General features: G+C 73.4%; 50 protein-coding genes and 1 tRNA gene (1 of these 51 only partly in view). 33 read left to right on the top strand and 18 right to left on the bottom strand.

The window, feature by feature from the left end:
* A protein-coding gene (locus tag ACPZVR_RS23235) for a penicillin acylase family protein (RefSeq protein ID WP_436702060.1) crosses the window boundary here: on the top strand, nt 1–1,091 show its 3' portion. It extends 898 nt beyond the left edge of the window; only the last 1,091 of its 1,989 coding nucleotides appear in the window; the start codon falls outside the window, past its left edge; the stop codon is at nt 1,089–1,091.
* Complete coding sequence (locus tag ACPZVR_RS23230) at nt 1,088–1,639, top strand: GNAT family N-acetyltransferase (RefSeq protein WP_436702059.1); 552 nt, start codon at nt 1,088–1,090, stop codon at nt 1,637–1,639. Before ACPZVR_RS23235 ends, ACPZVR_RS23230 begins: the two co-directional genes overlap by 4 nt.
* Here the strand turns inward: ACPZVR_RS23230 and ACPZVR_RS23225 are convergent.
* Nucleotides 1,628–2,176: a Uma2 family endonuclease gene (locus ACPZVR_RS23225; protein WP_436702058.1), complete on the bottom strand. Its 549-nt coding sequence runs from the start codon at nt 2,174–2,176 to the stop codon at nt 1,628–1,630. The two genes, ACPZVR_RS23230 and ACPZVR_RS23225, sit on opposite strands and share 12 nt — an antisense overlap.
* 241 nt (nt 2,177–2,417) lie before the next feature.
* Here ACPZVR_RS23225 and ACPZVR_RS23220 point away from each other — a divergent pair, with 241 nt between their 5' ends.
* The gene (locus ACPZVR_RS23220) at nt 2,418–3,926 is read left to right on the top strand and encodes an MFS transporter (protein ID WP_436702057.1); all 1,509 of its coding nucleotides are present in this window, start codon (nt 2,418–2,420) and stop codon (nt 3,924–3,926) included.
* Nucleotides 3,927–4,008: 82 nt separating this feature from the next.
* On the opposite strand, the gene gdhA is transcribed toward ACPZVR_RS23220, so the two are convergent.
* Entirely contained in the window at nt 4,009–5,364 is a 1,356-nt protein-coding gene (gene gdhA, locus ACPZVR_RS23215; protein WP_436702092.1) for an NADP-specific glutamate dehydrogenase, read from the bottom strand.
* A 200-nt stretch (nt 5,365–5,564) separates the two neighbouring features.
* Between gdhA and ACPZVR_RS23210 the strand changes: the two genes are divergently transcribed.
* Complete coding sequence (locus ACPZVR_RS23210; RefSeq protein ID WP_436702056.1) at nt 5,565–7,679, top strand: molybdopterin oxidoreductase family protein; 2,115 nt, start codon at nt 5,565–5,567, stop codon at nt 7,677–7,679.
* A gap of 4 nt (nt 7,680–7,683) precedes the next feature.
* Here the strand turns inward: ACPZVR_RS23210 and ACPZVR_RS23205 are convergent, their stop codons facing one another.
* Nucleotides 7,684–9,039, bottom strand: coding sequence for an MFS transporter (locus ACPZVR_RS23205; RefSeq protein WP_436702055.1), 1,356 nt, complete (start codon nt 9,037–9,039; stop codon nt 7,684–7,686).
* 189 nt (nt 9,040–9,228) lie between these two features.
* Complete coding sequence (locus ACPZVR_RS23200; protein ID WP_436702054.1) at nt 9,229–10,722, bottom strand: hypothetical protein; 1,494 nt, start codon at nt 10,720–10,722, stop codon at nt 9,229–9,231.
* 304 nt (nt 10,723–11,026) lie between these two features.
* Here ACPZVR_RS23200 and ACPZVR_RS23195 point away from each other — a divergent pair, with 304 nt between their 5' ends.
* From ACPZVR_RS23195 to ACPZVR_RS23180, 4 genes are all read left to right on the top strand, one after another.
* Complete coding sequence (locus ACPZVR_RS23195) at nt 11,027–12,505, top strand: FAD-dependent oxidoreductase (RefSeq protein WP_436702053.1); 1,479 nt, start codon at nt 11,027–11,029, stop codon at nt 12,503–12,505.
* Between the two features lie 2 nt (nt 12,506–12,507).
* Entirely contained in the window at nt 12,508–15,354 is a 2,847-nt protein-coding gene (gene nirB, locus ACPZVR_RS23190) for a nitrite reductase large subunit NirB (protein ID WP_436702052.1), read from the top strand.
* A gap of 163 nt (nt 15,355–15,517) precedes the next feature.
* Entirely contained in the window at nt 15,518–16,642 is a 1,125-nt protein-coding gene (locus tag ACPZVR_RS23185) for a uroporphyrinogen-III synthase (RefSeq protein WP_436702051.1), read from the top strand.
* A gap of 59 nt (nt 16,643–16,701) precedes the next feature.
* Nucleotides 16,702–17,391, top strand: a complete 690-nt coding sequence (locus tag ACPZVR_RS23180; RefSeq protein WP_436702050.1) for a sirohydrochlorin chelatase — start codon at nt 16,702–16,704, stop codon at nt 17,389–17,391.
* A gap of 48 nt (nt 17,392–17,439) precedes the next feature.
* Here ACPZVR_RS23180 and ACPZVR_RS23175 read toward each other — a convergent pair whose 3' ends face one another.
* Nucleotides 17,440–19,302: a hypothetical protein gene (locus ACPZVR_RS23175; RefSeq protein ID WP_436702049.1), complete on the bottom strand. Its 1,863-nt coding sequence runs from the start codon at nt 19,300–19,302 to the stop codon at nt 17,440–17,442.
* Between the two features lie 137 nt (nt 19,303–19,439).
* Between ACPZVR_RS23175 and ACPZVR_RS23170 the strand changes: the two genes are divergently transcribed.
* A complete protein-coding gene (locus ACPZVR_RS23170) occupies nt 19,440–20,900 on the top strand; it encodes a calcium-binding protein (RefSeq protein ID WP_436702048.1) in 1,461 nt (486 codons plus the stop codon).
* A gap of 81 nt (nt 20,901–20,981) precedes the next feature.
* Here ACPZVR_RS23170 and ACPZVR_RS23165 read toward each other — a convergent pair whose 3' ends face one another.
* On the bottom strand, nt 20,982–21,440 hold the full coding sequence (locus ACPZVR_RS23165) for a MarR family winged helix-turn-helix transcriptional regulator (protein WP_436702047.1): 459 nt from the start codon (nt 21,438–21,440) through the stop codon (nt 20,982–20,984).
* Between the two features lie 141 nt (nt 21,441–21,581).
* On the opposite strand from ACPZVR_RS23165, the gene ACPZVR_RS23160 reads away from it, so the two are divergent.
* On the top strand, nt 21,582–22,781 hold the full coding sequence (locus tag ACPZVR_RS23160) for an MFS transporter (protein WP_436702046.1): 1,200 nt from the start codon (nt 21,582–21,584) through the stop codon (nt 22,779–22,781).
* A 14-nt stretch (nt 22,782–22,795) separates the two neighbouring features.
* Here ACPZVR_RS23160 and ACPZVR_RS23155 read toward each other — a convergent pair whose 3' ends face one another.
* The 7 genes from ACPZVR_RS23155 to ACPZVR_RS23125 form a co-directional block, all read right to left on the bottom strand.
* Nucleotides 22,796–24,298, bottom strand: a complete 1,503-nt coding sequence (locus ACPZVR_RS23155; RefSeq protein ID WP_436702045.1) for a sodium/solute symporter — start codon at nt 24,296–24,298, stop codon at nt 22,796–22,798.
* Nucleotides 24,295–24,711, bottom strand: a complete 417-nt coding sequence (locus ACPZVR_RS23150; RefSeq protein WP_436702044.1) for a hypothetical protein — start codon at nt 24,709–24,711, stop codon at nt 24,295–24,297. Before ACPZVR_RS23150 ends, ACPZVR_RS23155 begins: the two co-directional genes overlap by 4 nt.
* Entirely contained in the window at nt 24,708–25,460 is a 753-nt protein-coding gene (locus tag ACPZVR_RS23145; protein ID WP_436702043.1) for a LytR/AlgR family response regulator transcription factor, read from the bottom strand. Before ACPZVR_RS23145 ends, ACPZVR_RS23150 begins: the two co-directional genes overlap by 4 nt.
* A complete protein-coding gene (locus ACPZVR_RS23140) occupies nt 25,457–26,578 on the bottom strand; it encodes a sensor histidine kinase (protein WP_436702042.1) in 1,122 nt (373 codons plus the stop codon). Before ACPZVR_RS23140 ends, ACPZVR_RS23145 begins: the two co-directional genes overlap by 4 nt.
* A 119-nt stretch (nt 26,579–26,697) precedes the next feature.
* Nucleotides 26,698–27,633 carry a class I SAM-dependent methyltransferase gene (locus ACPZVR_RS23135; protein WP_436702041.1) on the bottom strand — a complete coding sequence of 312 codons (936 nt, stop codon included), beginning with the start codon at nt 27,631–27,633 and terminating at the stop codon, nt 26,698–26,700.
* Nucleotides 27,634–27,694: 61 nt separating this feature from the next.
* The gene (locus ACPZVR_RS23130) at nt 27,695–28,063 is read right to left on the bottom strand and encodes a type II toxin-antitoxin system VapC family toxin (protein WP_436702040.1); all 369 of its coding nucleotides are present in this window, start codon (nt 28,061–28,063) and stop codon (nt 27,695–27,697) included.
* 17 nt (nt 28,064–28,080) lie between these two features.
* Nucleotides 28,081–28,356, bottom strand: coding sequence for a type II toxin-antitoxin system VapB family antitoxin (locus ACPZVR_RS23125; protein ID WP_436702039.1), 276 nt, complete (start codon nt 28,354–28,356; stop codon nt 28,081–28,083).
* A gap of 74 nt (nt 28,357–28,430) precedes the next feature.
* Here ACPZVR_RS23125 and ACPZVR_RS23120 point away from each other — a divergent pair, with 74 nt between their 5' ends.
* A complete protein-coding gene (locus ACPZVR_RS23120) occupies nt 28,431–29,159 on the top strand; it encodes a Fic family protein (protein ID WP_436702038.1) in 729 nt (242 codons plus the stop codon).
* A 325-nt stretch (nt 29,160–29,484) separates the two neighbouring features.
* On the opposite strand, the gene ACPZVR_RS23115 is transcribed toward ACPZVR_RS23120, so the two are convergent.
* Nucleotides 29,485–30,294: an HAD family hydrolase gene (locus ACPZVR_RS23115; protein ID WP_436702037.1), complete on the bottom strand. Its 810-nt coding sequence runs from the start codon at nt 30,292–30,294 to the stop codon at nt 29,485–29,487.
* A gap of 101 nt (nt 30,295–30,395) precedes the next feature.
* On the opposite strand from ACPZVR_RS23115, the gene ssd reads away from it, so the two are divergent.
* The 7 genes from ssd (at nt 30,396) to ACPZVR_RS23080 (ending at nt 35,457) form a co-directional block, all read left to right on the top strand.
* Nucleotides 30,396–31,520: a septum site-determining protein Ssd gene (gene ssd, locus ACPZVR_RS23110; protein ID WP_436702036.1), complete on the top strand. Its 1,125-nt coding sequence runs from the start codon at nt 30,396–30,398 to the stop codon at nt 31,518–31,520.
* A complete protein-coding gene (locus tag ACPZVR_RS23105) occupies nt 31,517–32,704 on the top strand; it encodes a TadA family conjugal transfer-associated ATPase (protein ID WP_436702035.1) in 1,188 nt (395 codons plus the stop codon). Before ssd ends, ACPZVR_RS23105 begins: the two co-directional genes overlap by 4 nt.
* Before the next feature lie 2 nt (nt 32,705–32,706).
* Nucleotides 32,707–33,543 carry a type II secretion system F family protein gene (locus ACPZVR_RS23100; RefSeq protein ID WP_436702034.1) on the top strand — a complete coding sequence of 279 codons (837 nt, stop codon included), beginning with the start codon at nt 32,707–32,709 and terminating at the stop codon, nt 33,541–33,543.
* Nucleotides 33,536–34,297 carry a type II secretion system F family protein gene (locus ACPZVR_RS23095; RefSeq protein ID WP_436702033.1) on the top strand — a complete coding sequence of 254 codons (762 nt, stop codon included), beginning with the start codon at nt 33,536–33,538 and terminating at the stop codon, nt 34,295–34,297. The genes ACPZVR_RS23100 and ACPZVR_RS23095 overlap by 8 nt, the downstream gene beginning before the upstream one ends.
* 209 nt (nt 34,298–34,506) lie before the next feature.
* Nucleotides 34,507–34,710 carry a DUF4244 domain-containing protein gene (locus ACPZVR_RS23090; RefSeq protein WP_436702032.1) on the top strand — a complete coding sequence of 68 codons (204 nt, stop codon included), beginning with the start codon at nt 34,507–34,509 and terminating at the stop codon, nt 34,708–34,710.
* A gap of 34 nt (nt 34,711–34,744) precedes the next feature.
* On the top strand, nt 34,745–35,086 hold the full coding sequence (locus ACPZVR_RS23085) for a TadE family type IV pilus minor pilin (protein WP_436702031.1): 342 nt from the start codon (nt 34,745–34,747) through the stop codon (nt 35,084–35,086).
* The gene (locus ACPZVR_RS23080) at nt 35,083–35,457 is read left to right on the top strand and encodes an Rv3654c family TadE-like protein (RefSeq protein WP_436702030.1); all 375 of its coding nucleotides are present in this window, start codon (nt 35,083–35,085) and stop codon (nt 35,455–35,457) included. The genes ACPZVR_RS23085 and ACPZVR_RS23080 overlap by 4 nt, the downstream gene beginning before the upstream one ends.
* Nucleotides 35,458–35,514: 57 nt before the next feature.
* On the opposite strand, the gene ACPZVR_RS23075 is transcribed toward ACPZVR_RS23080, so the two are convergent.
* Together ACPZVR_RS23075 and ACPZVR_RS23070 are read right to left on the bottom strand one after the other, a co-directional pair.
* Entirely contained in the window at nt 35,515–35,823 is a 309-nt protein-coding gene (locus ACPZVR_RS23075) for a hypothetical protein (protein WP_436702029.1), read from the bottom strand.
* A gap of 9 nt (nt 35,824–35,832) precedes the next feature.
* Nucleotides 35,833–38,211, bottom strand: coding sequence for a DEAD/DEAH box helicase (locus tag ACPZVR_RS23070; protein WP_436702028.1), 2,379 nt, complete (start codon nt 38,209–38,211; stop codon nt 35,833–35,835).
* Nucleotides 38,212–38,345: 134 nt separating this feature from the next.
* Here ACPZVR_RS23070 and ACPZVR_RS23065 point away from each other — a divergent pair, with 134 nt between their 5' ends.
* From ACPZVR_RS23065 to ACPZVR_RS23040, 6 genes are all read left to right on the top strand, one after another.
* Entirely contained in the window at nt 38,346–38,678 is a 333-nt protein-coding gene (locus tag ACPZVR_RS23065; protein WP_436702027.1) for an STAS domain-containing protein, read from the top strand.
* A 219-nt stretch (nt 38,679–38,897) separates the two neighbouring features.
* Nucleotides 38,898–41,198 carry a sodium-translocating pyrophosphatase gene (locus ACPZVR_RS23060; RefSeq protein WP_436702026.1) on the top strand — a complete coding sequence of 767 codons (2,301 nt, stop codon included), beginning with the start codon at nt 38,898–38,900 and terminating at the stop codon, nt 41,196–41,198.
* Between the two features lie 2 nt (nt 41,199–41,200).
* On the top strand, nt 41,201–41,506 hold the full coding sequence (locus tag ACPZVR_RS23055) for a hypothetical protein (protein WP_436702025.1): 306 nt from the start codon (nt 41,201–41,203) through the stop codon (nt 41,504–41,506).
* Nucleotides 41,491–41,964, top strand: a complete 474-nt coding sequence (locus ACPZVR_RS23050) for a M14 family zinc carboxypeptidase (protein ID WP_436702024.1) — start codon at nt 41,491–41,493, stop codon at nt 41,962–41,964. Before ACPZVR_RS23055 ends, ACPZVR_RS23050 begins: the two co-directional genes overlap by 16 nt.
* Before the next feature lie 136 nt (nt 41,965–42,100).
* Nucleotides 42,101–43,564 (top strand): Vgb family protein, encoded by a 1,464-nt coding sequence (locus tag ACPZVR_RS23045; RefSeq protein WP_436702023.1) that lies wholly within the window; start codon nt 42,101–42,103, stop codon nt 43,562–43,564.
* Nucleotides 43,565–43,639: 75 nt separating this feature from the next.
* Entirely contained in the window at nt 43,640–45,013 is a 1,374-nt protein-coding gene (locus ACPZVR_RS23040; protein WP_436702022.1) for an Ig-like domain-containing protein, read from the top strand.
* Nucleotides 45,014–45,035: 22 nt separating this feature from the next.
* Here ACPZVR_RS23040 and ACPZVR_RS23035 read toward each other — a convergent pair whose 3' ends face one another.
* Nucleotides 45,036–45,401 (bottom strand): YciI family protein, encoded by a 366-nt coding sequence (locus ACPZVR_RS23035; protein ID WP_436702021.1) that lies wholly within the window; start codon nt 45,399–45,401, stop codon nt 45,036–45,038.
* 192 nt (nt 45,402–45,593) lie between these two features.
* Between ACPZVR_RS23035 and ACPZVR_RS23030 the strand changes: the two genes are divergently transcribed.
* From ACPZVR_RS23030 to ACPZVR_RS23000, 7 genes are all read left to right on the top strand, one after another.
* A complete protein-coding gene (locus tag ACPZVR_RS23030) occupies nt 45,594–46,850 on the top strand; it encodes an NHL repeat-containing protein (protein ID WP_436702020.1) in 1,257 nt (418 codons plus the stop codon).
* Between the two features lie 34 nt (nt 46,851–46,884).
* Nucleotides 46,885–48,378 (top strand): DUF7059 domain-containing protein, encoded by a 1,494-nt coding sequence (locus ACPZVR_RS23025; RefSeq protein ID WP_436702019.1) that lies wholly within the window; start codon nt 46,885–46,887, stop codon nt 48,376–48,378.
* Between the two features lie 32 nt (nt 48,379–48,410).
* A complete protein-coding gene (locus ACPZVR_RS23020; protein WP_436702018.1) occupies nt 48,411–49,574 on the top strand; it encodes a DUF2510 domain-containing protein in 1,164 nt (387 codons plus the stop codon).
* Between the two features lie 110 nt (nt 49,575–49,684).
* Complete coding sequence (topA, locus tag ACPZVR_RS23015; RefSeq protein ID WP_436702017.1) at nt 49,685–52,378, top strand: type I DNA topoisomerase; 2,694 nt, start codon at nt 49,685–49,687, stop codon at nt 52,376–52,378.
* 201 nt (nt 52,379–52,579) lie between these two features.
* The gene (gene tmk / locus ACPZVR_RS23010; protein WP_436702016.1) at nt 52,580–53,254 is read left to right on the top strand and encodes a dTMP kinase; all 675 of its coding nucleotides are present in this window, start codon (nt 52,580–52,582) and stop codon (nt 53,252–53,254) included.
* Entirely contained in the window at nt 53,251–54,402 is a 1,152-nt protein-coding gene (locus tag ACPZVR_RS23005; RefSeq protein ID WP_436702015.1) for a DNA polymerase III subunit delta', read from the top strand. Before tmk ends, ACPZVR_RS23005 begins: the two co-directional genes overlap by 4 nt.
* 25 nt (nt 54,403–54,427) lie before the next feature.
* Nucleotides 54,428–55,969 (top strand): alpha/beta hydrolase, encoded by a 1,542-nt coding sequence (locus tag ACPZVR_RS23000; protein WP_436702014.1) that lies wholly within the window; start codon nt 54,428–54,430, stop codon nt 55,967–55,969.
* A gap of 30 nt (nt 55,970–55,999) precedes the next feature.
* On the opposite strand, the gene ACPZVR_RS22995 is transcribed toward ACPZVR_RS23000, so the two are convergent.
* Complete coding sequence (locus ACPZVR_RS22995) at nt 56,000–56,917, bottom strand: LysR family transcriptional regulator (protein WP_436702013.1); 918 nt, start codon at nt 56,915–56,917, stop codon at nt 56,000–56,002.
* 138 nt (nt 56,918–57,055) lie between these two features.
* Between ACPZVR_RS22995 and ACPZVR_RS22990 the strand changes: the two genes are divergently transcribed.
* Both ACPZVR_RS22990 and ACPZVR_RS22985 read left to right on the top strand, forming a co-directional pair.
* Nucleotides 57,056–57,217, top strand: a complete 162-nt coding sequence (locus ACPZVR_RS22990; RefSeq protein WP_436702012.1) for a hypothetical protein — start codon at nt 57,056–57,058, stop codon at nt 57,215–57,217.
* 95 nt (nt 57,218–57,312) lie between these two features.
* Nucleotides 57,313–57,385, top strand: a tRNA-Thr gene (locus ACPZVR_RS22985).
* Nucleotides 57,386–57,465 lie beyond the last annotated feature (80 nt).

Genomic DNA, 57,465 nt, shown 5'->3' with positions numbered 1-57,465 from the left:
CGCCCGCCTACGTCCTGGGCGACCTCGGGCTCGACGCCGTCCTCCCGCTGCTGCGGGCCCGGCGCACCCAGGACGTGACCGCTGCCTTCGACAGCTGGGTCGGGCCGGTCGACAACCTCGTGGTCGGCGACCGTGACGGCCGCACCGAGCACCGGGTCGTCGGCCGGATCCCCGAGCGCGACGCGGAGCGCCGGTGGACGGGCGCGTGGGTCGCGGACCTGCCGCGCCGGACCGGCCCGGTCCTGGTCACCGCCAACGACCGCGCCACCGACGCCTTCGCCCGGGTCGGCACCGACTTCGCGCCGCCGTACCGCGCGCGCCGGATCCGGGAGCTCCTCGACGAGCGCGCCGCGGTCGCGCCGCTGACGCCCGAGGACGTCGCGGCCGTGCTCGCCGACGACCGGCAGAGCGCCGGAGCCGCGCTCCTCGACACGATCGCGGCCCTGGTCGACGTGACCGGCCCCGCCGTCGCGCTGCGCGACCGGCTCCTCGCCTGGGACCGCCGGATGAGTGCCGACAGTGTCGCGGCCAGGCTCTTCGCGCAGGTCCGGGCCGCCGTCGTCGAGGGGCTGGTCGCCGCCCCGGCCCTGGCGGGCGTGACGGGCTCGCCCCACGGCGAGCTGTTCGGACCGTGGTTCGACCTGCGGGGTCGGGTCCGGCTCTGCCTGCCCGCGATCCTCGCCGCCGACAAGCCGTTCGGGGTGGACGTGCTCCAGGTGGTCGCCTCCGCCCTGGACGAGGTCGCCGCCCGACCGGAGCCCGCGCCGTGGGGGAGCGGTCACGTGGTCGCGCCCCTCACGCCGCACCAGCAGTTCGGCCTCCCCGCGCCGCCCGGGACGGCGCCGCCGTACGTCCCCGTCGCGGGGGACGACGACTGCGTCCTCGCGGCCCGCGCGCTCGGCGGCACCGGCGCGTGCGTGCACGGGCCGGTCGCCCGCTGGGTGTGGGACCTGGCCGGCGACAGCCGCTGGGTGGTGCCGTTGGGCGCGGCCGGGGACGCCGCCTCGCCGCACCACCACGACCAGCAGGCCGTCTGGGCGGCCGGCGGCACGATCCCGATCACCCGACCCGCCCCCGAGGAGACCCCTTGACCGTCGCGATCCGCCCCGTCGTCCCTGAGCGCGATGCCGCCCTCCTGCACTCCTGGGTCACCGCGCCGCGCGCGGCGTTCTGGGGGATGACCGACCACTCGGTGGCCGACGTCGAGCTGGTGTACGCCTATATCGCCGAGCAGGCCCACCTCGCGGCGTACCTCCTCGACGTGGACGACCAGCCGCTCGGGCTGCTGCAGACCTACGACCCGGAGGTCGACGAGATCGGCCGGTGGTACGACCGCCGTCCGGGCGATGTCGGCATCCACCTCCTCCTCGCCGACGACCACCGGCGTGCCGGACGCACGCCGGAGGTGATCGCCGCCGGCCTCGACTTCGTGGCGCATCTGCCCGGCTGCCGCCGCCTCGTCTTCGAGCCCGACGCCCGCAACACCGCCTCCGTGGCGATGATGGAGCGGCTCGGCTGCGAGCGGGGGCCGCTCGTGGACCTGCGCACGAGCATCGCGGAGAAGCCGGCGCAGTTCTTCTTCCTCGAGCGGGAGCGAGCCCTCCAGGTGGCGAGAGGCATCGTGCCGTCAGGCCAGTAGCGCGCTCAGGTCGAGATCGACCGAGCCGAGGTCCGCGACCTCCACCGAGCCGGTCGGGCGCTCGTCGGTGAGGCTGAGGCCGATGTCCCAGTGCTCGCCCGCGTTGACCAGCACCGTGAGGGTCCGCGCGGCGCGGTCGACGATCCAGTACTGCTGGATGCCTGATCCGCGGTAGTCGTCGGGCTTGTGGAAGAGGTCCTCGTCGCGGGTCGAGGGCGAGAGAATCTCCACCACGAGCACGGGGACCTCGGGCGACCAGAGCTCGTCGTCGCGCTGTCGCTGGACGGCGAGATCGGGGACGCGGAGCGTTCCGGTCGGCAGGCTGAGGCCACGGTCGTAGCGAACCACCATCGTGGGGAATGCCGCCCGCAAGAGCACGTAGAGCTCGCCGCCGACCCCGTTGTGGTCACCGCTGGACGGTGGACTCACGAGCGCGACCCCGGCGACGTACTCCGCCCGGACGCCGTCGGGCAGCCGGTCGAAGTCGGCCCGCGACATCGGTCGGCGCTCGAGCCGCTCGGCGAGCAAGGGGTCCATCGCTGGTTCCTGACGAGTCGACACATCCGGTCCCTCCAGTCTGCCTGCAACTCCCGAGATAAAGAAGCGGGGCCGAGCCTGGTCGAGGGGTCCGACACCCCGCGGAGCGATCTCCACAGGTGATCGCGTGAGCCCGTGAGCAGGAGTTGACCTGAGGGGTCCTCGCGACGCGGCGAGCGGAAACGACGGCCGCCCAGGCTGAGGGGCGACCCATCCGAGCCGAGCCCGCCAGGAGCACCCGATGACCCTGACCAGCCCGAGCGGCGCGCCGCCGCTGGCCCCCGCACCGGACCGGAGACGCCGCGGCCGGTGGATCGAGGACTGGCGCCCCGAGGATCCGGACTTCTGGGAGGCCACCGGCGCGCCGATCGCCCGCCGCAACCTCGTCTGGTCGATCTTCGCCGAGCACCTCGGTTTCTCCGTCTGGCTGATCTGGAGCGTCAGCTCGGCGTTCCTGGTCGCGCAGGGCTTCGCGTTCTCGCCCCAGCAGCTCTTCCTCCTCGTCGCGATCCCCAACCTGGTCGGCGCGCTGATCCGCGTCCCCTACACGCTGGCCGTCGGGCGCTTCGGCGGCCGGAACTGGACCATGGTCAGCGCGGGGCTGCTGCTCGTGCCCACGCTCGGCTTCGCGTACGCCGTCACGCGGCCGGACACGCCGTACTGGCTGTTCTGCGTCATCGCGGCGACCGCCGGGTTCGGCGGCGGCAACTTCGCCAGCTCGATGGCGAACATCAACTTCTTCTACCCCGCCCGGCTCAAGGGCGCCGCGCTCGGACTCAACGCCGCCGGCGGCAACCTCGGGGTCGCGCTCATCCAGCTCTGCCTGCCGGTGCTGGTCGGCGGCGCCGGCCTGTTCGGGCTGGTGCGGGCGAGCGAGGGCGGCATCCACCTGGAGCGCGCGGCCTGGGTGTACGCCGGCCTGGCGGTGGTGGCCGTCCTCGCCGCCCTGCTCCGGATGGACAACCTGGCCAACGCCCGTACGGACACCCGTCAGCAGCTGGGCGTGCTGCGGCACCGCCACACCTGGGTGCTGGCGCTCCTCTACATCGGGACGTTCGGCTCGTTCATCGGCTACTCCGCGGCGCTGCCGCTGCTGATCAAGCTCAACTTCTGGCACCAGGCCGGCCCCGGTCTCCCGGGGAGCGGCATCGAGTTCGCCTACTACGCCTTCCTCGGGGCGCTGGTCGGATCCGTCACCCGTCCCCTCGGCGGTCACCTCGCCGATCGGTACGGCGGCGCCCGGGTCACGCTGGTGGCCTTCGTCGGACTGGTGCTCGGCACGCTCGGGATCCTCGGCACGCTCTCGCTGCTGACGCCGATCCCCGCCACCGGCGCCGCCGCGCAGGCCGCCGCCGTCGAGGACAACACCGCGGTCTTCTGGCTGTTCCTCGGCGTCTTCCTGCTGGTGTTCGCCTGCACGGGCATCGGCAACGGGTCGACGTACAAGATGATCCCGGCCCTGCACCGCGCCGACGCCGTCCTCGCCACGGCCGACGGGACCCCCGAGCGCGAGCTCGCCCTGCTCGACGGCACCAAGCGGTCGTCGGCGGCGGTCGGCATCATCGGCGCGGTCGGCGCGATCGGCGGGTTCCTCATCCCGATCACGTTCAACAGCCCGTGGGTCAGCGAGCCGCTGGCGGCCACCCGCGGCGCGTTCGCGGTCTTCACCGCGTTCTACCTCGTCTGCCTCGCCGTCACCTGGGCGGTCTACTGCCGCCGCGGACAGCGGTACGCCGAGGCCGGGATCTGACGCGGGGATGTGCTGTCCGACGACCGAGTTGGTCGCCGGAACGCCGCCAGCACGACAGATTCGGTCGTCGAACCGTCCGGCCTCAGATCACGCCGAGCGCCAGCATCGCGTCCGCGACCTGGGTGAAGCCCGCGATGTTGGCGCCGGCCACGTAGTTGCCCGGCACGCCGTAGGTCTCGGCCGTCTCCAGGCAGCGGGCGTGGATGCCGACCATGATCTGCTCGAGGCGCTCCTCGGTGTGGGCGAAGCTCCACGAGTCGCGCGACGCGTTCTGCTGCATCTCCAGCGCGCTGGTCGCCACGCCGCCGGCGTTCGCCGCCTTGCCGGGGGCGAAGGCGACACCCGCCTCGGTGAGGACCTTCACGGCCGCGGGGGTGCAGGGCATGTTGGCGCCCTCGGCGACGACGGAGCAGCCGTTGCGGACCAGCGTGAGCGCGTGCTCACCGTCCAGCTCGTTCTGGGTGGCGCAGGGCAGCGCGATGTCGCAGGGCACGTCCCACACCGAGGTCCCGGGGTGGTCGGGGCCACCCGCGACGAAGCGGGCCGACTCGCGGGCCTCGGCGTACGCCGACAGCCGCTCGCGGCGCACCTCCTTGACCTCCTTCAGCAGGGCGAGGTCGAGGCCCTTCTCGTCGACGACGTAGCCGCTGGAGTCGGAGCAGGCGACCACGATCGCGCCGAGCTCGGCCGCCTTCTCGGCGGCGTAGATCGCGACATTGCCGGAGCCCGACACGACGACCGTCTTGCCCTCGAAGGAGCTCTTGCGGGCCTTGAGGATCTCGTTGGCGAAGAACACCGTGCCGTAGCCGGTGGCCTCGGTGCGGACCAGGGAGCCGCCCCAGCCGATGCCCTTGCCGGTGAGGACGCCGGACTCGTAGCGGTTGGTGATCCGCTTGTACTGACCGAACAGGTAGCCGATCTCGCGACCGCCGACGCCGATGTCACCGGCGGGGACGTCGGTGTACTCGCCGATGTGGCGGTAGAGCTCGGTCATGAACGACTGGCAGAAGCGCATCACCTCGGCGTCGCTGCGACCCTTCGGGTCGAAGTCGGAGCCGCCCTTGCCGCCGCCGATGGGCATGCCGGTGAGTGCGTTCTTGAAGATCTGCTCGAAGCCGAGGAACTTCACGATGCCGAGGTAGACCGACGGGTGGAAGCGCAGGCCGCCCTTGTAGGGGCCGAGCGCGGAGTTGAACTCCACCCGGAAGCCGCGGTTGAGCTGGACCTGGCCGGCGTCGTCGACCCACGGGACCCGGAAGATGATCTGGCGCTCGGGCTCGCACACGCGTCGGATGATCGCGGCGTCGGCGTACTCCGGGTGACGGGCAACGACCGGACCCAGGCTGTCCAGCAGCTCGCGCGTCGCCTGGTGGAACTCCGATTCGCCGGGGTTCCGGGCCAGGATCTCGTCGAAGATCGGCTGCAGGGTCGGGTTCAGATCGTTCACGATGCTCCTTCAGACGCACGAGGACGACGCCGCCCACAACGCTGTGGTGATGTCTCTCGGAAGTTCCTAGCGTCTCATCTCCGTGACCATCCTGTGGACGGCGGGTCCTCCGGTGAGACTGTGCGGACTCGTTGACACGGGGTGTCGCCAGCGCTCCCCGGCGTGAAATGCGGGTGACGTGGAATCGGATCGTGACCGCCCCCGCGACCCCCACCCACTGCCCCTACTGCAGCCTGCAGTGCGGCATGACGCTCGCCCGTGCGGGTCGGGTCGGCGTCGAGATCGGCGCCCGGGAGGACTTCCCCGTCAACGAGGGCGCGCTGTGCCGCAAGGGGTGGACGGCCGGTGGACTGCGCGGCAGCAGGGAGCGGCTCACGACCCCGCTGCTGCGCGACCGGACGACCGGCGAGCTGCGCTCGGCCGGCTGGGACGAGGCGCTCGACCTGGTCGCCGACCGGCTCCGCGCGCTCCAGGAGGCGCACGGGAAGGACGCCGTCGCCGTCTTCGGCGGCGGGGGCCTGACCAACGAGAAGGCCTACCTGCTCGGCAAGTTCGCCCGGGTCGCCCTCGGCACGAGTCAGATCGACTACAACGGCCGCTGGTGCATGAGCTCGGCCGCCAGCGCCGCCAACCGGGCCTTCGGCATCGACCGCGGCCTGCCCTTCCCGTTGGCCGACATCGAGCACACCGACGTCCTCGTCCTCGTCGGCTCCAACCTGGCCGAGACCATGCCGCCCGCGGCACGCCACCTCGACCGGCTCCGCGCGCGGGGCGGTCGCGTCGTGGTCGTCGACCCGCGGCGCACCCCGACCGCCGAGCGCGCCGACCTCTTCCTCCAACCCGTCCCGGGCACCGACCTGGCCCTCGCGCTGGGCGTGCTGCACCTGCTCGACGCGTGGGGCGCGATGGACGAGGCGTACGTCGCGACCCGGACCACCGGCGTCGACGACCTACGCCGGGCCGCGGCCGGGTGGTGGCCGGAGCGGGTCGAGCGGACCACCGGCGTCGCCACCGCCGAGCTCCACGCCCTCGTCGACCTGCTCATCGGCACCGCGGCGCCCGCCGACGGGGAGCGGGGCGACCGACGCCCGCGGGTGATGGTGCTGACCGCCCGCGGCGCCGAGCAGCACGCGCAGGGCACCGCGACGGTGCTGGCCTGGATCGACGTCGCGCTGGCCCTGGGCATGCCGGGGCGGCCGTACGCCGGCTACGGCTGCCTCACCGGTCAGGGCAACGGCCAGGGCGGGCGTGAGCACGGCCAGAAGGCCGACCAGCTGCCCGGCTACCGGATGATCGACGACCCCGCCGCGCGCGCCCACGTCGCCGAGGTGTGGGGCGTCGCCGCCGACACGCTGCCGGGACCCGGGCGCTCGGCGTACGAGCTGCTGGAGGCGCTCGGCCACGACGGTGGGCCCCGGGCGCTGCTGGTCCACGGCTCGAACATCGCCGTCAGCGCGCCCAACGCGACCCGGATCACGCAGCGCCTGGAGTCGCTGGACCTGCTCGTCGTGTGCGACCTCGTCCTGTCCGAGACCGCGGCGCTCGCCGACGTCGTCCTCCCCGTCACCCAGTGGGCCGAGGAGACCGGCACCATGACCAACCTCGAGGGCCGGGTGATCCTGCGGCGGCAGGCGCTCGCGCCGCCCGCGGGGGTGCGCAGCGACCTCGACGTGATCGCCGGCCTCGCGTCGCGGCTGGGGTCCACGGCCGCCTTCCCCACCGACCCGGAGGAGGCCTTCGCCGAGCTGGGCCGCGCCTCCGCGGGCGGCCGGGCCGACTATGCGGGCATCAGCTATGCCCGGATCGCCGAGGAGCACGGCGTGTTCTGGCCCTGCCCCTCGCCCGACCATCCCGGCACGCCGCGGCTGTTCGCGGACTCCTTCGCCACCCCCGACGGCCGCGCGCGCTTCGTCGTGCCGGAGTACGCCGGGCCGGCGGAGGAGCCCGACCCGGCGTACCCGGTGCACCTGACGACCGGCCGGGTGCTGGCGCAGTACCAGTCCGGTGCCCAGACCCGGCGGATCCGTGAGCTCGCCGACGACGGTGCCTTCGTCGAGCTGCACCCGATGCTCGCCGACCGGATCGGCGCGGCCGACGGTCGACCGGTGGTGGTCCGGACCCGGCGGGGCGAGCTGCGGGCGCCCGCGCGGGTGGTCGACACGATCCGCCCGGACACGATCTTCGTGCCCTTCCACTGGGTCGGCGCCAACCGGCTCACCAACGACGCCCTCGACCCGGTCAGCCGGATGCCGGAGTTCAAGGTGTGCGCGGCCCGGGTGCTGGTGCCGGCGGACGGGACCCGGTGAGGGCTCACACCGTGCGGACGCAGGTGCACTGAGCGGCGGCGAGGGTGCCCTGGGCCGCCTCGGCCTCCACCACGCGCGCCCGGCCGGCGCCGGCCAGGGCCGGCTCCCGCGGGACGCGCCCGCCGGGCGTCGCCTCGGCGGGCACCCCGTCGGGTACGACGACCGGGCGGGCCCGCGGCGCCCACAGGAGCCGCGCGGCGACGGCGCCGCTGGCGGCCAGCACGAGCAGGATCGACCAGGCCGCGGCGAGACCGACGCCGGTGCCGATCCAGCCGGCCACGGGGTAGGTGACCAGCCACGCCAGGTGGGACAGCGAGAACTGCGCCGCGAAGAGCGTGGGCAGCGCGTCGGGCGTCGCCGAGCGCCGCAGCACCCGGCCGGTCGGGGTGACGATCAGGGCCATGCCGCCGCCGACCGCGATCCAGATGGCGCCCGTGATCCACCACGTGGTGGCGTCGGTCGCCGCCATGGCCAGCGCCGCCGTGACGGCCGCGGCCAGGACGGTCGATCCGGTCATCATCACGGTGCGGTCGGCGATCCGGTCGAGGACCCGGGGCAGGGCGACGGCGACGACGAGGGTGCCGCCGCCGGAGGCGGCCAGCATCCAGGCCACGTCGGCCTGGCTGCCCTCCAGCACGTCGCGCACGTAGTTGACCGTGTTGACGACGACGATCGCGCCGGCGGAGGCGACGACCAGGTTGAGCGCCATGATCCCGCGCAGCTGGGGGGCGCGGGCGAAGGCCTGGATCCCGGAGGAGATCCGCTCCCAGGCGTTCGCGGTCGCCGTCGGCCGGGCGTCGGGGATCGCCGTGCCCAGCACGAGGACGGCCGAGACGGCGAAGCCCGCCGAGGTGCCGACGAACAGCCAGTCGAAGGTCATGAAGGTCAGTGCCACCGCGGCGAGCACCGGACTGAGCAGGCTCTCCATCGTGTAGGCCACCTGGGAGGCGGACAGGGCCCGCGTGTACTGCGCCTCCTCGGTGACGATGTCGGGGATCACGGCCTGGAAGGTCGGGGTGAACGCCGCGGACGCGGACTGGAGCAGGGCGATGAGGACGTAGATGTGCCAGACCTCGCTGACGAACGGCAGCGCCAGTACCACGCCGGCGCGCACGACGTCGAGCAGCGCCAGGAAGAGCCTGCGGGGGAGGCGGTCGACGAACGCCGCCGCCAGGGGCGCGATGACGACGTAGAGCACCATCTTGATGGTGAGCGCCGTGCCGAGGACCGCACCGGCGTCGGGGCCGGCGAGGTCGTAGGCGAGGAGGCCGAGGGCGACGGTCGCCAGCCCGGTGCCGAAGAGCGCGATGATCTGTGCGGCGAAGAGGCGGCGGAAGTCGCGGATCGCGAAGAGGCTCACCACGGCCTCCTTTCAGGCGGGATGAATGTCGGAGTATACCCCCAAGGGGTATATGCGCGCCCAACGGCGAGCCCGCGCCCAGGTATTCCGGGACGCGCCGGATGTGACGGAGGCGACGCGTCCGACTCGGTCAGATGGCGTCACGCGGGGGTTGCCCGCGGGGGATCCGGCCAGCCGGATCCCGAGGCCTCACCGCCGACGCCAGATGTGGAAGTCGTCGTACGCCGCCTGCTCGCGGTAGTGCCGGACGAAGTAGTCCTGGACCCCGCTCGCGTCGATGCCCCAGGTGGCGAGGCTCGCCCCGGACACCACGACCCAGCGCGGTGCGTGCGGGCCGGTCAGAACGGACCGGAGCTCGGTCAGATCCGGGTCCAGGACGCGCACGGGCAGGCTCCACAGGTGCGGGTACGGGCTGGACAGCCCGCTGCCGACCACGATGTCCGGGCGGCCGAACGCGACCACGACGCCGTCGTCGGGCTCGGCGTGGTCGCGCAGGTAGTGCGCGATCTTGGCGTCGGTCGCGATCGCGGGGTTCGCCGGGTTGACCAGCTGCTCGGTCCACGCGGCGCCGGTCGCGACCAGGGTCAGGCCGAGGCAGGCGACCAGCGCCTGGCGCACCGGCGCGGTGGGGCGGACCAGGCAGGCCAGCACCACGAGGCCCGGGACCAGCCCGGTCAGGTAGTGCAGCCAGTAGCTGCCGCCCGCGACCACGCCGACCAGCTCCCACCCGGCGAGGCCGAGCCCCGCCACCGTGAGCGGTGCGCCGCGGGGCCCGTCCCGCAGCGTGTCGCGGACCGCGATGACCACCGTCGTGCCGAGGAGTGTCGCCGCGCCGCTGGCGACGAACGCGAGCCCGAGCAGGAGCATCCGGTCCGACGTGGCGGCGCTCGCCGACGTGTCGATCACCTCCGCGGCCCGGAGCCGGAAGACGACGACGGCGTCCCAGAGGTCGGCGGGGGAGGTGCCGCGCTCGGCCGCGGAGGCGACGGCGGCGGCGAGGACCGTGACCGAGCCGGCGGCGAAGCAGCCGGCGAGCCGCAGGAGTCCGGCCACGCGACCGTGGCACAGCACCATCAGCACCAGCGCGAACACGAAGCCGTCGACGACATTCTGCTTGACGAGGGCCGCGGCCATCGCCGCCGCACCGGCGCCCGCCGCGAGCAGGAGGGGACGCCGGCCGGCCGGCGTCGACAGGGCCGCCACCAGCCCCACCACGCTCAGCAGCACGAACGGCGCCGCCAGCAGCTCGCCGTTGGTCTCCGGCATGCCGAGCAGCGGGCTCGACAGCAGGGCCGCGGCGAGGATGGGGACGGCCCGGGTCGTCCAGTGCGCTCCCGGCGCGGCCAGCCGCGCGGCGAGGAGTCCCGCCAGCAGGACCACCGCCGCGCTCGCGACCGCACCCAGCACCATGACCGCGGGCGCCGTCACGCCGTCATCCCCGAGCCCGATCGGACCGAGCCACGCGGTCACGCGGAAGATCCAGATGAGCAGCGGCGGCCGGTCGACCCAGTGGTCGCCGTACAGCGAGCTCCCGTCGTGCCATTGCTGCCCGACGGCGAGGAAGCCCGCCGCGTCCGAGGCGAGGGGGGTGCGGAGGAAGGGCAGCCACGCCCCGAAGGCCACCGCCGCGGCGACGTACGTCGCCCGCGACACGCGCACGTCGCGGGGGGCGGGCCTCAGCATGGCCCCGACGTTAGATGATTGACGCGCGGGTCTCGCACGCTCCGCGACGCTCGGCATCCGTGCTCGCTGCGTTGCCGACGCTCGACGTGCGCCCAGCATGCCTTCGCGCCGGCGCCTTGCGAGCGCGGCGCCGAGCGCCGCTCGCAGCACGTTCCCGCGCATCAATCATCTCGCCGGACGCCCTGACGGCCCCGCAGGGAACTCCGGGAACACGAGAGCGCGGCGTGAGGCCGTGAGGACTCGTTGACATCGCAGTGCGGCCCGCGCGCCCCGGCGCGAAACCTCGGTGACCTTCGATGGCTCCATGACCAGCCGACCCTCCGCCGGACCACCGCGCCCGCGGCTGGTGGTCGTCGGGTCCGGGATGGCCGCGACCCGACTGGTCGAGGAACTGGTGGCCCGGGGCGCGCCGGCGCGGATGGAGATCACCGTCCTCGGCGACGAGGAGGCCGCGCCGTACAACCGGATCCTGCTCTCCGCCGTCCTCGAGGGCACGCACCGGCCGGAGGCGCTGACCCTGCGTGTGCCGGCGTGGTACGCCGCGCAGGGCGTCGATCTGCGGCTCGGGGCGCGGGTGCTCGGCGTCGACCGGGAGCGCAGGGACGTCATGCTCGTCGACGGCACCCTCGTGGAGTACGACGCCCTCGTGCTCGCGACGGGCAGCATCCCGTCGCTGCCGCCGATCCGTGGCCTGGTCCGGATCGACGGCTCCCTGCACGACGCGGTCCACTCCTTCCGCTCCCTCGCCGACTGCGAGCGCCTGCTGTCCGTGCTCCCCACCTGCCGGCGTGCTGTCGTCGTCGGCGGTGGCCTGCTCGGCCTCCAGGTGGCCCGTGCCCTCGGCGTGCGCGGCATCGGCACCGAGGTCGTGGAGGGCGCCGATCACCTGCTCCACCAGCAGATCAGCGCTCCCGCCGGGCGGGTCCTCGCCCGGGACCTCCACCGCCTCGGCGTCGCCGTCTACACCGGCGCCCGCGCCGTCCGGCTCGTCGAGGGCCCCCACGGCCCCGCACTGCGGCTCGACAACGGCGCCACGCTGGACACCGACCTCGTCGTCCTCACCGCCGGCGGCCGCCCCTCGACCGCCCTGGCGCGCGGCGCGGGCCTCGCCGTGCGTCGCGGTGTCGTCGTCGACGACCGCCTCGCGAGCGTGACCGACCCGACGGTGCACGCGCTCGGCGACTGTGCCGAGCATGCCGGCCGCACGACCGGCTTCGTGCCACCCGCGTGGGAGCAGGCCGGCGTCCTCGCCGACATCCTCTGCGGCGCGCCCACGAGTTACGACGGCAGCCGGGTCGTGGCCCGGCTGCGCGCCACCGACCTCGACGTGGCCGTCCTCGGGGACGCCGCGGCCGAGGTCGCCGCCGGGGGCGAGGTGGTCGAGGTCGCGAACCCGATCGCGGGGTCGCACCGCCGCCTCGTGGTCCGGGACGGACGGATCGTGGCCGCGACGCTGGTCGGCGACCTGTCCCGGATCGGCCTGATCACCCAGCACTTCGACCGGCGGACGGTCCTCGGGCCCGAGGAGCCCGGCCGTCTGCTGATGCCGGAGCGGACGGGAGCGAGCGACGACAGCGCGGTCGCGCTCCTCCCGGACGACGCCGAGGTGTGCGCCTGCGCGGGTGTCACCGCCGGCCGGATCCGCGCCTGCTCCTCGCTCGAGCAGGCCCGCGACACCACCCGAGCGACCACGGGCTGCGGCGGCTGCGCCGGCACCGTGCGGCAGCTCGTCACCCACCGGACCGACCCCGTGGCCCTCGCCACCGCCCAGAGAGGGATCTGATCATGAACCAGCGCAGGCAACTGGTGGTCGTCGGCCACGGCATGGTCGGCCACCGCTTCGTCCAGGCGGCGATCGAGCGCGGGCTCACCGAGACCCACGACATCACCGTCCTCGGCGAGGAGCCGCGCCCGGCGTACGACCGGGTGGCGCTGACGTCCTACTTCGAGGTCGGCGCCGAGGCGCTGTCGTTCCTCCCCGGCGGTGCGTACGACGACCCACGGGTCACGCTGCGCCTCGGCGCCGAGGTCGTGGCGATCTCCCCGCGACAGCGGGTGATCACGCTCGCCGACGGTGAGGACCTGCACTACGACGAGCTGGTGCTCGCGACCGGCGCCTTCCCGTTCGTGCCACCGGTGCCCGGCAAGGACCTCAGAGGTGTCTTCGTCTACCGCACGATCGAGGACCTCGAGGCGATCCGGGCGGCGTCGAAGAAGGCCAAGGTCGGCGCGGTCATCGGCGGCGGCCTGCTCGGACTGGAAGCCGCCAACGCGCTGCACCAGCTGGGCCTGGAGACCCATGTCGTCGAGCTCGCGCCGCGGCTGATGGCGGTCCAGATCGACGACGCCGCCGGATCCACGCTCAACCGACACATCGAGACCCTCGGCCTGACCGTGCACACCGGCGCGATGACCGAGGCCGTGCTCGGCAAGGACAGGGTCACCGGCCTGGCGCTCAAGGACCGCAACCCGATCGACGTCGACCTGGTCGTCTTCTCCGCCGGCATCCGTCCTCGCGACGCGCTGGCCCGGGCCGCCGACCTCGACATCGCCGAGCGCGGCGGCGTCCTGGTCGACGAGCACTGCCGCACCAGCGACGAGCACATCTGGGCGATCGGCGAGTGCGCCGCTCCCGGTGGGCGGATGTACGGCCTGGTCGCGCCGGGCTACGCGATGGCCGAGGTGGTCGTCGACGCCCTGCTCGGCGGAGCGGCGGGCTCCTTCACCGGCGCCGACATGTCGACGAAGCTCAAGCTGCTCGGGGTCGACGTCGCGTCGTTCGGCGACGCCTTCGCCAGCGACGAGGACGCCCTCGAGGTCGTGTACGCCGACGCGGTGGCCGGCATCTACAAGAAGCTCGTCGTCAAGGAGCTCGCGAGCGGCGGCTACGAGCTGCTGGGCGGCATCCTGGTCGGTGACGCGTCGTCGTACGGCGTACTGCGGCCGCTGGTCGGCTCCGGCATCGAGCTGCCCGACAACCCCGAGGAGCTGATCCTCCCCGCCGCCCGCGGCGGCGGCCCCGAGCTCGGCCTTCCCGACGACGCGCAGGTCTGCTCGTGCAACAACGTCACCAAGGCCCAGATCGTCGCGGCGGTCTCCGACGGCGGCGGCTGCGACAGCCCGGCCTGCGTCACGGCCTGCACCAAGGCCGGCTCCACCTGCGGCTCCTGCAAGACCATGGTCAAGAAGGTCGTCGAGGACCACTTCGCCTCACACGGCGTGGTCGTCGACAAGTCGCTGTGCGAGCACTTCGCGATGACCCGCCAGGAGCTGTTCGAGGTGGTCGCCGTCCACGGCTACCAGCGCTTCGACGACATCATCGAGGGTCACGGCCGCGGTCGGGGCTGTGACATCTGCAAGCCCGCCGTCGCCTCGATCCTCGCCAGCCTGCTCAACCACCACGTCCTCGACGGCGCGAACGCGACCCTGCAGGACACCAACGACGCCTACCTCGCCAACCTCCAGAAGAACGGCACCTACTCGGTGGTCCCGCGCATCCCCGGCGGCGAGATCACCCCCGACAAGCTGATCGTGATCGGCGAGGTGGCCCGCGACTACGGGCTCTACACGAAGATCACCGGCGGGCAGCGGATCGACCTGTTCGGCGCCCGGATGGAGGACCTGCCGGCGATCTGGAAGCGGCTGGTCGACGCCGGCATGGAGTCCGGCCACGCCTACGGCAAGGCGCTGCGGACCGTGAAGTCCTGCGTCGGCTCGACCTGGTGCCGCTACGGCGTGCAGGACTCGGTCGGCCTCGCGATCGAGCTCGAGCTGCGCTACCGCGGGCTGCGCTCGCCGCACAAGCTCAAGGGCGGGGTGTCGGGCTGCGCCCGGGAGTGCGCAGAGGCGCGGGGCAAGGACTTCGGCGTGATCGCGACCGAGAAGGGCTGGAACCTCTACGTCGGCGGCAACGGCGGCGCCGTGCCCGCCCATGCCCAGCTGCTCGCGGGCGACCTGAGCCGCGAGGACCTCATCCGCTACCTCGACCGCTTCCTCATGTACTACATCCGCACCGCCGACCGGCTGCAGCGCACCGCCGGCTGGCTCGACGAGATCGGCGGCCTGGACCGGGTCCGCGAGGTCGTCGTCGACGACGCCCTCGGCCTGGGCAGCGAGCTGGAGTCGAGCATGGAGCGCCATGTCGACTCGTACTTCGACGAGTGGCGGGCCACCATCGAGGACCCCGCGAAGCTGAGCCGATTCGTGTCCTTCGTCAACGCGCCCGGCGCGCCGGAGCCCGCGGTCACCTTCCAGGAGGAGGCCCGCACCACGACGACGCTCACCCTGGGCACCGCCGTGTGCCGTCTCGAGCAGGTGCAGCGCGAGTCCGGCGTGGTCGCGTTGGTCGGCGGCGAGGAGGTCGCCGTCTTCCGGACCTACGACGACGAGGTGTTCGCCCTCGCCAACCTGGACCCCTTCGGGCAGGCGTCGGTGCTCGCGCGCGGCATCGTCGGCACGACGACCCGCGACGGCGGCGACGTCGCGTTCGTCGCCAGCCCGCTGCTCAAGCAGCGCTTCGACCTGCGGACCGGGATCTGCCTCGACGACCCGGCGGTCGTCGTACCGAGCTATGACGTCCGGGTGGTCGACGGCATGGTGGTCGTCGGCGCCCGACGCGAGACAATCGGGTAGTGGTCACCTCCGGAGCCCCGCCGTGTGTCCCGCACCCTGGGCACGCACCTGGCGGCGTCGGCGTCGCTCGACGTGCGATCCAGCATGCCTTCGCTCCGCCGCCTTGCCATGCACGCACCCAGTGCACGGGCCACCCCCAGCGTGACTCCGGAGGTGACCACTCGTGAGCGACCTTCCTCTGTCCGGCTTCAGGATCGGCGTCACCGCGGCGCGCCGGGCCGACGAGCAGATCGCGCTGCTGGAACGGCGCGGGGCGGCCGTGATCCACGCGCCGGCGCTGTCGGTCGACCCCAACCGGATCGACGAGGAGGGTCTGCGCGCGGCCACCGAGGAGGTGCTCCACCAGCCGGTCGACATCTTCGTCGCCACCACCGGCATCGGCCTGAAGTCGTGGTTCACCGCGGCCGGGCGCTGGGGCCTGCTCGACGACCTCACCGCCCACCTCGGCGGCGCCGAGATCCTGGCCCGTGGGCCCAAGAGCGTCGGCGCACTGCGCCGGTTCGGTCTGCGCGAGCTCTGGGCGCCGGAGTCGGAGGAGTTCGAGGACGTGCTCGCGCACCTGCGGGGCCGCGACCTGCGGGGGCGGCGGATCGTCGTGCAGGAGCACGGCCAGTCGCTCTCCCTCGCGGCCCACGCGCTGCGCCGGCTCGGCGCCGAGGTCACCACGGTCGCGGTCTACCGGGTCGAGGGTGCGGCCGACCCCGAGCCGATGTTCGGCCTGATCGAGGCGGTCGCCGAGCGCCGGGTCCACGCCGTCACCTTCACCGCGGCTCCCGCGATCGCCGCGATGATGGAGGCCGCCGGCACCACCGGCCACCGCGACGAGGTGGTCGGCGCCTTCCAGGCCGACGTGGTCGCCTCCTGCGTGGGCCCGGTCACCGCCGCCGCCTTCGAGATGTGGGGCGTGCCCTCGATCCACCCCGACCGCTCCCGCCTCGCCGCGATGGTCAAGCAGCTCGAGGTCGAGCTCCCTTCGCGCGCCGCCGGCACCACCCTCGACGTCGCCGGGCACACCCTCCTCCTGCACGGCGACCTCGGTGATCGCGGCGTCCTGCTCGACGGGGTCGAGGTGCGGCTCTCGCCCGCCCCCTACGCCGTGCTCCAGGCCCTGCTCGTCAACCCCGGCACCGTCGTCTCCCGCCGCGACCTCCTCGCCGCCCTCCCGTCCGGCACCGCCGGCTCCGAGCACGCCGTCGAAATGGCCGTCGCGCGCCTGCGCGCCGCCCTCGGCACCCGCTGCATCCAGACCGTCGTCAAGCGCGGGTACCGCCTGGCGGTCACCCCGTGAGGCCGAGTCCCGCCGCAGTGTCGTGCGTCCCGTGGGCTCGAGCCCGCGGGACGCGTGACGTGACGCCCGCACCCCACCTGGTCACCGTCGCCCACGGCACCCGCACCGCCGCGGGCAACGAGGTCGCCCGCCGGCTCACCGAGGCCGCGGCCGCGCGCCTCGGCTGGGCCGCCACGGCGTCGTACGTCGAGCTGTGCGCGCCACTCTTCGCCGAGGTCGTCGCCGACGTCGCCACGCCCGCGGTGGCCGTGCCGCTGCTGCTCTCGACCGGCTACCACCTGCGCCAGGACCTGCCGGCGATGCTCGCCGCCACGGACCGCCCGGTCCGGCTCGGCCGCTCGCTCGGCCCCGACGTGCTGCTCGCCGCGGCCCAGGCCGACCGGCTCCGCGCCGCCGGCGCCACCCCCGGCCAGCCGGTGGTCCTGGTCGCGGCCGGTTCCACCGATCCCGCCGCGTCCGCCGACCTCGACGCCGCCGCCCACCTGCTCGCCCACGCCTGGGGCGCGCCGGTCCGCCTCGCCACGCTCTCCGGCCGTGGCCCCCGGCTCGCGGAGGTCGTCCGGCCGGGGGACGCCGTGTCGCCGTACCTCCTCGCCACGGGCCACTTCCACCACCGGGCCCGCCGCGACGCGTACGCCGCCGGTGCCGGCGTCGTCGCCGGCGTCCTCGGACCGCACCCCCGCCTGGTCGACCTGGTCGTCGAGCGGGCGCGCGCGCTCGCCCCCGCCGCCGTGCGGGTGCCGGTCTGAGCCGGTTGCCGGTCCGAGCCGCTCCGCCGGGCTGAGGGACCGCCCGGGTCAGTCGTCGAAGGTCAGGCGGACCACGATCCGCTGCCGCTCGCCGGCGTCGCTCACCGTCATGCCCGCGGTGTCGAGCGGCGCGAGGTCACCGGGGGCGACGTCACCCTCGCCGAGTGCCCCGGCCCACTCGCCGCGGTCGAAGTCGACGTAGGTGATCGTCAGGGCGCGGTCGGCATCGGGCACGGCGTTCGCGAAGCGGTCCGAGTCGCCGAGCGTCCCCGTCTCCTCGGCGACCCGTTCGACGAACGCGCGGTCGGCGCCCACCACCACCGCGTCGTCGGTGCGGACCGACGGCAGCACGTCCTTCCCGCCGAACGCGGCGCGCACCTTCTCGAGCGCCGACTCGACCTTCGCGAGGTCACCGGTGATCCGTGCCGCGATCGGTGCGTCGCCGGACACGCCGTCGAAGTCGAACGCGTCCTCGAACCCGGGACCGGCCACGAACGCGACGGTGTCCCCACCGAGGTCCTCGAGGTCATCGGGCGTGAGGCCGGTGCCCTTCTCGAAGTCGGCCAGCAGGCTCTCCGGCTCGCTGCCGAACGCCGTCGGGCCCTCGGTGATCGCCTGCTCGGCCCAGTCGGTGCCGAAGCCGGCGCCGAAGGCCAGGGCCGCGTCGTCCGGGAGGCCGCTGATGGCCTCGAGCGCGTGCGTTCCGGCGTACCGCCCCTCCGGGCCGGTCAGCAGCGGGTCCGCGACGACCTCCACCTCCAGCGCCCCGTCGGCGAAGCGGGCGATCCCGCCGAGCCCGGTGAAGCTCTCCAGCCGCTGGCGGACCAGGTCCGGCACCGGCAGCGAGAAGTCGTCGAGGAGCTCGTCCTCGGACAGCTCGGACTCCTCGGCCAGCTCGTCCTCCGTCCAGAACCCCTCCGGGGCGTCGCCCGCCGTCCCGTCGCCCGTTCCATCGCTCTCGTCGGCGTACAAGGCGTCCATATCCGCCATCAGCTGCTCCTGCTCGGCGGGGGAGAGGCTGTCGAAGTCGTCCATCCGCTTCCAGAGCCGCTCCTCCTCCGGCGTCATCGCGGCTGCCATGTCCGTCTCGACGTCGTCGGCGACCTCGGTGAAGACCGTGGTCATGTTCGCGAACGCGATCAGCAGGTCGACCGGATCGGCCGCATCACCGAGCGGCGCGGCGAGGAGGACCGACAGGAACGGGTCCTTCTCCAAGGCCGCGAGCATGGCCGAACCGGCCTCGGGGGCGGCGTACAGGGTGAGCACGCCGGCCTCGCCCGCGGCCGAGGTCAGCTCCTGGAAGTCGGCGTCGTCGCCGAGGTGGGCGCGCCGGCCGTCGGCGACGACCTGGCGCGCGACCTGATCGCTGCCGGCGAGGACCGCCCAGCCGTCGCCGAGCGCGAAGCCCATGTCGTCCCCGCAGTCCGCGAACGCCTTCTCCAGGCCGGCCCGCGCCTTCTCCCGGTCGCCGACCTGCACGACGGCGACCGGCGCGGGGACGTCCTTCCCCTCCTGAGGCACGACTGCCAGCGCTGCCCGGTCGCCCGCCCAGTCCGCCACGTCGTCGTAGCCGAGGTCGCAGCCGCTCTCGTCGGCCAGCCGGTCGACCAGGGCGCCGCGCAGGTCGTCCTGACTGTCGAGGCCGAGGTGCTTCGCGAGGCTCGGGAACCGCTTCAGGGCCTGGTAGGCCGCGAGCTTCTGGCCACCGGGCGGGTCGAGGTCGATCCCGACGTAGGCGAGCGTGTCGGCGGGCAGCACCTCCGACGCCTGGGGACCCTGGGCCAGCCAGCCCTGCCAGGCCCAGCCACCGGCACCGATGACGGCGACCACCCCGATGGCGCCGACGACAGCGGCGACCCGGCGCCTCCTTCCGGAGGTCGGGGGCGGAGCGGAGGGCGCGATCTGGCTCATGGGAGGACCGTAGGCGGCCGTGGGCCCTTCCGGGGAAGGTTCTCCGGAATCCGGACCCGCGTCACATCGCTCCGTGGACGATCCGCGCCCAAGCGGACCGCAAGCCCGCCGCAAGCACGGGAGCCGATCCTCGGGGCATGAGACGACATCTCCTCCCCGTCCTCGCCCTGGCGCTCGCGCTCCCGGCAAGCCTCGGCCTCGGCGGCGCCGCCGAGGCCGCGACCCCGAAGTGCGCCGGACAGAAGGCGACCATCGTCGGCACGAACAAGGCCGAGAAGATCGTGGGCACCAAGGGTCGCGACGTCATCGTCGCCCGCGGCGGCAACGACCGGATCGACGGTCGCGGCGGTCGCGACATCGTGTGCGGCGGCAAGGGCAACGACACGATCCGGTCCGGACCCGGTGCCGGCGGGCTGCTCCACGGCGACGGCGGGCGGGACCTGATCATCGCCGAGGCCGACGACACCGGTCTGTACGGCGGTGCGGGCAACGACACGCTCCGTACGACGCGCAGCGACACGCTGCTCGACGGCGGCGCGGGCAACGACGTCATCGCCGGCGGCCCCTTCCCCGACGTCATCGACGGGGGACCGGGCGACGACCGGATCACGGCCGGCGGCGGCGACGACCGCCTGGTCACGGGGGGTGCGGGCAACGACACCATCGACGGCGGCGAGGGCACCGACGTCCTGCGCGGGGGACCGGGCAACGACCTCATCGCCCTCGGCTCCGGGGCCGGCGGCTTCGGCTTCGGCGAGGAGGGGGACGACTCGATGACGACCGGCGACGCGGGCCAGACCCTGTACGGCGGCGAGGGCAACGACCTGCTCAAGTCCTCGTGGCCGGGGAACTCGATCAACGGGGAGGGTGGCGACGACACGCTGATGGGCGGTCCGGACCCGGACCGGCTCAACGGCGGCGACGGCAACGACCATCTCTCCGGCGGTGGCGGCGACGACGTCGAGCTGAACGGCGGCTTCGGGGTCGACGTCTGCGACGGCGGGCCGGGCCGCGACCAGTGCAACGGCGGCGCGCCGGGTGGCCCGGAGAACTCGCCGGACGATCCGGACGTCTGCACGGCGGAGGTGATGCGGTCCTGTCGGGGTGAGGGCCTGCCCGAGCGGTGGGCCGGCGCGATCTCGGGCGTGACCCGCCTCGAGCCCGCCCCCGGCATCGTCGAGCTCGCGACCTGGACCCTCGACGTCACCGTGGTGAAGGACCAGGACTTCAACGGCGAGATCTTCTACCGGCTCGAGGAGGCCGAGGGGACGTACACCGCGACGCGAGCCGCGACCTGCAGCTTCGACAGCTCCGGCAGCTTCGACGAGGCTGAGCTGTGGGCCGACCTGCGGGTGCGCAAGGAGGGCAACGGGTTCTACTTCGAGCTGGGCGGACCGGAGCTACTGGAGGTCACCCTGGTCTGTCCGGAGAGCCAGCGCGTCCACCTCGCCTCGCTGCTCACGGGCGGGCGGGTGCTCGAGGGCGTCCGCAACCCGGAGACCGGGCGGATCGTCGGGGGGTCGCGTCTCGACCTCGCGGACAACTTCTACCGCGAGTGGCAGTTCGACCTGGCGCCGGTCGCGCCGGGCCTCCCGTAGCCCACCCCGGCTCTCGTCGTACCCGGCACTCCGGTCGTGCATCCGCCGTCGGCGTGACCCGGATGCCGGGTACGGCGGCGGTCAGGCCCGAGTGCCCACCGTGCCCACCGACCCGACGAAGTGGACGAGGTCGGCGAGCTCGGGGACCTCGCCGGCCTCGTCGAGCGTGGTCCGCAGGACCTCTTCGTGCAGCGGGCGCGCCTTCTCCAGGAGGGCGCGCCCGGCCGGCGTGAGCTCGGTGTAGATGCCGCGCCGGTCGTCGGCGCACAGGATGCGGCTGAGCAGGCCGCGGTTTTCCAGGCGCGTGACGAGGCGGGTCGTGGCCGACGCGGACAGCGCGGCGGCGCGGGCCAGCTGCTGCATCCGCATGTGCCAGCCGTCCTGACGGCTCAGCGCGTCGAGCACGGTGAACTCGACGACCGACAGGTCGTGGTCGCGCTGCAGCGCCTTCTCCAGTGCCGTCTCGATCAGCCCGTGGAGCGCGGCCAGCGTGCGCCATCCCTGGGTGCGGATCTCGACCGCGTCGTCGGCGATGCCCATCGTCGTCCCTCCTCGTGAGGCTCCCAGTATACCCGAGTTGCGCGGATAGCGCGCGTGTGCAACTATCGAATATGACGCGTGTGCAACTAATGCACGCGCTGACTATCTCCGTACGCCACGCCTCTGCCTCCAGGAAGACCCATGCCTGTCGCACTCCTCGCCCTCGCCATCGGCGGCTTCGGGATCGGCCTCACCGAGTTCGTGATCATGGGCCTGCTGCCCGAGGTCGCGGACGACTTCGCCGTCACCGAGACCACCGCCGGCTACCTCATCTCCGGCTACGCCCTCAGCGTCGCGGTCGGCGCCATCGGCCTGACCCTCGCCCTCACCCGGGTCCCGCGCAAGACCGCGCTGCTCGGCCTGATGGTGCTGTTCATCCTCGGCAACCTGATCTCCGCCGTCGCCGCGTCGTACGGCGTGATGATGACCGGCCGCGTCGTCGCGGCCCTGTGTCACGGCGCCTTCTTCGGCATCGGCTCGGTCGTCGCCGCGCAGCTGGTCGCCCCCGACCGCAAGGCCAGCGCCATCGCATTCATGTTCGGTGGCCTCACTCTGGCCAACGTCCTCGGCGTCCCGCTCGGCACGCTCCTCGGCCAGGCCGCCGGTTGGCGCTCGACCTTCTGGGCGATCACCGTCATCGGCGTCCTCGCGTTCGTCGGCATCGCCGCCCTCGTGCCCGCGGCCCGTGGCGCCGCGGCAGCCGGTACGCCGAGCGCGCGCTCCGAGCTGGCCGCCTTCCGCAGCCCCCAGGTCTGGCTCTCGATCACCGTCACCGTCCTCGGGTACGGCGGCATGTTCGGCGGCTTCACCTACATCGCGTTCACGCTCACCGAGGTGAGCGGCTTCGCGGCCGGTGCCGTGCCGTGGCTGCTGGTGCTCTTCGGCGTCGGCCTGTTCGCCGGCAACCTGGGGGGCGGTCGCGCCGCCGACCGTGACCTGGTCCGGACGCTGCTGATCGTCCTCGCCGCCCTCACCGCGGTGCTGGCCGCCTTCGCGCTCGTCGCGGGCAGCAAGCCGGCGACCGTCGTCGCGCTGCTGCTCATGGGCGGCGTCGGCTTCGCCACGGTGCCGGGCCTGCAGATGCGGGTCCTCCACTACGCCAGCGCCGCGCCGACCCTCGCCTCCGGCGCCAACATCGCCGCCTTCAACGTGGGCAACGCCCTCGGCGCCTGGCTCGGGGGTGTCACGCTCGCGGCCGGCCTCGGCTACACCTCGCCGCTCTGGGCGGGTGCGGCGATCACCCTGGCCGGGCTCGTCGTGCTCGCCGTCGCCGCGAAGGCGCCTGGTGGCGAGCTCCGCCCGGACGCCGGGGTCCCGGCCCCGACCGTCCTCGCGGCTTGAGCCGTCGACGGGGGTCAGCGGCCGAGCGACTCCGGCGTGTGCAGGCGGACCAGGAACCGGCGGGCGTGCGCCGGCTCCCGGTCGGCCGTCGCGAGCGAGACCACGACCATGACCGCCGCGGCGAGCGGCACGCTCCACGCGGCGGGCTGGCCCAGCGCGGCGCCGGCCCAGCCGCCGGGCGCGTAGCCCGCGAGCGTGGCGATCGCGGCCCCGCCCGCACCGAGTCCACCGGCGGCGAGGCCGGCGAGGGCGCCGGCGGCGGTCAGCCGTCGCCACCAGATGCCGAGCACGAGGAGGGGGCAGAAGGTCGAGGCCGCGACCGCGAACGCCAGTCCGACCGACTGGGCGACCCCGACGTTGCGCACCAGCAGCGCGGCGCCGATCGGGATCACGACCGCGACGACCGCCGCGAGCCGGAACGCGGCGACCCCGCCGCGCTGCTCCCCGAGCAGCCGGGTGGTGAGGTCCTGGGTGAGGACGCCGGAGACCGCGATCGCCAGCCCCGAAGAGGTGGAGAGGAAGGCCGCGAACGCGCCGGCGGTGACCAGGCCGGTGAGGAGGTCGCCCCCGAGCCCGTCGAGCATCAGCCGTGGCAGCTCCAGCACCAGGACGTCGGAGCGTCCCTCGGCGACCAGCGACCCGGCGTAGACGCGGCCGAGGGCGGCGTACACCGGTGGCCACAGGTAGAACAGCCCCAGCAGGGCGAGGACCACGACCGTGGTCCGGCGCGCGGCGCGGCCGTCGGGATTGGTGTAGAAGCGGACGACGACGTGCGGCAGTCCCATCGTGCCGAGGAAGAGCGCGGCGATGAGGGAGTACGTCGTGTAGAGACCGATCCCGCCGTCGCCCGCGACCGGCACGGACCACCCGTCGTCCCCCGCCGCGCCGCGCGGTCGACCGTCGCCCCACCACACGACGAGCAGGACCGCGACGGGGACGAGCAGCGCGGTCAGCTTGAGCCAGTACTGGAACGCCTGGACGAAGGTCACCGACCGCATCCCGCCGGAGGTGACGTTGGCGAGGACCACGCCCCCGACGACGACCGGGCCGGCCCATTCCGGCGCGCCGATCGCGGTGCGCAGGGTCAGCCCGGCGCCCTCGAACTGCGGGATCAGGTAGAGCCAGCCGATGCCGACCACGAGCAGCGAACAGGCCGCGCGGACGGTGCGCGAGCCGAGCCGCGCCTCGGCGAAGTCGGGCAGCGTGTAGGCGCCCGAGCGCCGCAGCGGCGCGGCGACGAGCACGAGCAGGACGAGATAGCCGGCCGTCCAGCCGACGGGGTACCAGAGCATGTCCGCACCGCCGACGAGCAGCAGTCCCGCGATGCCGAGGAAGGACGCCGCGGAGAGGTACTCCCCGCCGATCGCCGACGCGTTCAGGCCCGGCCGCACCGTGCGCGAGGCGACGAAGAAGTCGCTCGTCGTGCGCGAGAAGCGCAGTCCGTAGATGCCGATCGCCAGGGTCACCAAGGTGACCAGGACGACCGCCACGAGCCCAGGTACGGCGTCCGTGCTCATGGCTCGTCGCCCGCTGTCCGTGCGGGGTCGCTGCCCACGAGGTCGGCGAAGGCGCGCTCGTTTCGCTCGACCCGACGCACGTAGCGCCACGCGAGCAGCAGGAGGAAGGGGTGCGCCAGGACGCCCAGCAGCAGCCAGGGCAAGGGGATGCCGAGCGGTCGCGCGTCCGCCAGCCCCGGCGCGAGGTGGAAGACGAGCGGCAGCGCCCCGAGTGTCACCGCCAGCAGCCCCAGCATCCGGACCGCGAGGCCGAGCTGCTCGCGCAGCAGCGAGCGCAGGTAGACGTCGCCGAGGGCGGTCTGCTCGTGGACGTCGCCGAGCCGGCTCGACGGGCTCGAGCGACTGGACGGGCCCGCCGGGCTCCCCGCGGCCGGGTGCCGCGGCGGGCCGGTGACCCGCACCCGCTCCGTCATGACCCCGCGCGGGCCCGGCGGACGAGGACGTCGCGCAGGCCGCGGGTGTGCCGCCGGCTGACGGGGAGCTCGGTCGCGCCGATCCGCACCGAGGTGCGCCCCTCCTCCGTGCGGACCTCCGTGACATGGGCCAGCGCGACGAGGAGCGAGCGGTGGATCCGGTGGAAGCCGGCCTCGGCCCACTCCTCCTCGAGCGTCGTCAGCGGGACCCGCACGAGGTACGCCTCCCCGCCGGCGGTGTGCAGCCGCGCGTAGTCGCCCTGCGCCTCGACGTGCGTGATGTCGCCGCGGTCGACGAAGCGGGTGACGCCGCCCCGCTCCACCGCCACCTGGGTGTCCGTCGCGGGCTGGCGGGGGGACGCGCCGCCGAGGACGCGACGTACCGCTTCCGCGAGGCGCTCGGGCCGGACCGGCTTGAGGACGTAGTCGACGGCGCGCAGGTCGAAGGCGTCGACCGCGTGCTGCTCGTGCGCGGTCACGAACACGACCGGCGGTGGCTGCTTGAACCGGCCGAGGACCTCCGCCAGCTCGAGCCCGCTCAGCCCCGGCATCTGCACGTCGAGGAAGACGCAGTCGACCTCGCGCTCGCGCAGGACCCGCAGTCCCTCGGTCGCCGACGAGCAGGCGACGACCTCGGCGACCCGGTCGTCGGCCCGGAGGAGATAGCTCAGCTCGTCGAGCGCCGGCCGCTCGTCGTCGATCGCCAGGACCCGAAGGCCGGCCGCCCCGGGACCACCGCTCCCGCTCACACCGTCACCCCCGGCGCGAACTTCGGGACGCGCACGATCACCTTGGTCCCGGCCCCCGGTGCGGTCTCCACGACCAGACCGTAGTCGTCGCCGAAGGCGGCCCGCAGTCGCGCGTCCACGTTGCCCAGGCCCACCGAGTCGAGCGAGCTGTCCCCGGCGAGTGCCCGCCGGACCTTCTCCGGGTCCTCGCCCACGCCGTTGTCCTCGATCTCGAGGAGCGCCTCGTGGCCGCGGTCGTGGGCCAGGATCGTGAGCTGACCGGACTGCTCGACGCTCTCCAGTCCGTGCCGCACGGCGTTCTCGACGAGGGGCTGGATGCACAGGAACGGGACCACGACCGGCAGCACCTCCGGGGCCACGTTGAGCGTCACCTGGAGCCGGTCGCCGAACCGCGCCTGCTCCAGCAGGAGGTAGCGCTCGATCGAGCGCAGCTCCTCCGCGATCGTCGTGTACTCGCCGTGGCGGCGGAATGAGTACCGGGTGAAGTCGGCGAACTCGAGCAGCAGCTCGCGGGCCCGGTCCGGGTCGGTCCGCACGAAGCTCGCGATCGCGTTGAGCGAGTTGTAGACGAAGTGCGGGCTGATCTGCGCGCGCAGCGCCCGCACCTCCGCCTCGATCATCCGGTTGCGGTGGGCGTCGAGCTCGGCCAGCTCGAGCTGCCCCGACACCCACTCGGCCACCTCCTCCGTCGCCCGGACCAGGCCCGCCGTCGGCGACGGCGCGAACGCCTGCACGGTGCCGAGCATCCGTCCCTCGACGACCAGCGGGCTGGCCACGCCGATGCGGACCGGGCAGCCGCCGACGGCGCACCCGAGCTGCCCGCGGTCCACCGTGCGGGTGCTGCCCTTCTCGATCGCCAGCAGTCCCACGGCCGCCGCCTGGTCGACGTGGTGGCTGCCCAGTCCGTCCCACGCGAGCACCGCCTCGGTGTCGGTGATCGCCACGGCCGGCGTACCGAGCAGGTTGCGCAGGTGGCGTACGGCGCGCTCCGCGCTCTGCGTCGTCAGCCCCTCGCGCAGGGCGGGCGCGGCCAGGGAGGCCTGGTGCAGCGCCCGGAACGCCGCCCGGTCCGCCTCGCTCCCCAGCCGCCCGCGTCGCCACAGCCGGTCGGTCCGCATGGACTCATCATGCCCGCCCGGCCGGGCGTCGGGCGGGCCATCGTCGAGCGGACGGCGCGTGAGAGCGTCGGTGACCCGCCGCGGATCGGATCCCGCGCTCGCCCCACATCGGGACGGCGTCAGCGGAAGTCGATGAGCAGCATGCCGGAGTCGTCGTCGGCCGGGGGCTCGACGGCCGGGGCGAGCGCCACCGGGACGGTGTCCTCGCCGACCGGCTCCGGGCCCGAACCTCCCGGACCCTCCGCGCCGCTCTCGGCGGCGGGCTCCGCGGCCGGCGTACCGGTGGGCGCGGAGGTCTGGCGGATCGTCTTCGGCTGGATGCCGACGACCGCGCGGAAGCACTCGGTGACCCAGGGCAGCTGCATGCCGTCCATGCCGCGACCGAAGTCGTCGTAGAACGCGAGCACCTCGCGGACCTTCGACTCCTGCCCGGTGCGGTCCAGGCCGGCGACGTCGGGCAGCGAGCGCGCGAGGTCCTGCACCGACGAGCGGTCGATGACCTGCCACTGCTTGAAGGAGGCGTCCTCGGCCGGCCCGAAGTACGGCGACGACTCGACCGCGTCGCCGACGCCCGCGCCGATCGTGTGGCGGCCGATCAGGTTGCCGAGCCGCTTCACCCACGGGATCCGCTCGTCGCGGACGTTGCGCACGATCGCGAACGTGCCACCCCGCTTGAGGACCCGCGCGATCTCGGGCAGCGCCCGCTCGCTGTCGAACCACTCGTCGGCGTCCGCCGCGATCACCACGTCGTACGTCGCGTCCGCGGCGGGGATCTCCTCGGCCGCCGTCTGCGAGACCCGCAGCTCCGGCAGCCGGGTGCCGAGGCGGTCGAGCATCCGCGGGTCGGGGTCGGTCGCGTGCACGTCGTGCCCGAGCGCCACGAGGTGCTCGGTGAGTTTGCCCGTGCCGGCGCCCAGCTCGAGGACCGCGAGCGGCTCCTCGCCCGTCAGCCACGCGACGGCCTCGCGCGGGTAGCCGGGGCGGCCGCGGTCGTAGGCCTCGGCCACACTGCCGAAGCAGAGGCCCGGTGCGTCGGGAGTGGAGTCGGTAGCCATCGGAGCCGAGCGTACGGCCGGTGCGGCTCCGGATGGCGGAGGCACGCTGCGACCGGAGGGCTCAGACGGCGCGCAGGATGTCGGTGTGGGTGAAGTCGTCGCCCTTGAACAGCAAGGGCTCGCCGGTGGCCGCGGACAGCGCGTAGGCGAAGCAGTCGCCGAAGTTGAGCTTGGCGGGAGAGCCTGAGCCCTTGCCGTAGCGACGGAAGGCGATCCGGGCGGCCGTCGCGTGCTCCACGGTGACCGGCTCGATCGTGATGCCGAGGATGTCGACGAGCCGGTCGAGGTCGACCGTCGCACGCCGTCCTCCTCGTCCTTCGGCCACCATGGCTGCTTCGAACCAGTTGGCCGCCGAGATCCGCGACCGTCGGCTCCCGAGCAACTCGGTGAACAGCTCTCGCTCGGGCTCGTCGACCAGGATGGCGATCAATGCAGAAGTGTCGACGATCACGCAGGCAGGCCCGTCTCGGGGTCATAGAGGTCCCAATCGTCGAGGATCCGATCCTCTTCACCGGGGACTCGGGGTCGTTCCTGCCAGCGCAGGCTGATCGCGGTGGCCATGTCGATCCGGCGTCGTCGTTCCGCTTCGGCTGGATCGACCCCGTACTCCGCCAGGAGCCTCACCAGGGCCTCCTCGATCACACCGGTCTGGGACTTCCCCGTCAGCCGCGCAGCCTCGCGGGCGAGCTCGTGGACCCGGGGATTCTTGATGTTCAGGCTCATCGCCGACCTCCTGGGCCGATTCTACCTCTACACCTCCCATGTCTTCTACCCGTCTACCCTTCTACGCTTCCCCCGTGACCACCGACCCGCACGCCTGGCTGCTCTCCCTCGAGGGGATCCCCTCCGGCTTCGCCGGTGCCCGCGACGGCATCGACGTGGTGCTCCGTGACCGGGGTCTGCGCCGGACCGGTCCGGAGCTGACCGCCGAGTCGCTGCTGCGGGGTGCGCACGCCAGCGCGGTGCTGGAGGGATCCCGGTCGACCCTGGCGGAGGTCCGGGCCGGGGAGGGCGACGAGATCGCCGGCGACGCCGTCCGCCTCTCCACCGAGCTCCTGGCGCTGATGCCCGTCCTGCGCCGCCAGCCGCTCCAGGCGCTCGCCCGGATGCACACCCTCGTGGCGCGCGGCACGCTGCCCGACGAGCTCCTCGGCCGACCGCGCGACGGCGAGTCCGCCTCGCGGTTGCGAGGCATCGCCGAGCTGGTCACCGCCCCCACCGAGGCGCCCGCCCTCGCGGTGGCCTCGGTCGTCCATGCCGAGCTGGTCACCGCGGCGCCGTTCGGCTCCCACAACGGGATCGTCGCCCGGGCGGCCGAACGACTGGTCTCCGCGGCACGCGGCGTGGACGAGAAGTCGCTCGTCGTACCCGAGGCCGCGCATCTCGCGCTCCGCCCTCAGTACGAGTCGAACCTGCGCGGCTGGGCGAGCGGCAGTCCGGCGGGCATGCACGCCTGGCTGCTGTACGCCGTCGAGGCGTGGTCGGCCGCCGCCGAGGCGAGCCCGCTGGTCCGCGCGGCCGAGTAGCCGGCCCCCAGCGTGCCCGGCCCCGGGCCGGCGACACGCTCGGCCAGACAAATGCAGGTGGCACCCGAGGCTTGGTCGTCTCGGGTGCCACCGCTGACACGTGAACCGTGGCTACCAGGCGTGCACCATCAACAACTGCTCCGGAAGTCTTCCGAATGCCAGCGCCCAATTCAGAAGGGTAGATCGCCGCGTGGGTACCTGGATCACGTGTTGCTCTTGAGTTCTTGATGTCCTTTGTACGCCGCCTCGGAGCCACCTTCAAGGGTTGTCTTTTCGGCCGGGGAGGGGAACGCTGGCGGGTTGGGGGGACTTCTCCGCCGGCTGCTCAGGCGCCGAGAGAGCGGCGGCGGGTGCCGATCCACAGCGCCGCACCGGCCGCGACCACCCCACCGACCGCGAGCGCCGCGAGGGTCGGCTTCGGCGGCGGCAGGTGCAAGCGCGACTGCAGGGCCACGGGCCGGGTGAACACGAGGACCGGCCAGCCGTTGCCCGCCGCGACCTTGCGCAGCTCCTTGTCCGGGTTGACCGCGTGCGGGTGGCCGACCGCCTCCAGCATCGGCACGTCGGTGACCGAGTCGGAGTAGCCGTAGGAGCCCTCGAGGTCGTACCCCGCCGTCTCGGCCAGCGCGCGGATCGCGTTCGCCTTCTCCTCGGCATAGGCGTAGTACTCGATCTCCCCGGTGTAGCGGCCGTCCTCCACCTTGAGCCGGGTCGCGATCACCCGGTCGGCGCCGAGGAGCGCACCGATCGGCTCGACGACCTCGCTGCCGGACGTGGAGACGATGACGACGTCCCGCCCGGCGGCATGGTGCTCGTCGATGAGACGGACCGCCTCGTCGTACACGAGGGGGTCCACGACGTTGTGCAGGGTGTCCGCGACGATCTCGCGGACGGTCGCGACGTCCCAGCCGGCGCACAGCTGCGACATGAACTGCCGCATCTTCTCGACCTGGTCGTGGTCGGCGCCGCCGACCATGAAGACGAACTGGGCGTACGCCGAGCGCAGCACGGCCCGGCGCGAGATCAGGCCGCCGGCCTGGAACGGCTTGCTGAAGGCCAGCACGCTCGACTTGGCGATGATCGTCTTGTCGAGGTCGAAGAACGCGGCGGTGGGCGGCGTACCCGCGGAGGCCATGGCGCCCATCGTAGCCAGCCCCATCCGTCACACCCGTCGCCGTTCGTCCTCCACAGCTGCGGTGCTTCGCAGGTGTTCCCACAGGCCCGGGTGGGCGTCGCATGACGGTGCCGGTGGACGGCGACAACCTCCTCATGAACCGCAACCGATCCCCTCATCCCTCGCCCGCCCGCCCCGCGGACGTGCCTCCCCTGGTGGTGACCGCCGATGACGACCTGCTGGCCTCGCTGCTGCCGCTCGCGGCGGCCGCCGACGTCGCGCCGACGATCGCCCGCGACCCGCGGTCCGCCCTGACCACCTGGACCCGCGCGCCGGTCGTCCTCGTCGGCGCGGACCTCGCGACCGCCATGGCGCGGGTGGCGCCGGAGCTCCGGGCGCGCAGCTACGTCGTCACCGACGTCCGTCCGCCCGACCAGCTGTTCCGCACGGCCCTCGACCTCGGCGCCGAGAGCGTCATCGAGCTGCCGGGCTCGGCCGACTGGCTCGTCGAGCTGCTCGCCGACCTCACGGAGCGCCACCCCGAGCGGGCACACGTGATCGGCGTGATCGGCGGCACCGGAGGAGCCGGCGCGACCACGTTCGCGTGCGCGCTCGGCCAGTGGGCCGCCCGGTCCGGCGATGCCGTCGTCGTGGACTGCGACCCGCAGGGGCCCGGTCTGGACCGGATGCTCGGCCTCGAGCGCTCCGAGGGCTTCCGGTGGGACGCCCTGTGCCGGACGACGGGCCGACTCTCGGCGCGTTCGCTGCGCGAGGCGCTCCCCCGGCGGGGGACGCTCGGGGTGCTGTCCTGGTACGTCGACGGCCGCCCCCAGACGCTGCAGGCGTTCGCGGTGCGCGAGGCGCTGTCCGCGGCCCGCCGGGGCCACCGGGTGGTGGTCGTCGACCTCCCGCGATCGCCCGACCCGCTGGTCGACGAGGTCGCGGCGCGCTGCGACCAGCTGGTGGTCGTGACCGTCGGCAGCGTGGTGGGCGTGGCCGGCGCGGCGCGGATGCGTGCGCGGTTCGCCGACCACGCCGATCCCGGCGTCGTCCTGCGCGGCGAGGCCTTCGCCGCCGGGGAGGTGGCTCGCGCGGTCGGACTGCCGGTCCGGGCGCAGATGCGCGACCAGCGAGGACTCGCGGAGGCCGTCGACCTCGGCTTCGGGCCGCTGCGCTCGCTGCGCGGTCCGCTCGCTCGGGCCGCGGCGCGGGTGCTCGAGGCGCCGCTCGCCGAGGCCGCGGCATGACGTCCCCGGGCGATGCCTCCGCACGCACCGACGTGTCCGCGCTGGTCGAGGAGGTACGCGCCCGGCTGGCCCGCGAGCCCGGTGACCTCAGCCCCCACCGGGTGGCCCAGGCGCTGCGCGAGGCCGGTCGGCCCGTCGGCGACGCGACGGTCCTCGCGGTCTACGAGGCGCTGCGCCGCGACGTCATCGGCGCCGGTCCGCTGGAGCCGCTGCTCGGCCTGCCCGGCGTGACCGACGTGCTCGTCAACGGCCCGGGCCCGGTCCGGGTCGACCGCGGCGACGGCGTCGAGGTCACCGACGTCGTGCTGCCCTCGGAGGAGGCGTGTCGCCGCCTCGCCCAGCGGCTGGTGGCGAGCGGTGGTCGCCGGCTCGACGACGCCGCGCCCTGGGCCGACGTCCGGCTGCCCGACGGCACCCGCTGCCACGCGCTGCTCGCCCCGCTGGCCCAGCCCGGCACGGCGATCTCGTTGCGCATCCCGCGTCGCGGCGGGTTCAGCCTCGCCGAGCTGCGCGCCGCCGGGGCGCTCTCCGACGCGGGCGTCGAGGTCGTCGGGCGGGTCGTGGAGGCGCGGCTGGCGTTCCTCGTCACGGGCGGCACCGGCGGCGGCAAGACGACCTTGCTCTCGGCGCTCCTCGGCACCGTCGACCCGGCCGAGCGGATCGTGGTCGTCGAGGACGCCGCCGAGCTGCGTCCCGACCACCCGCAGGTCGTCGCGCTCGAGGCCCGCCCGGCCAACCTGGAGGGGGCGGGCGCGGTCGCGCTGCGCGACCTGGTGCGCCAGGCGCTGCGGATGCGGCCCGATCGGCTGGTCGTCGGCGAGGTCCGCGACGCCGCCGTCGTCGACCTCCTCGCCGCGATGAACACCGGGCACGAGGGCGGCTGCGGGACGCTGCACGCCAACTCCGCCGCCGACGTGCCCGCTCGCGTCGAGGCGCTCGCGCTCGGCGCGGGCCTGCCGCGCGAGGCGGCGCACAGCCAGCTCGCGGCCGGACTCGACGTCGTGCTCCATGTCCGGCGCGACCGCGGATCCGGCCGACGGCGACTCGGCGAGGTCGCCGTCCTGGTCCGCGGCCCGGACGGGATCGCCCGCACCGAGGTGGCCGTCGCCTTCGATGCCGGCGGCACCCCCACGGCCGGACCCGGGGCCCAGCGGCTGCTGGACCTGCTCGACGGGAGGAGGTGATGGTGGTCGTCGCCCTGGCGCTCGCTGCCGCGCTCGCGCTGATGCGGCCCGCTCCCGAGCGCCTCCCCGACCGGGCCGGGGCGGGCCCTCACTCCGGTCGTGACGGCCCGGGCGAGGTGGACCCGGACGTCGCCGGCGTCCCGGCCGGTCGGCGTCGCCGGCGTCTGACGGTCGTGGCTGTCGCGGTGGGCGCCGCGACGCTCCTGGGCCCCGGCTCCCTGCCGGGCCTGGTGCTCCCGCTCCTCGCGACGGCCGTCGTGGTCGCCGCCGTGCGGGCTCTCGCGGCGCGCCGTCGCGACCGTGCCGCGGCCCTCGTGCGTCTCCGGGTGGTCGACCTCTGCGACGCCCTGCGCGCCGAGCTCGCGGCCGGCCAGACCGCCGCCGGCGCCCTCGAGCGCGCGGCGACGGAATGGCCGCTGGTCGCACCCGCGGCCCGCGCGGCCCGCACCGGCGGCGACGTCGTGGCCGCGCTGCGCTCCCTCGCCGCGACCCCGGGTGCCGACGCCCTGCGCGTGGTGGCGGCCGCCTGGCATGTCGCGCATCGCACCGGGCACGGCCTGGCCGACACCCTGGGCCGAGTCGCGGCCGACCTGCGCGCCGGCGAGCGCACCCGCCGGATCGTCGCCGGTGAGCTCGCGTCCGCGCGCGCCACGGCCCGGCTGCTCGCGGCGCTGCCCGTCCTCGCCCTGGCCATGGGCTCCGGAGCCGGTGGCGACCCGCTCCGCTTCCTGCTCGGCCACCCGGCCGGGCTCGCGTGCCTCGCCGGCGGCCTGGCCGCCGGGTACGCCGGGCTCGCCTGGATCGCGGCGCTCGCCCGCGACGTCGACCGCCATGGCTGAGGCGTCCCTCGCCCTGCTCGTGACGGTGGCCCTGCTCCTCGGCCCGGCGCGCCGCCGTGGCGGTCCGGGCTGGCCCGCCGGAGCCGCGGAGGAGCGGCGTGGGGGACCGAGGGCCCTCGTCAGCGGGGAGGGCGAGGCGGAGGGTGACGGACTCCTGCGGCGCGGGCGCCTCGTCTGGGCACTGCTCGCCGGGGCCGGCGCGGCGGTGGTGCTCGGCGGGCCCCTGGCCGTCCCCGTCGGCGTCGTGGTCGCCCTGGTCGTCGGTACGACGGCCGGTCGCCTGGAGCCGCGCGCGGTCCGGCTGCGGCGTGCGGAGGTGCGGCGGGACCTGCCCCACGTCGTCACGCTGCTCGGCGCGGCCCTGCGCGCCGGTCAGGCGCCGGCCGAGGCCATCGAGCTGGTCTGCCGTGCCCTGCCCGGAGCGGCGTCCGCCCGGCTGTCCGGGGTCGCCGCGCGCCTCCGGCTCGGCGGCGACCCGGTCGCGACGTGGGCGCGGCTGGCCGACGACCCCGAGCTCGGTCCTCTCGGCCGCGCCCTCGCCCGCGCGCACCGCACCGGCGCCCCGGTGGTGGCGACCGTGGAGGGGCTGGCCGACGAGCTCGGTTCCCGAGCCCGGGCGGAGGTGGAGGACCGGGCCCGCGCGGTCGGTGTCCGCGCGGCCGTGCCGCTGGGCGTGTGCCTGCTGCCGGCGTTCCTGCTCCTGGGCATCGTCCCGCTGGCGGTGTCGCTCGCGGGCAGCATCGTGAGCGGCTGACCGGCCCGGACCTCGGAGGCGCCGGAGCCGGCCGCGGCGCTGATCAGCCGCCCCTCACGTCCCGACGGGGGCCGTCGATCCTCCCCAGGCCGAGGCCGGGCCGGACCTCGTCCACAGGCCCGAGGGCGTCGGCGTCCCGGGATCGGCCGGGCGGCGCACGATCGGGTCCGACAGCCGCATCGGGCGGCTGCAGACGAACGGAGAAGACCGTGCCACTGTCCACCTTCCGCCCCGCCGCCGCTCGCACGCGCACGGCAGACCAACGGGGCGTCACGACCGCGGAGTACGCCGTCGCGACCGCCGCGGGCGCCGGCTTCGCGGGGCTGCTCTACAAGCTGCTCAGCGGCGGCTTCGGCGACAAGCTGATCAAGACGCTGTTCGACCATGTCCTGGGCCTCCTCGGGCTGGGCTGACCCGGTCCGCCGTCCGACCCGGGAGCGGGGTGCGGTGACCGCCGAGCTGGCGCTCGCGCTGCCGATCCTCCTCGCGGTGACCGCTGGCCTCGTGTGGCTGCTCGCGGTCGCGATCGGCCAGGTCCGCACCGTCGACGCGGCCCGGGAGGCCGCTCGGGCCGTGGCTCGCGGCGACGACACCGGTGCGGCGGTCACGCTCGGCGAGCGCATCGCACCCGACGGGGTTCGGCTGACCGTGCGGCAGGTGGGGGATCGGATCGTCGTGCGGGCACGGGGCCGGATCAGCGGCCCCGGCGGGCTGTTCGCGGCGATGCCGGGTGCGACCCTGGACGCCGAGGCCGTCGCGATCGCCGAGGAGGAGGGCGGCGGGCCGTGACCGGGCCGGGCGAACGCGGTGCGGCGAGCGTCCTCACTCTCGCGATGGCGGGCGTCCTGCTCCTGGTCGGCGCGGCCGCCGGTGTCGTCGGCGCGATCGTGGTGGCGCAGCGCCGGGCCCAGGCCGCGGCCGACCTGGCCGCCCTGGCCGCGGCGACGGCGCTCGCGGGGCAGGTCGGCCATTCCGGGCGCGACCCCTGCGCGACCGCCGCGGAGGTCGCCGCGGACAACGGTGCCGAGCTGCACTCCTGCCGGACGGACGGGCATGAGGCGGAGGTGGCGGTCCGGGTCCGCGGGCCGCGGTGGCTCGGGCAGGACCAGGACCTGGTCGCGACCGCGCGCGCCGGTCCCGCCCTTCCCCGAGCGCCGTGATCCCGGGGCGGGGCCCGACCGGCCTCCTGCCGACAGCCCCGTGGGGCAGTCGTCGTGCTACTCGTCGTCGGCGAGCTCGTTGCGCCGACGCTCGAGCTCGACCTGGTCGAGCTTCTCGGAGAGCTCGGAGAGCCGCTTCTGCTCCTTGCGGCGCTTCCAGCCCTGTTTGGCGCCCGCCTTCATCATCCACAGGCCGGCCACGGAGAGGAGGGTGGAGACGGCACCCCAGAGCACCAGCGTCCCGGGAGCGACGTCCCAGTTCATGATCTCGGCGGAGCGGTGCGTGTAGTCGATGCTCGCCCCGAAGAAGCTGAGCACGAGCCCGAGGACGCCGACGACCAGCAGGACCAGTCCGAGCAGCAGCATGGCGGCAGGCTACTCCGAGTCGGCGGGCGCGGACGGCGCCTCGCGGAGCAGGACGTCGAGCAACGCGATGGCACCTGCCTTGTCGAGCGGGTCGTTGCCGTTGCCGCACTTGGGCGACTGGATGCACGACGGGCAGCCGGTCGCGCACTCGCAGGCCGCGATGGTCGCCCGGGTGGCGCGTAGCCAGGCGGCGGCGGTGCGGTAGCCGCGCTCGGCGAAGCCGGCACCGCCCGGGTGGCCGTCGTGGACGAAGACGGTGAGGACGCCGGTGTCCGGGTGCCGGGCCGTCGACACGCCTCCGATGTCCCAGCGGTCGCAGGTCGCGAAGAGCGGAAGGAGACCGATCGAGCAGTGCTCCGCGGCGTGGGCGGCACCCGGCAGGTCCGCCGGCGCGAGTCCGCCGGCGGTCGTCAGGTCGGCGACCAGGCGGTCGGGCACCGTCCACCACACCGCGGCCGTGGCGAGGGTGCGCGGTGGCAGGTCGAGCGGCCGCTCGTCGATCACCTCGCCGGTGCGGGCGCGGCGGCGCAGAAAGGAGGTGACCTGGCTGGTGACCTCGACCGTGCCGAGGGCGACGCGGCACGGTCCCCAGTCGACGTGCTCGCGCTCCTCGACGATCTCGATGTCCGTGACCTCGCGGGCGGTCGTCGTGTGGTCGACGTCGGCGCGGTGCAGGGTCGCGACGTGCTCGTCGAGGTCGAGCGAGTCGACGAGCCAGGTCTCGCCGCGGTGCAGGTAGACCGCGCCCTCGTGGGCGGTGCCGTGTGCCCGGCCGCCGTCGACGGTGCCGACGACCCGGCCGGTCCCGGCCTCGACCAGCTGCACCTGCGTGCCGCCGCTCGAGCGGATGTCGGCGAGGTCGGCGGCGCGGGCCCGGTCGGTCCAGTACCACCCGGCCGCGCGGCGCCGCAGCAGCCCGCGCTCGACCAGGGAGCCGAGCACCTCGCGCATCCGGGGACCGAACAGCTCGGCGTCGGCGACGGTCACCGGCAGCTCCTGCGCGGCGGCGCACAGGTGGGGGCCGAGGACGTAGGGGTTGTCGGTGTCGAACACGGTGCCCTCGACCGGCCGGCCGAGGAGCGCGTCGGGGTGGTGCACGAGGTAGGTGTCCAGCGGGTCGTCGCGCGCGACGAACAGGCCGAGGGCACCGCCGCCGTCGCGCCCGGCCCGCCCGACCTGCTGCCAGAACGCGGCGCGGGTGCCGGGGTAGCCGGTGACGACGACCGCGTCGAGCCCGCTGACGTCGATGCCGAGCTCGAGTGCGTTCGTGGCCGCCATGCCGAGCAGACGTCCGCTGCGCAGCTCCTGCTCCAGCGCCCGGCGCTCCTCCGGCAGGTAGCCGCCGCGGTAGGAGTCGATCCGCCCCGCGAGCGACGGGTCGACCTCCGTGACCAGCTCGCCCGCCCGCCGGGCCACGGTCTCCACACCGTGCCGCGAGCGCACGAACGCCAGCGTCCGGACGTCCTCGATGACGAGATCGGCGAGCAGGTCGGCGGTCTCGGCGGTCGCCGGCCGGCGCACGGGAGCGCCGTTCTCCCCCTCGAAGGCCGTCAGCGGCGGCTCCCACAGGCCGAGCTCGAGCGCCCCGCGCGGCGAGCCGTCCTCGGTCACGGCGGTCACGTCGAGCCCGGTCATCCGGCGAGCGGTCAGGTCGGGATCGGCGACCGTCGCCGAGGCCAGCACGAAGGTCGGTGACGCGCCGTGGGCGGCGCAGACCCGCCGCAGCCGCCGCAGGATCTGGGCGACATGGGCCCCGAAGACACCGCGGTAGTGGTGGCACTCGTCGACCACGACGTAGCGCAGGGAGCGGAAGAACGAGGTCCAACGCTCGTGGCCGGGCAGCAGCGAGCGATGGAGCATGTCGGGGTTCGACAGGACGTACTCCGCGTGGTCGCGGGTCCACTCCCGCTCCTCGGCGGTGCTGTCGCCGTCATGGGTCGCGACCCGGACGTCCAGGCCGAGGTCGCCGATGGCGGCCCACTGGTCGTGGGCGAGTGCCTTCGTCGGCGCGAGGTAGAGGACGGTGGCGCCGCGCTGCCCGCGAGGACCGCGGCTGGCGCGGATGGTGGACAGAGCCGGCAGGAGGTAGGCCAGCGACTTGCCCGACGCCGTGCCGGTCGCCACCACGACGTGCTCGCCCCGGTGCGCCGCCTCGGCGGCGGCCACCTGGTGCTGCCAGGGCACCACGACCCCGCGTCGGGCATAGGCCGCCACGACGTCCGGATCGGCCCATCCCGGCCACGCCGCGCAGGCCGCGGCCCGGGCGGGGACCCGCTCCCGATGGGTCAGCCGGTCCGCTCGCGAGGGCAGCGCGGTCAGCCGGTCCAGGAGCGCGCCCGGGTCGCGGCCCGCGACCGGGGCGACGTCGAGATCGGGCTGCGCGGTCATGCCCCGATTGTCCCCCGGACCCCCGACACGGGGTCGCAGGCATACCGACGGCATGTCCGCGCCTTGCGCGTGCGCGCGGTCGGCATGGTTTGATAAGTGCCACCAGACGTAGGTGAGCTATCCGGGGTGAGGTCGTGAATCTGACACTGTCGACGCGCGAGGTCGGTGGGCGCACCGTCGTTGCCGTGGGTGGCGAGATCGACGTCTACACCGCCCCGAAGCTGCGCGACACCATCACCGAGCTCGTCGCGGCGGGCACCTACGACATCGTCGTCGACATGCAGGCCGTCGAGTTCCTCGACTCCACGGGCCTGGGCGTCCTCGTCGGCGGGTTGAAGAAGGTCCGCGCGCACGACGGCTCGCTCGAGCTGGTCTGCAACGCCGACCGGTTGCTGAAGATCTTCAAGATCACCGGACTGGCCAAGGTCTTCGTCATCCACGAGTCCCCCGAGGCCGCCCTGGCCTGATGCCGCGAGCGCCCCGCTCGTTCCTCGCTCCCTACGGCTCCGGGCCGGCAACGTCCCACGTCGGCCGACACGTGGCCACCGACGGGCGCGGAAACCTCACGCTCCTGTGACTCCGGTCACAACCTCCATGTGTTCTACGCCACACTCTGCGTAGACTCCGGGCACGATCTCAGACCTGGCCCCCGTGGCCGACCCTGAACCCCCGCAGGAGGCAGTCGTATGCCCCGTCCGTTCGTCGTCGATGTCGAAGTCACCGGGGGCGACCTCGCCCTCGTGGTGATCGTGGCCGTGATCGCTCTCGGCTCCCTGGGCATGGCCGTGCTGTTCAGATCGGAGGTGCTGCGCGCAGGCGAGGGCACTCCCAACATGCAGCGCATCGCCCAGGCCGTGCAGGAGGGGGCGAACGCCTACCTCACCCGGCAGTTCAGGACCCTGACGATCTTCGCGGCCATCGCGTTCGTCGTCCTCCTGGCCCTGCCGGCGCACACCGCGGACGACGCGGGCGGTCTGCAGTCGGAGTGGGCGGTCCGGATCTTCCGGTCGGTCTTCTTCCTGGTGGGTGCCGGCTTCTCCGGGGCGGTCGGCTACCTCGGCATGTCACTCGCGGTCCGCGCCAACCTGCGCGTGGCGGCTGCGGCCAACGAGCAGGGCCGTGACCCCGCCATGAACATCGGCTTCCGGACCGGTGCGTTCGTCGGCATGCTCACCGTCGGCCTCGGACTGCTCGGCGCCAGTGTCGTCGTGATCATCTTCCAGAGCGCCGCGCCCAACGTGCTGGAGGGCTTCGGCTTCGGCGCCGCGCTCCTCGCGATGTTCATGCGGGTCGGCGGCGGCATCTTCACCAAGGCCGCCGACGTCGGCGCCGACCTGGTCGGCAAGGTCGAGCAGAACATCCCCGAGGACGACCCGCGCAACGCGGCGACGATCGCCGACAATGTGGGTGACAACGTCGGCGACTGCGCCGGCATGGCGGCCGACCTGTTCGAGTCGTACGCCGTCACGCTGGTCGCCGCGCTGATCCTCGGCTCGCAGGCGTTCGGCGACAAGGGGCTGGTCTTCCCGCTCATCGTCCCCGCGATCGGCGCGCTGTCCGCCATCGCCGGCGTCTACCTCACCAAGCCGCGGGCTGGTGAGAGCGGCCTGAAGACGATCAACCGGGCGTTCTACATGTCGGCCGCGGTCGGTGCGGTCGCCAGCGCGATCGCCGCGTTCATCTACCTCCCCGGCGAGTGGAGCGAGCTCGGCTCCGGCGCCACCGCGGAGCTGTCGCCGCCGGTGTTCGCCGCCGGGGCGGTCGTGATCGGCATCGTGCTCGCGGCCGCGATCCTGGCCCTGACCGGCTACTTCACCGGCACCGAGCACCGCCCGGTCAAGGACGTCGCGAAGACCTCGCTGACCGGTCACGCGACCGTCATCCTGTCCGGCCTCTCGGTCGGCTTCGAGTCCGCGGTCTACACCGCGATGGTGATCGGCGCCGCGGTGTTCGGCGCGGCGCTCCTGGCGGGCGGCTCGACCGGTCTCGCGCTGTTCGCCGTCGCCCTGGCGGGTTGTGGCCTGCTCACGACGGTCGGGGTCATCGTCGCGATGGACACCTTCGGGCCGGTCTCCGACAACGCCCAGGGCATCGCGGAGATGTCCGGCGACGTCAGCGAGGAGGGCGCGCAGATCCTCACCGAGCTCGACGCCGTCGGCAACACGACCAAGGCGATCACCAAGGGCATCGCGATCGCGACGGCCGTCCTGGCCGCGAGCGCCCTGTTCGCGTCGTACACCCAGAGTGCCTATGCCGAGGTCGGTGACGTCCTGGACCAGGACTTCCTGGTCTACGACGCCAAGCTGATCGTCGGCGCCCTGCTCGGCGCCTGTGCGGTGTTCCTCTTCTCCGGCCTGGCGATCAACGCCGTCGGCCGGGCGGCCGGCGCGGTCGTGATGGAGGTGCGGCGCCAGTTCCGCGACATCCCCGGGATCATGGAGGGAACCGCCCGTCCCGAGTACGGCCGGGTCGTCGACATCGTGACCCGTGACTCGCTGCGCGAGCTCGCGACCCCCGGCATCCTGGCGATCCTCGCCCCGGTGGCCGTCGGCTTCGGGCTCGGCGTCGGGCCGCTGGCCGGCTTCCTGGTCGGCGCGATCGCCACCGGCACGCTGATGGCGGTGTTCCTCGCCAACGCGGGTGGCGCCTGGGACAACGCGAAGAAGCTGGTCGAGGACGGACATCACGGTGGCAAGGGCTCGGAGGCCCATGCGGCCACGGTCACCGGAGACACGGTGGGCGACCCGTTCAAGGACACCGCCGGCCCGTCGATCAACCCGCTGCTCAAGGTGATGAACCTGGTGTCGCTGCTGATCGTCGGCGCCGTGGTCAGCCTCTCCTACGGGGAGAACGAGAACGACGTCATCCGGATCCTGATCGCCGTCGCGGCGGCGGCCGGCATCTTCGCCGCGGTCTACATCTCCAAGCAGCGCGTCTCCACGATCGGTGACGACGCCCCGCAGCCCACCTCGGTCGACTCCGCCTGAGGATGCGCCGACTCCTGGCCGCGCTGGCGGCGACCCTCGTGGTCGTCGCCGGCGCGGCCGCCGTCGTTCCCGCCCCGACCGTGGCGGCGACCGCGGCGTCGTACGTCGAGACGTCGCTCGTGATCGGGACCTCGGCGCGCGGTCGCCCGATCCGCGCGTTCTACCGGGGCGAGGAAGGGGCGCCGCACGTCCTGCTGGTCCTCGGTCAGATGCACGGCGACGAGAAGGCCGGCCTCGTCACGGCGCGCTGGATCCGTGACCACTCGAGCCACGGCCGGGGACGGGCGTGTGGGTGGTGCCGACGATGAACCCCGACGGCAACGCCCGCGGCACCCGCACCAACGGGCGCGGCGTCGACCTCAACCGCAACTGGCCGACGAGCGGATGGTCGGGCGCCCACCGCGGCACGCGCTACTGGGGCGGCCCGCGGCCCGCGAGCGAGCCGGAGACCCGCGCGATGAGGGACTTCCTCGACCAGGTGCGACCGGACTACATCGCCTCGATCCACCAGCCCCTGCGCGCGATCGGCCGTGGTGGTCACGGCCGATGGGAGAGGCGGCTGGCCCGTCACCTCGATCTCCCGCGGCGCCATCTCGGCGTCGGCAACCCGTCCGGCACCGACGCGCCGACGCTGACCGCCTGGTACGACAGCACCCTCGGCGAGCACGGCGTGGCCACCACGATCGAGTACGCCGCCCGCACCACCCACCGCTATCGCACGCGGATCGCCGGGCGGGGCATCGCCCGCGCCGCACGGATCAGGTGACGACGGCGCGCGCGGGTCGGGCCTCGGGAGGCTGACCGCGACAGCGGGTTTGGTGATACCCCGACCGGGTAGGTGGCCCGCCCGACCTGTCTCTGGGCGCGCCGAGGGTCGTGCCCTCCTCCCCTGAAGGAGCGCGATGACGATGCGACGTGCCCGGCTGCGCCGGGCGATGGCGATGGCGGCGGGGATCCTCGTCCTGCCGGTTCTCTCGATCACGGGACTCGGCGTGCCGGGTGCGGTGGCCGACGACACCGGCTCCCCGGCGGCCCCTCTCTCCGGCCACCGGGTCGAGCTGTCTGTCGAGCACACGCCGGCGCCGGGGCGCCGCGCAGCCCAGGCCGGCAGCTTCCAGGTCTACCCGGTGCCGACCAGTGCGGCAGGCCTCCGCCGGATCACCACCGCACCCAACGGCGACATGTGGTTCGTCGAGCGCGACAAGAACAAGGTCGGCCGGATCACCCCTGCCGGCGCCATCGACGAGTTCAATCTGCCGCCGCAGACCACGCCGGGCAGCCTCGTGAAGGACCTGGACGTCGACGCTGCTGGCAATGTCTGGGTGGTCTACGACAGCGGCTGGAAGGTGATCCGCTTCCACCCGAGTAACCCGGCCGGAGGATATGGCTGGGCGTACGCCCAGCCCTACGGCGAGGAGATCCGCGTCGGGCCCGACGGCACCTGGGTGACCATGTCGTTCGACGAGGACGGTATCGTCAAGATCACCGGCAACAGCAGCAACTGGGATGGGAACGCGCCCGAGTGCGATGGTGCCCTGGGCCGCGGCCGCGATGGCCTGATGTGGTGCCAGCAGTTCGACAGGCTCATCCAGGTCAACGCCGCGGGCAGCGGTGGTGTGTCCTACCCTCTGCCGGCCAACGCGACCTACCCCTACTCGGTGGCGACCGGCCCGACGGGCAAGATCTGGTTCGGCCGCGACAGCGGCGGCACGATGTTCACCTCGCCGTCCAATGGCAACATCGGCTGGGTCGGCGACGACAACCAGGTGGGCACCATCCGCACCGGCGACCGCACCGCCCCGCGCAGCCTGGTCACCGGCCCGGACGGCAACGTCTGGTTCACCAGTGTCGGTGCGGCGAAGGGCATCGGGCACGTGAACGCGGCGGGTGTCGGCGCCGTGGTACAGGTCGGCAACTACGAGCCCACCTCGCTGACCTACGGCGCGGACGGCGCGATCTGGTTCACCGACGAGACCAACAACGCGATCGTCCGGGTCCCGCGGGAGAACCTGTGGGTCACCAACGTCAACGTCGGCCCCAACTCCCAGCTGATCCCGCACGCCCAGCCGCCCGTCACGGCGAAGAAGAAGCTGAAGGCCGACAAGAAGCGCAAGAAGGCCCGGCTCACCGTCAGCTGTGGTGGCGGACTGATGGCCTGCTCCGGCAGCGTCGTGGTCAAGGCCGGCAAGAAGAAGCTGGGCAGCGGCAGCTACGCGGTGGCCGTCAACAGCAGCGGCAAGGCGAGCGTCAAGCTGACGAAGGCCGCACGCAAGCTGCTCCAGCGGAGTCGGACCGTGAAGGTCACGGTCGTGCTCACGGCTGCGACCGGCGCGACGACGACCAAGAAGGCGAAGCTGACCCGCTGAGCGGGTCAGGGTCGGACCCCAACATTGGGGTCCGACCCTGACGCGCCACCCGCTCGGTGCTGGCCGAATGGCAGGGTGACCCGAAGCCTGCGCTACCTCGCCGTCCTCGTCGCCCTCGTCCTCGGGACGGGCCTGCTCCGCCCACCACCTGCCGCCGCCGACGAGCCGGGCGGCTGGTACGACGGCGGCATCGGCTACTCCCAGGTGGTCAACTGCTTCGGGCTGATCCAGGGGACGCCGTACACCGAGGCGGGCATCGGCGCCTACGCCGGCTACTGGGCAGACCCCGACAGCGGCGTACCCGCGGTCGGCCAGACGTTCTGGATCCACTACGCCGTCTACGGCATGGGCAACCCGTGCGCCGGTGGCACCTACTTCCACCCGACGATCTCGCTGCCGGCCGGCGTCACCTTCGACACCTCGCAGCAGATCCGCTGCGGGTACGACGGCAGCGGCGGCGCCGCGCCGCAGGGCAACTGCCCCGGCTGGGGCAACCTGCAGGGCGGCGCCTACTACAACGACCGCGACGCGGGCCTGTGGGGTGTGGCGCAGGGCCATCACTGGGAGTTCCAGTTCCCGGTGAAGGCGAGCCAGCCGCTGTCCGGAGCCAACCTGACGATCGGCGTGAAGACGATCGACGGCAACAACGACGCGACGATCGTCCTGCAGGCGCCGATCTACGTCTTCGGTGCCGGAGGCAGCGGGCAGCCGGGCTCGCCGCACCAGGTCCTCTACGACACCCCGTCGACGGTCAACACCGCCACCGACCCGGACGGCGGGACCACCCAGTACGGCTTCATCTCCTACTTCCAGGCGATCACCAACAACCAGGCCGGCTCGATCGGCGTCGACCTCAGCACCAACGGCAGCACCGTGCAGTGGACCAAGTCCCTGGCCTACGGTGGCGGCGATCCCGCGGTCTACCTGTGGACCGACTGGAACGAGGCCGAGTTCCCCCTCGTGATGCCCGGCTCGACGTACTGCTGGCGCGGGAAGTTCACCCCGACCGGGGGCACGACGACGTACGGCGCCTGGCAGTCCTTCACCCGTGCGCCGGCCGGCTCCGGCGGCGGCGCGTCGACCGGAACCGGACCCCTCGGCAGTACGGGCGGCGGACCGCCCGGCGGCCTCACCGGCAGCAGCTCGCTCGGCGGCTCGCTCACCGCGATCAAGGCGGCCGCGACGGTCGCCGCGAAGGTCAAGGGCAAGCTGCGGGCCGGACGGAAGGGCAGGCTGCGGGTCGCCGTGTCGTCGGCCCGCGGCGCCACGGGCACCGTCACCGTCACCGCGAAGGGCAAGGTCGTCGGCACCGGCACCCTCGCGGGCGGTGCGGCCGTCGTGAAGCTCAAGAAGCTCAAGGCCGGCAAGCACAAGCTGGTGGTGTCGTACAGCGGGGACGCCGGGGCCGGCGCCGCCACCACGCAGGTCAAGGTGAAGGTGCGCCGATAGCAGCCGTGCTGTCGACCCGGCGTCAGGCGAGCCCGTCGAACGGACGGACCTCGACCTTGCCCCGGCACGCGCGCGACGCGTCGGCGGCAAGGCGCTGCGCGGTGGCGAGGTCGGGTACGTCGATCACCCAGAAGCCGGCGATGGCCTCCTTGGTCTCGAGGTAGGGGCCGTCGGTGACGACCGGCGTCTCGCCCTGCCCGTCGACGACGGACGCTGTCGTGGCGGGGGACAGGCCGCCGGCGAACACCCAGTAACCGTCCGTCTTCAGTTGCTCGTTGAAGGCACCGGTGTCGGCGAAGGACTGCTCCATCTCCTCCTTCGACCCGTAGCCGTAGAACTCGTCGGTCACCTCGGCCGGACCGTGCACGGACATCAGGTACGTCGTCATGTCGTCGTCTCCTCGACTCCGGGCGGCCTCGGTGACCGCCTCCTGCCCTCACCACGAACGCCATCACGCGGATTCGACAGCTGTCACGGGGTTCCCGGGTAGTTTTCCCGGACCGGTCCGGGGGGAGGTTTCGTCGCCCGCCGCGCGGGCACGGTGCCGCTCATCTGCTGTCTGGTGCGTGAGGTGGGTCCGATGGTGTTTCAGTCCTCGACGGTCGCGGTGTCGGCCACCCGGTCCGGAGGTCGTCGGACGCGGCGGCGCACCGCCCTCGCGGCGGCGGTGGGGGTGGTCGTGGCGCTCGTCGCCGGCTCGCTCGCCGCGGCGCCGCCCGCTGCCGCGGGTCCGGAGGGCTACGTCCTCGCCGGCACGTGGGACGCCGCCGGCGATGCCGATGTCGCGGCGGCCCCCGACGGCACCCTGTGGTCGGTCGACGACTACACCACCCTCAACCACTTCTCCGCCACTGGGACGCTGCTGGGGTCCTTCACCCTCGACGGCTTCAGCCGCGCCCGGAGCATCGCGGTGGGCCCCGACGGGACGCTCTACGTGACGGACTCGGACACCGTCAGCCCCTCGGTCGTGGCGTTCACGCCGACGGTGTCGCGGATCCGCGATTACACCATCCCCGATGGCGGGAGCGGCGTGTTCGACATCGCCCTCGGCGTCGCCGTCGCGCCGACTGGGGAGGTGCTGGTCACCAATGCCAGCGGTGACCGGGTCGAGGTCTTCTCCGCCGCCGGCACGTGGCTGCGCAGCATCGGCTCCTCCGGCGCCGGGCCCGGCCAGCTCGACCGACCCGACGACGTGGTCGTCGGCGCGGACGGGACGGTGTTCGTCTCGGATTACTGGAACAACCGCATTCAGCGGTTCAACCTCGCGACCGGCGCCTACCTCGGCGGCTTCGGCCAGCCGGGCCGCAACCCGGGCCAGCTCGACACCCCCTACGGCCTCGACCTCACGCCGTCGGGCAATGTCGTGGTGTTCGACGACTACGCCCTCTCCGAGTTCACGCCGACCGGCGGGTTCGTCTCGCGGACCAACCACGGGTTGGTCACGGCGTACGACGACCAGGGCATGACCATCGATGCGGCGGGCGCGGTCTACACGACCCGCACCGGCGGTCTGGCCCGGTTCGTCCCCGCGGGCGGTGGCGTGGCCGCCGGCGTGGCGAAGGTGAAGGCGCCGAAGAAGGGCGTGAAGGTCGTCAAGAAGAAGGTCCGGCTCACCGTCGCGTGCGTGAGCGCGACCCCCTGCTCGGGCACCCTGTCCATGGCGGTGAAGGGCAAGCGGATCGCGAAGCCGACGCCCTATGCGGCGCCGGCCGGTGGCACGACGAAGGTCAAGGTCAAGCTGACCAAGAAGGGCCTCGCGGTGATCCGCAAGAAGGCGGTCACCAAGACGGTCGTGACCGTGACGGGCGGCGCCACGAAGGTCAAGATCCGTCGCTGACGGTGCCACGGGGGCTACCTCTACCGTTGTCCCCGTGCTGCCGACCTCCCTCGCCGCCCCGCTGCGTGACGCCCTGCTCGCCGCCGACTTCACCTACGACGCGGTCAGCGACCTCCTCGGCCCGGAGGCCCACCAGGCGCTCTCGCGCAACGAGACGACGCCCGGCCGGCGTCGTACGACGGACGGCGGTCCGATCGCGACGCTGATCCGGCTCTTCCTCCTGCAGACCTCGGTGCCGGTGGCGGACGCCGAGCGGGCGCTGCCGGGGCTGGTCGACCCGCTCGCCAACGCCGGGGCCCTGGCCCGGAGCGTGGGGGAGGTCGCCGCCCGCCTGGACGTGCGACCGTACGGCTCGGAGGAGGGCGACCTATGGGTCGTCAGCGACCTGACCCCGGGGCTCGACGGCATGGCGACGGCGGTGACCGGCGACTACGTGCTCGGGATCAGCCCGGCGTCCTCGAGCCTCGCCCAGCTGACGCTGCGCCACGACGTCGGCACCGCGCTCGACCTCGGGACCGGCTGCGGTGTGCAGGCGCTGCACCTGGCCACCCACAGCGACCGGGTGGTCGCCACCGACGTCAACCAGCGGGCGCTGGCGATCGCCCGCTTCAACGCGGCCCTCAACGACGTCGACGACAAGATCGACGTCCGGGACGGGTCGTTCTTCGCGCCGGTCGCGGGGGAGCGGTTCGACCTCATCGCCACCAACCCCCCGTTCGTGATCTCGCCGGCCACCGGCGAGCGCCTCGTCTACCGCGACTCGGGCCTGCCCGGCGACCAGGTCGTCGAGCACATCGTCCGGACCGCACCCGACCACCTCGCCGACGGCGGCTGGTGCCAGGTGCTCGCCAACTGGGTGATCGAGAAGGACCGGCCGTGGGACGAGCGGCTCGGCACCTGGCTGCCCGACGAGTGCGACGCGCTCGTGGTCCAGCGGGAGGTGCTCGACCCGGCGTCGTACGTCGAGCTGTGGCTCAAGGACTCCGGTCACCACCCCGCCACCGGCGGCGATCCGGCGGCGTACGCGCAGCGCTACGACACCTGGCTGTCGTGGCTGGAGCGCCAGGGCGTCGCCGGGATCGGGTTCGGCTGGATCAACCTGCGGCGCCGGGAGGGCGCCGCGCCCGGCGCGCTGACCCGCGACCTCCTCGAGTGGCCGTACGACGTCGAGCAGCCGATCGCGCCCGCGATCGCGGCCTGGGCGGCGTCGGCACGGGCCGCGCGCGACCTCGACGCCGGCACCCGGCTGGTGCTTCGCGAGGACGTGGTCCAGGAGACGAGCGGTCCGGTCGGCGTCGAGGATCCGGTCACCATCGTGCTGCGCCAGCAGCGCGGCTTCCGCCGTGCCCGCCAGGTCGACACCGTGGTGGCCGCCGTCGCCGGAGCCTGCGACGGCGACCTGCCCGTCGGCCCGCTGGTCGACGCCGTCGGTCAGCTGCTCGACCGCGACCCGGCCAGCCTGCGCGAGGTCTACCTCCCCGAGCTCGGGGAGCTGGTCGCCGAGGGCTTCCTCGGGCCCGCGGACTGACCGCGCGCCCGAGGTTTCCCTAGGCTGGGGCCGTGACGAACGCAGGCTGGTACCCCGACCCCGCGGGCGCGCCCGACACCTACCGCTACTGGGACGGTCAGGCGTGGAGCCAGATGACGACCACGCAGCCGTCCGGGGGCGCCCGGCCCGACGGTGCCGCGGCGACACCTCCGCCGGCCGAGCCGACGGTAGCGCCGCCCTCGCCGGAGCCCACGGCGTACGGCGCGGTGCCGCCGTCGCCGCCCCCGCCTCCGCCGAGCCCCTATGGCGGGCAGCCCGGGTACGCCGGGTACGGCGGGCAGCCCGGGTACGGCGAGCAGAGCGGCTACGGAGGTCAGGCCGGCTACGGCGCGCCGGGCGGCCCAGGTGCCCCCGGCTACGGCCAGCAGTGGAGCCCGGCCCCGCCCCCGGGCGGGAGCGGCGGCAGCAGGAAGACGGTCGTCATCGCGCTCGCCGCGGTGCTGGCGCTGGTCCTGCTCGGCGTCGGCGGGTTCTTCGGCATCCGTGCCGTGACCGGGGACGACGAGGAGAAGAAGGCCGACGACGGCAGCTCGCAGACCGACGAGTCCGGCCCGACCGAGGACGAGGACACCGACGGCGGTGCCACCGACGGCCCGAGCGAGGGCTCGTCGAGCACGGTCAAGCCGACCGGCATCCAGTGCACCGGCGGCGCCCCGGCGCCGACCACCGCCCCCGACCCCGCGGCCCCCCAGCTCAGCGGCGGCCGGCTGTCCATCCCGCGCCAGCCCGGGCACGACATCGCCGGCGGCGACCAGGTGGCGTTCGGGTTCGCCAACGGGTTCGTGCTGCAGTACGCCAACGTCGAGGAGAGCTGGATCACGCTCACCGGCGTCGGCGCGCTCGCGAAGGCCAACGGCTTCGACGACGTCGCGACCGCGGCCGAGGTCGTCATGCAGTGCCTGACCGGGAGCGACAAGGTCTACCGCGGCTTCACGGGACGCACCGACCTCACCAACGAGGAGATCAGCGTCGACGGCCAGCCGGCGCACCGCATCACCGCCGAGATCCGGGTCTCCGACCCCGAGATCACCGTGGAGGGCGACGTCACCGACGTGATCGTCGTCGACACCGGCGATCCGGGCGCGTTCGGGCTCTACATCGGCATGGCCGCCATCGGGGACGACGCCCTCGTCAGCGCCAACGAGGCGGTCATCGGGCAGATCGAGGTGGGCTGACCGACCCTTCCGGACGACCACTCTGGACGCCGCTCGCGACGGCGCTCGACAGCACGCGCTACCGTGACACCGCCGAATCAGGCAGCGAACGAGTAGTGGAGAAGGTCCCTGTGTCCCACAAGCTGGTGATCGTCGAGTCGCCCGCCAAGGCCCGCACCATCGGCGGGTACCTCGGCGACGGCTACGTCGTCGAGTCCTCGATCGGCCACATCCGTGACCTTCCCAACAACGCGGCCGACACCCCGGCGAAGATCAAGGACAAGCCGTGGGGGCGGCTCGCGATCGACGTCGACAACGGCTTCGAGCCCTACTACGTCGTGCCCCGCGACAAGAAGAGCCACATCTCCAAGCTCAAGAGCCTGCTCAAGGATGCCGACGAGCTCTACCTCGCCACCGATGAGGACCGCGAGGGGGAGGCGATCGCCTGGCACCTCCTCGACGAGCTGAAGCCGAAGAACATCCCGGTCAAGCGGATGGTCTTCCACGAGATCACCAAGGCCGCCATCCAGGAGGCCGCCGCCAACCCCCGCGAGCTCGACATGGACCTCGTCGAGGCCCAGGAGACCCGCCGGCTGCTCGACCGCCTCTACGGCTACGAGGTCTCGCCGGTGCTGTGGCGCAAGGTCATGTCCGGCCTGTCCGCGGGCCGGGTGCAGTCGGTCGCGACCCGGCTCGTCGTGGACCGCGAGAAGGAGCGGATGGCCTTCAAGGTCGCCTCCTACTGGGACCTCGAGGGCACCTTCGACGCCGGCAGCAAGCACGACCAGCGGATGTTCCCCGCCAAGCTGCACTCCGTCGACGGCACCCGCGTCGCGTCCGGCTCGAACTTCGGCCAGGACGGCCGGCTCAAGGCCAAGGCCGACGTCGTCCACCTCGACCAGCGCCGCGCCGAGGCCCTCGTCACGGCGCTCGCCGACACGGCGTACGACGTCCGGTCGGTCGAGGCCAAGCCGTACCGACGCTCGCCGTACCCGCCCTTCCGCACCACCACGCTGCAGCAGGAGGCCAGCCGCAAGCTCGGCATGAGCGCGAGCGTGACGATGAGCGTCGCGCAGCGGCTCTACGAGAACGGCTTCATCACCTACATGCGTACCGACAGCACCACCCTGTCGGGCAGCGCGATCGGCGCGGCCCGGGCGCAGGTGCAGGAGCTGTACGGCGGCGAGTACCTCCCCGACGCGCCGCGGACCTACGCCAGCAAGGTCAAGAACGCCCAGGAGGCGCACGAGGCGATCCGCCCCGCCGGCGACTCCTTCCGGACGCCGGCCCAGACCGGGCTGACCGGCGACCAGTTCCGGCTCTACGAGCTGATCTGGATGCGCACCGTCGCCTCGCAGATGAAGGACGCGGTCGGTCAGTCCGTCACGATCCGGCTCGGCGGCGCGGCGGCCACCGGGGAGGACGTGGTGTTCTCCGCGTCGGGCCGCGTGATCACCTTCCACGGCTTCCTCAAGGCCTACGTCGAGGGCACCGACGACAACGCCGCGAAGGACGACCAGGAGACCCGCCTGCCCAACCTGGCCGAGGGCGACGCCGTCTCCGCGGCCTCCCTGTCCGCCAACGGGCACGAGACGAAGCCGCCGGCCCGCTACACCGAGGCCACCCTGATCAAGGAGCTCGAGGACCGCCAGATCGGCCGGCCGTCGACGTACGCCTCGATCATCGGCACGATCCTCAACCGCGGCTACGTCTACAAGAAGGGCACCGCGCTGGTGCCGGCCTGGATCGCGTTCTCGGTGGTTCGGCTGCTGACCGAGCACTTCACCCGGCTCATCGACTACCAGTTCACCGCCGGCATGGAGGACGTCCTCGACGACATCGCCCGCGGCGACAAGAGCCGGGTGGCCGAGCTGACCGAGTTCTACTACGGCTCCGACCAGCTCGCCGGCCTCAAGCGGCTCGTCGACGACCTCGGCGACATCGACGCCAAGGCCCTGGCGACCTTCCCGGTGGGCGATCCCGAGGACGGCATCGACCTGCGGGTCGGCAAGTACGGCCCCTATCTCGAGGGCCCGGGCGACGACGGCGCGCCGGCCGGCAAGCGGGCCAACGTGCCCGACGACCTGCCTCCCGACGAGCTGACCGTCGCCAAGGCCAAGGAGCTGCTGGCCAACCCGGCGGGCGAGGAGATCGACCTCGGCGTCCACCCGGAGACCGGCCTGCAGGTCGTGGCGAAGAACGGTCGGTTCGGGCCGTACGTCACCGAGGTGCTGCCCGAGGACGCGCCCAAGAAGGAGAAGCCGCGCACCGGCTCGCTGTTCAAGTCGATGTCGCTCGACACGGTGACCCTCGAGGACGCGGTGAAGCTGCTGTCCCTGCCGCGCGTCGTCGGTGCCGACCCGGAGAGCGGTGAGGAGATCACCGCCCAGAACGGTCGCTACGGCCCCTACCTCAAGAAGGGCACCGACTCCCGCTCGCTCACCAGCGAGGACCAGATCTTCGCGATCACCCTCGACGAGGCGCTGAAGATCTACAGCCAGCCCAAGCAGCGCGGTCGCGCGGCCGCCGCGCCGCCGCTCAAGGAGCTGGGCAACGACCCCGTCTCGGGGCAGCCGGTGGTCGTGAAGGCCGGCCGGTTCGGGGAGTACGTCACCGACGGCGAGTACAACGCAACCCTGCGCAAGGACGACTCGGTCGAGTCGATCACCCTCGAGCGGGCCGCTGAGCTGCTCGCCGAGCGGCGCGAGCGCGGGCCGGCCAAGAAGGCCGCCAAGCGCGGGGCGAAGAAGGCCGCCGCCAAGAAGACGACCAAGAAGGCTCCCGCGAAGAAGGCGGCGGCGAAGAAGGCCGCCAAGAAGTCCTGAGGCGTGGGGTTCGGCCTGCAGGAATCGCCGGTCGACCGGCGATTCCTGCGCTTGTCGGGCGTTGCAACGCCCGACAAGTGACAGAACTGCGCGTCAAGTCCCGGTGAAACCGGCGTCACTCCAGGCGGGCGCGCCCGACGGCGACGTTCGTCGGGTCACCCACCCGTGGCAGGTGTCGCCCCCGTCTCGTAGGTTCACCTCGTGACCTCCTCCGCGAGCCGGCACTGGCCCGGTCAGTACGCCGACACCGGTGTCTTCGTCTGCTTCGAGGGCGGCGAGGGCGGCGGCAAGTCGACGCAGTCACGGCTGCTGCACGACCGGCTGACCGAGCGGGGGTACGCCGTCCGGCTCACCCACGAGCCCGGGGACACCCCGGTCGGCAAGGACCTGCGCCGCATCGTGCTCAGCCCCGAGACCGGCGAGCTCGCCCACAAGACCGAGTTCCTGCTCTACCTCGCCGACAAGGCCGAGCACATCGAGACCCTGGTCCGTCCGGCGCTCGGGCGCGGCGAGGTCGTGATCACCGACCGCTACGTCGACTCCACCCTCGCCTACCAGGGCGCCGGCCGGGCGCTCGACCGCGACGAGCTCGAGGACGTCTCCCGCTGGGCGACCGGCGACCTGCGGCCCCACCTGACGGTGGTGCTCGACCTCGAGCCGGAGGCGGGACTAGGCCGCTTCGAGGGCCGCGACCGGATCGAGGGGGAGGGCCTGGAGTTCCACCAGCGGGTGCGCCAGTCCTTCCTGGACCTCGCCCGCCGCAACCCCGAGCACTACGAGGTGATCGACGCGCGGGCGCCGATCGAGGAGATCGCCGAGCGCGTCGCGGCCCGGGTCGAGCCGCTGCTCGTGCAGGCGCGGAGGGCCGCCCCGTGACCGTCTGGGACACCCTGGTCGGCCAGCGGGTCGTCGTCACCGCTCTCCAGCAGGCGGTCGCCGGCCAGGGCATGACCCACGCCTGGCTGTTCACCGGCCCGCCGGGCTCGGGCCGGTCCAACGCCGCCGTCGCGTTCGCCGCGGCGCTCCAGTGCACCCAGGGCGGGGCCGGGCCCGACTGCCCCGAGACCTGCCACGCCTGCCACACCGTGCTCGCCGGCTCCCACGCCGACGTGTCGGTGGTGCGCACCGAGAAGCTCTCCATCGGCGTCGACGAGGTCCGCGACCTGGTCCGCCGCGCGTCGCTGAGCCCGATGGGCGACCGGTGGCAGATCCTCATCGTGGAGGATGCCGACCGGCTCACCGAGCAGGCCTGCAACGCGCTCCTCAAGGCCATCGAGGAGCCCAACGGCCGCACCATCTGGATGCTGTGCGCGCCCACCGTCGAGGACGTGCTGCCCACCATCCGCTCCCGCTGCCGGCTGGTCACCCTGTCGACGCCGACGGCCGAGGAGGTCGCGGGCTTCCTCGTCGCGCGCGGTGTCGCGGAGCCGCTGGCGTCGTACGCCGCCCGGGCCAGCCAGGGCCACATCGGCCGCGCCCGGGCCCTCGCGTTCGACGAGGCGGTGCGCACCCGGCGCCAGGAGGTCGTGGCGATGCCGGCCCGGCTGACCACGCTCGGCCGCTGCATGGACGCCGCCACCCGGCTCGCGTCGACCGCCAAGGACGAGGCCGACGCGATCACCGCCGAGCTCGACGCACGCGAGAAGGCCGACCTCGACGCGGCGTACGGCGTGGTCGAGCGCGGCCGTCGCCCGCGGGAGTACGGCCCGGCGCTGGCCGCTCTGGAGAAGGGCCAGCGGACCCGTGCCAAGCGCCGGCACCTCGACGTCGTCGACCGCGGCCTCACCGACCTGATGTCGGTCTACCGCGACGCCATCGCGCTCGCCAGCCACGCGCCCGGGGCGCTGGTCAACGAGGAGATCCGCGACCAGGTGGAGGCCATCGTCGAGACCTCCACCCCCGAGCTCAACCTGCGCCGCATCGGCTGGATCTTCGCGGCCCGCGAGCAGATGCTCGAGTTCAACGTCCCGGTCGCCTTGGCCCTGGAGTCGATGATGGTGGCATTGAAGGCACCGCAGCGGTGATCCCCGACCTCCTGAGGAGCAATAGGTGAGCAAGCGGACCCTGATCGTCGCGGTCGTCACCGTGTGGGCGCTGGTGATGGCGGGGGCGGTCGGTGTCGGCGTCGTGCTGCTGAGCGGCGACGACTCCGACGACGACCAGGACCGCGCGCCCGTCGCGACGAAGGGACCCGACGGGCGCACGCTCGAGGACTTCTACGACCAGGAGATCGCCTGGGCGCGGTGTGGGCAGAACCAGTGCGGCACGCTCGAGGTCCCCATCGACTACCAGAACCCCGGCGACGGCTCGATCAAGCTCGCCGTCGAGCGGGCCGAGGCCACCGGTGACCGGATCGGCTCCCTGGTCGTCAACCCGGGCGGCCCCGGGGCCCCGGGCACCGACACCGCCACGGAGGCGGATCTCTACTTCGCCGAAGACCTGCGGGCGTCGTACGACATCGTCGGGTTCGACCCGCGCGGCGCGGGCGACTCCGCGCCCGTCGACTGCCTGACCGACGAGGCGCTCGACGCGTACGTCGCCGCCGACCCCGACCCGGACACCCCGGAGGAGCTCGCGGCCGCTCAGGAGAACGCCGAGCGGTTCTGGACCGGCTGCGCCGCCCGTTCCGGCGCCGTCGGCGGCCACGTGAGCACCGTCGAGGCGGCGCGCGACATGGACGTCCTGCGGGCCGCGCTCGGCGAGGAGAAGCTCGACTACTTCGGCTTCTCCTACGGCACCCGCCTCGGCGCGACGTACGCCGAGCTGTTCCCCGACAAGGTCGGCCGGATGGCGCTCGACGGCGCCGTCGACCCGTCGCTGTCGCCGCGCGACGGCGCGCTGAGCCAGGCGAAGGGGTTCGAGACCGCGCTGCGCTCCTACATCCAGGACTGCGTCGACAGCGGCGGCTGCTTCCTCGGCGACACCCTCGACGCCGGCCTGGCCACCATCAAGGACCTGCTGGCCGACATCGACGAGAAGCCGCTGCCGACCGGCGACGCCGAGGGGCGCGAGCTGACCATCGGACTGGCGTTCTACGGCCTGATCGTGCCGCTCTACAGCGAGGACAACTGGACGTTCCTCGACGACGGGCTCCGGCAGGCGCTCGACGGGGACGGCTCCACGCTGCTGGTGCTCTCGGACTTCTACGGCTCGCGCGAGGGCGGCACCTACACCGACAACAGTCTCGAGGCGATCTCGGTCATCAACTGCCTCGACGATCCCTGGTCGATCTCGGCCGACGAGGTGCCCGCCAACTTCCCCGACTTCGAGAAGGCCTCGCCCACCTTCGGCGACGTCTTCGCGTGGGGCCTCACCGCCTGCGCCGGGATCCCGTTCACCTCCACCGACGAGCCCGACCTGCAGATCGACGGGTCCGGAGCCGCGCCGATCATGGTGCTCGGTACGACGCGCGACCCCGCGACACCGTACGAGGAGGCGGTGGCGATGGCCGAGCAACTCGAGTCGGCGGTCCTCGTGAGCCGCGACGGCGACGGGCACACGGCGTACAACAAGGGGAACGGCTGCATCGACGACGCCGTCCACGCCTACCTCATCGACGGCACCGTCCCCGAGGACGGCCTGACCTGCTGACCTGCTGCCCCGGGGTGCTCCGGCGCCGGGTCAGACCGGCTCGATGATGGCCTGGATCCGCTGGGTGGCGAGCTCGATCATCAGCCGGGCCGCCGGTGAGAGGGTCGCGCCCGCCCGGTGCACGATGGCCAGGGTGTCGTAGAGCCGCGGGCGCAGCGACACCCAGCCCGCGTCCGGTGCCAGCCGGGGGAGCAGCTGCACCGCCGCGCCCTTGTTGGTGACGGTGTCGCCCAGGCCGCGGCCGACGAGCTCGACAGCGGTCTCGACGTCCTCGACCTCGATCCGGGTGCCGGGGTTGTAGCCGGCCTCGTGCAGCATCCGCCGCAGCACGATGCGCGCCGAGTCGGAGTCGCGGTACGTGCTCTCCGCCATCACCAGCGGCGCCTCGGCGATCCGCTTCGCGGTCACCGGCGTCGTCAGCCGGGAGGGGTCGGCCGAGACGTAGACGAGCTCGTCGCGGGCGATCGGCGTGATCGCCATGCCCTCGCTGGACAGCCCGGCGACCGCGATCATCGCCGCCTCCAGGTGTCCGCGCCGCAGGTTCTCCTGCACGTCCATCGAGTGGCGGCCGACCAGCTCGACCCGGACCCCGGGATAGCGCTCGAGCACGTCGGCGACCAGCCCCGCGCCGCCGTACAGACGGGCGACACCGAACATCCCGAACCGGATCGTGCCCGTCTCGAACGACCGGATGCTCGCGACCGCGCGCTGCGCGTCGTCGGCCGCGGCGAGCACCTTCTCCGCGTGCGGCCGGAAGGCGTCCGCAGCCGTCGTCGGCACCACCCCGCGCCCGACCCGGCGGAAGAGCGGTACGCCGAGGTGCCGCTCGAGGTTGCGCACCTGCTCCGACACCGACGGCTGCGCGTAGCCCAGCTCCTCGGCCGCCCGGGTGAGGGACCGGTGCTCGTAGGTGGCCAGGAAGCAGGTCAACTGGTGCAGCGACAGCATCGGCGCTCCCTTCCGTGCGGCGGTGAGTCCTAGGGGATCCCTAGGGGAGCGGCAGGAAAGAGAGCCTACCCCTTGCCCTCGCGGCGCCGGAGAATAGAGGGGTCACCGATCTCCCCGGATGCTCGAAGGAGGCCTCCCATGTTCACCCACCACTGCACGTCCTGCAGCCGCCGCGAGCTGATCTTCCCCGACCAGCTCACCGGCCTCGACAACGTCGCGGGCGGCTTCCAGATCCACTTCACCTGCTGGTGCGGCGCCCCCCAGACCCACTTCACCGCCCGCGAGGTCGCCGCCGCCTGACGTGCTCCGGGGACGTGGGCCGGTGGTCTGGCCGGGGCGATTCGCCCTCGCGTCGGTCGCGTCGGTATGCTTCCGCGGTCGCCCTCGGGCGGCAGGCCGCCTTAGCTCAGTCGGTAGAGCGAATCACTCGTAATGATTAGGTCGTCGGTTCGATTCCGACAGGCGGCTCAGTGTGATGTCTCGGGACATCGGCATGGCCTGGACCCACGGTTGTGGGTTTGGGCTCATTGCTTTTTCGGTGTGGGTCC

This window comes from Nocardioides segetis, assembly GCF_051390595.1.
Classification (GTDB): Bacteria; Actinomycetota; Actinomycetes; order Propionibacteriales; family Nocardioidaceae; genus Nocardioides.
The sequence above is the reverse complement of the archived record's forward strand: the minus strand, read 5'-3'. Positions and strand labels throughout refer to the sequence as shown.

Excerpts from the sequence above, each read along its gene's own strand:
- ACPZVR_RS23030 (WP_436702020.1), top strand. The coding sequence starts at position 45,594 with ATGGTGTTTCAGTCCTCGACGGTCGCGGTGTCGGCCACCCGGTCCGGA.
- nirB (WP_436702052.1), top strand. The coding sequence starts at position 12,508 with ATGAACCAGCGCAGGCAACTGGTGGTCGTCGGCCACGGCATGGTCGGC.
- ACPZVR_RS23225 (WP_436702058.1), bottom strand. The coding sequence starts at position 2,176 with ATGGACCCCTTGCTCGCCGAGCGGCTCGAGCGCCGACCGATGTCGCGG.
- ACPZVR_RS23175 (WP_436702049.1), bottom strand. The coding sequence starts at position 19,302 with ATGAGCCAGATCGCGCCCTCCGCTCCGCCCCCGACCTCCGGAAGGAGG.
- ACPZVR_RS23105 (WP_436702035.1), top strand. The coding sequence starts at position 31,517 with ATGACGTCCCCGGGCGATGCCTCCGCACGCACCGACGTGTCCGCGCTG.
- ACPZVR_RS23070 (WP_436702028.1), bottom strand. The coding sequence starts at position 38,211 with ATGACCGCGCAGCCCGATCTCGACGTCGCCCCGGTCGCGGGCCGCGAC.
- ACPZVR_RS23060 (WP_436702026.1), top strand. The coding sequence starts at position 38,898 with ATGCCCCGTCCGTTCGTCGTCGATGTCGAAGTCACCGGGGGCGACCTC.
- ACPZVR_RS23045 (WP_436702023.1), top strand. The coding sequence starts at position 42,101 with ATGACGATGCGACGTGCCCGGCTGCGCCGGGCGATGGCGATGGCGGCG.
- ACPZVR_RS23195 (WP_436702053.1), top strand. The coding sequence starts at position 11,027 with ATGACCAGCCGACCCTCCGCCGGACCACCGCGCCCGCGGCTGGTGGTC.
- ACPZVR_RS23165 (WP_436702047.1), bottom strand. The coding sequence starts at position 21,440 with ATGGGCATCGCCGACGACGCGGTCGAGATCCGCACCCAGGGATGGCGC.
- ACPZVR_RS23135 (WP_436702041.1), bottom strand. The coding sequence starts at position 27,633 with ATGGCTACCGACTCCACTCCCGACGCACCGGGCCTCTGCTTCGGCAGT.
- ACPZVR_RS22990 (WP_436702012.1), top strand. The coding sequence starts at position 57,056 with ATGTTCACCCACCACTGCACGTCCTGCAGCCGCCGCGAGCTGATCTTC.
- ssd (WP_436702036.1), top strand. The coding sequence starts at position 30,396 with ATGACGGTGCCGGTGGACGGCGACAACCTCCTCATGAACCGCAACCGA.
- ACPZVR_RS23150 (WP_436702044.1), bottom strand. The coding sequence starts at position 24,711 with ATGACGGAGCGGGTGCGGGTCACCGGCCCGCCGCGGCACCCGGCCGCG.
- ACPZVR_RS23170 (WP_436702048.1), top strand. The coding sequence starts at position 19,440 with ATGAGACGACATCTCCTCCCCGTCCTCGCCCTGGCGCTCGCGCTCCCG.
- ACPZVR_RS23140 (WP_436702042.1), bottom strand. The coding sequence starts at position 26,578 with ATGCGGACCGACCGGCTGTGGCGACGCGGGCGGCTGGGGAGCGAGGCG.
- ACPZVR_RS23035 (WP_436702021.1), bottom strand. The coding sequence starts at position 45,401 with ATGACGACGTACCTGATGTCCGTGCACGGTCCGGCCGAGGTGACCGAC.
- ACPZVR_RS23155 (WP_436702045.1), bottom strand. The coding sequence starts at position 24,298 with ATGAGCACGGACGCCGTACCTGGGCTCGTGGCGGTCGTCCTGGTCACC.
- ACPZVR_RS23160 (WP_436702046.1), top strand. The coding sequence starts at position 21,582 with ATGCCTGTCGCACTCCTCGCCCTCGCCATCGGCGGCTTCGGGATCGGC.
- ACPZVR_RS23055 (WP_436702025.1), top strand. The coding sequence starts at position 41,201 with ATGCGCCGACTCCTGGCCGCGCTGGCGGCGACCCTCGTGGTCGTCGCC.
- ACPZVR_RS22995 (WP_436702013.1), bottom strand. The coding sequence starts at position 56,917 with ATGCTGTCGCTGCACCAGTTGACCTGCTTCCTGGCCACCTACGAGCAC.
- ACPZVR_RS23200 (WP_436702054.1), bottom strand. The coding sequence starts at position 10,722 with ATGCTGAGGCCCGCCCCCCGCGACGTGCGCGTGTCGCGGGCGACGTAC.
- ACPZVR_RS23075 (WP_436702029.1), bottom strand. The coding sequence starts at position 35,823 with ATGCTGCTGCTCGGACTGGTCCTGCTGGTCGTCGGCGTCCTCGGGCTC.
- ACPZVR_RS23125 (WP_436702039.1), bottom strand. The coding sequence starts at position 28,356 with ATGAGCCTGAACATCAAGAATCCCCGGGTCCACGAGCTCGCCCGCGAG.
- ACPZVR_RS23115 (WP_436702037.1), bottom strand. The coding sequence starts at position 30,294 with ATGGCCTCCGCGGGTACGCCGCCCACCGCCGCGTTCTTCGACCTCGAC.
- ACPZVR_RS23095 (WP_436702033.1), top strand. The coding sequence starts at position 33,536 with ATGGCTGAGGCGTCCCTCGCCCTGCTCGTGACGGTGGCCCTGCTCCTC.
- ACPZVR_RS23220 (WP_436702057.1), top strand. The coding sequence starts at position 2,418 with ATGACCCTGACCAGCCCGAGCGGCGCGCCGCCGCTGGCCCCCGCACCG.